Origin of the sequence: Sphingomonas sp. BK345 (assembly GCF_014193845.1) — a bacterium.
Taxonomy (GTDB): domain Bacteria; phylum Pseudomonadota; class Alphaproteobacteria; order Sphingomonadales; family Sphingomonadaceae; genus Sphingomonas.
On record NZ_JACHZX010000006.1, the window covers coordinates 112,324 to 169,994 of the forward strand.

The 57,671-nt window shown below is 70.5% G+C and carries 43 protein-coding genes (2 of these 43 only partly in view); 21 read left to right on the plus strand and 22 right to left on the minus strand.

The features are described from left to right. A protein-coding gene (locus FHY03_RS17550) for a carboxypeptidase family protein (protein WP_183931846.1) crosses the window boundary here: on the plus strand, positions 1-898 show its 3' portion. Its footprint begins 224 nt before the window's first position; the window shows 898 of its 1,122 coding nt (coding positions 225-1,122); its start codon lies beyond the left edge, outside the window; its stop codon occupies positions 896-898. 438 nt (positions 899-1,336) lie between these two features. On the opposite strand, the gene pyk is transcribed toward FHY03_RS17550, so the two are convergent. Then, complete coding sequence (pyk, locus tag FHY03_RS17555; RefSeq protein ID WP_183924542.1) at positions 1,337-2,812, minus strand: pyruvate kinase; 1,476 nt, start codon at positions 2,810-2,812, stop codon at positions 1,337-1,339. A 68-nt stretch (positions 2,813-2,880) separates the two neighbouring features. Here pyk and FHY03_RS17560 point away from each other — a divergent pair, with 68 nt between their 5' ends. The 3 genes from FHY03_RS17560 to FHY03_RS17570 all read left to right on the plus strand — a co-directional run bounded on the left by FHY03_RS17560 (position 2,881) and on the right by FHY03_RS17570 (position 4,730). Continuing rightward, positions 2,881-3,180 (plus strand): DUF1244 domain-containing protein, encoded by a 300-nt coding sequence (locus FHY03_RS17560; protein WP_409314215.1) that lies wholly within the window; start codon positions 2,881-2,883, stop codon positions 3,178-3,180. Between the two features lie 168 nt (positions 3,181-3,348). Next, on the plus strand, positions 3,349-3,963 hold the full coding sequence (gene rpsD, locus FHY03_RS17565; RefSeq protein WP_183924538.1) for a 30S ribosomal protein S4: 615 nt from the start codon (positions 3,349-3,351) through the stop codon (positions 3,961-3,963). Positions 3,964-4,226: 263 nt separating this feature from the next. Further along, positions 4,227-4,730 (plus strand): pyridoxamine 5'-phosphate oxidase family protein, encoded by a 504-nt coding sequence (locus FHY03_RS17570; protein WP_183924530.1) that lies wholly within the window; start codon positions 4,227-4,229, stop codon positions 4,728-4,730. A 211-nt stretch (positions 4,731-4,941) separates the two neighbouring features. Here the strand turns inward: FHY03_RS17570 and glnA are convergent, their stop codons facing one another. Both glnA and FHY03_RS17580 read right to left on the minus strand, forming a co-directional pair. After that, positions 4,942-6,354, minus strand: coding sequence for a type I glutamate--ammonia ligase (gene glnA / locus FHY03_RS17575; RefSeq protein WP_183924528.1), 1,413 nt, complete (start codon positions 6,352-6,354; stop codon positions 4,942-4,944). Positions 6,355-6,446: 92 nt separating this feature from the next. Beyond that, positions 6,447-6,785: a P-II family nitrogen regulator gene (locus FHY03_RS17580; RefSeq protein WP_132910351.1), complete on the minus strand. Its 339-nt coding sequence runs from the start codon at positions 6,783-6,785 to the stop codon at positions 6,447-6,449. Positions 6,786-7,000: 215 nt separating this feature from the next. Between FHY03_RS17580 and FHY03_RS17585 the strand changes: the two genes are divergently transcribed. From FHY03_RS17585 to FHY03_RS17595, 3 genes are all read left to right on the plus strand, one after another. Further along, positions 7,001-8,092 (plus strand): CAP domain-containing protein, encoded by a 1,092-nt coding sequence (locus tag FHY03_RS17585; RefSeq protein ID WP_183931847.1) that lies wholly within the window; start codon positions 7,001-7,003, stop codon positions 8,090-8,092. A 122-nt stretch (positions 8,093-8,214) separates the two neighbouring features. Further along, positions 8,215-8,646 carry a hypothetical protein gene (locus FHY03_RS17590; RefSeq protein WP_183924524.1) on the plus strand — a complete coding sequence of 144 codons (432 nt, stop codon included), beginning with the start codon at positions 8,215-8,217 and terminating at the stop codon, positions 8,644-8,646. Next, a complete protein-coding gene (locus FHY03_RS17595; protein WP_183924522.1) occupies positions 8,639-9,232 on the plus strand; it encodes a cysteine hydrolase family protein in 594 nt (197 codons plus the stop codon). Before FHY03_RS17590 ends, FHY03_RS17595 begins: the two co-directional genes overlap by 8 nt. 30 nt (positions 9,233-9,262) lie before the next feature. On the opposite strand, the gene FHY03_RS17600 is transcribed toward FHY03_RS17595, so the two are convergent. Both FHY03_RS17600 and FHY03_RS17605 read right to left on the minus strand, forming a co-directional pair. Beyond that, positions 9,263-9,676: a VOC family protein gene (locus FHY03_RS17600; RefSeq protein WP_183924520.1), complete on the minus strand. Its 414-nt coding sequence runs from the start codon at positions 9,674-9,676 to the stop codon at positions 9,263-9,265. Positions 9,677-9,775: 99 nt separating this feature from the next. Beyond that, positions 9,776-11,608 carry a family 1 glycosylhydrolase gene (locus FHY03_RS17605; RefSeq protein ID WP_183931848.1) on the minus strand — a complete coding sequence of 611 codons (1,833 nt, stop codon included), beginning with the start codon at positions 11,606-11,608 and terminating at the stop codon, positions 9,776-9,778. A 179-nt stretch (positions 11,609-11,787) separates the two neighbouring features. On the opposite strand from FHY03_RS17605, the gene glf reads away from it, so the two are divergent. After that, complete coding sequence (glf, locus tag FHY03_RS17610) at positions 11,788-14,160, plus strand: UDP-galactopyranose mutase (RefSeq protein WP_311722206.1); 2,373 nt, start codon at positions 11,788-11,790, stop codon at positions 14,158-14,160. 9 nt (positions 14,161-14,169) lie between these two features. Here glf and FHY03_RS17615 read toward each other — a convergent pair whose 3' ends face one another. The 3 genes from FHY03_RS17615 to FHY03_RS17625 all read right to left on the minus strand — a co-directional run bounded on the left by FHY03_RS17615 (position 14,170) and on the right by FHY03_RS17625 (position 22,847). Continuing rightward, the gene (locus FHY03_RS17615) at positions 14,170-16,683 is read right to left on the minus strand and encodes a TonB-dependent receptor domain-containing protein (protein ID WP_183931849.1); all 2,514 of its coding nucleotides are present in this window, start codon (positions 16,681-16,683) and stop codon (positions 14,170-14,172) included. Between the two features lie 52 nt (positions 16,684-16,735). Continuing rightward, entirely contained in the window at positions 16,736-19,192 is a 2,457-nt protein-coding gene (locus FHY03_RS17620) for a TonB-dependent receptor domain-containing protein (protein ID WP_311722208.1), read from the minus strand. Positions 19,193-19,613: 421 nt separating this feature from the next. Further along, positions 19,614-22,847, minus strand: coding sequence for a glycoside hydrolase family 2 TIM barrel-domain containing protein (locus tag FHY03_RS17625; protein ID WP_183931850.1), 3,234 nt, complete (start codon positions 22,845-22,847; stop codon positions 19,614-19,616). A gap of 193 nt (positions 22,848-23,040) precedes the next feature. On the opposite strand from FHY03_RS17625, the gene FHY03_RS17630 reads away from it, so the two are divergent. The 6 genes from FHY03_RS17630 to FHY03_RS17655 all read left to right on the plus strand — a co-directional run bounded on the left by FHY03_RS17630 (position 23,041) and on the right by FHY03_RS17655 (position 28,261). Continuing rightward, complete coding sequence (locus FHY03_RS17630) at positions 23,041-24,102, plus strand: phosphatidylinositol-specific phospholipase C1-like protein (protein WP_183931851.1); 1,062 nt, start codon at positions 23,041-23,043, stop codon at positions 24,100-24,102. Positions 24,103-24,221: 119 nt separating this feature from the next. Beyond that, a complete protein-coding gene (locus FHY03_RS17635; RefSeq protein WP_183931852.1) occupies positions 24,222-24,605 on the plus strand; it encodes a hypothetical protein in 384 nt (127 codons plus the stop codon). Between the two features lie 438 nt (positions 24,606-25,043). Further along, a complete protein-coding gene (locus tag FHY03_RS17640; protein ID WP_183931853.1) occupies positions 25,044-26,036 on the plus strand; it encodes a hypothetical protein in 993 nt (330 codons plus the stop codon). Between the two features lie 10 nt (positions 26,037-26,046). Next, positions 26,047-26,826: a hypothetical protein gene (locus FHY03_RS17645; RefSeq protein ID WP_183931854.1), complete on the plus strand. Its 780-nt coding sequence runs from the start codon at positions 26,047-26,049 to the stop codon at positions 26,824-26,826. 20 nt (positions 26,827-26,846) lie between these two features. Next, positions 26,847-27,926 carry a M4 family metallopeptidase gene (locus FHY03_RS17650; protein ID WP_183924504.1) on the plus strand — a complete coding sequence of 360 codons (1,080 nt, stop codon included), beginning with the start codon at positions 26,847-26,849 and terminating at the stop codon, positions 27,924-27,926. Then, positions 27,926-28,261, plus strand: coding sequence for a protealysin inhibitor emfourin (locus tag FHY03_RS17655; protein WP_183931855.1), 336 nt, complete (start codon positions 27,926-27,928; stop codon positions 28,259-28,261). Before FHY03_RS17650 ends, FHY03_RS17655 begins: the two co-directional genes overlap by 1 nt. A 9-nt stretch (positions 28,262-28,270) precedes the next feature. On the opposite strand, the gene FHY03_RS17660 is transcribed toward FHY03_RS17655, so the two are convergent. Next, complete coding sequence (locus FHY03_RS17660) at positions 28,271-28,450, minus strand: hypothetical protein (protein WP_183924500.1); 180 nt, start codon at positions 28,448-28,450, stop codon at positions 28,271-28,273. 210 nt (positions 28,451-28,660) lie between these two features. Then, positions 28,661-30,616, minus strand: coding sequence for an ATP-binding protein (locus FHY03_RS17665; protein ID WP_183931856.1), 1,956 nt, complete (start codon positions 30,614-30,616; stop codon positions 28,661-28,663). A 170-nt stretch (positions 30,617-30,786) separates the two neighbouring features. On the opposite strand from FHY03_RS17665, the gene FHY03_RS17670 reads away from it, so the two are divergent. Continuing rightward, complete coding sequence (locus FHY03_RS17670; RefSeq protein WP_409314217.1) at positions 30,787-32,991, plus strand: penicillin acylase family protein; 2,205 nt, start codon at positions 30,787-30,789, stop codon at positions 32,989-32,991. A gap of 161 nt (positions 32,992-33,152) precedes the next feature. Here FHY03_RS17670 and FHY03_RS17675 read toward each other — a convergent pair whose 3' ends face one another. The 6 genes from FHY03_RS17675 to FHY03_RS17700 form a co-directional block, all read right to left on the minus strand. Then, a complete protein-coding gene (locus tag FHY03_RS17675; RefSeq protein WP_260159378.1) occupies positions 33,153-34,373 on the minus strand; it encodes an MFS transporter in 1,221 nt (406 codons plus the stop codon). A 110-nt stretch (positions 34,374-34,483) separates the two neighbouring features. Beyond that, positions 34,484-35,878 carry a mannitol dehydrogenase family protein gene (locus FHY03_RS17680; protein ID WP_183931857.1) on the minus strand — a complete coding sequence of 465 codons (1,395 nt, stop codon included), beginning with the start codon at positions 35,876-35,878 and terminating at the stop codon, positions 34,484-34,486. Beyond that, positions 35,875-37,287, minus strand: coding sequence for a glucuronate isomerase (uxaC, locus tag FHY03_RS17685; RefSeq protein ID WP_183931858.1), 1,413 nt, complete (start codon positions 37,285-37,287; stop codon positions 35,875-35,877). The genes FHY03_RS17680 and uxaC overlap by 4 nt, the downstream gene beginning before the upstream one ends. Beyond that, complete coding sequence (uxuA, locus tag FHY03_RS17690; RefSeq protein ID WP_260159379.1) at positions 37,284-38,543, minus strand: mannonate dehydratase; 1,260 nt, start codon at positions 38,541-38,543, stop codon at positions 37,284-37,286. Before uxuA ends, uxaC begins: the two co-directional genes overlap by 4 nt. Positions 38,544-38,550: 7 nt before the next feature. Further along, the gene (locus tag FHY03_RS17695) at positions 38,551-41,616 is read right to left on the minus strand and encodes a TonB-dependent receptor (protein WP_183931859.1); all 3,066 of its coding nucleotides are present in this window, start codon (positions 41,614-41,616) and stop codon (positions 38,551-38,553) included. 318 nt (positions 41,617-41,934) lie between these two features. Next, complete coding sequence (locus FHY03_RS17700) at positions 41,935-42,669, minus strand: FadR/GntR family transcriptional regulator (protein ID WP_183924488.1); 735 nt, start codon at positions 42,667-42,669, stop codon at positions 41,935-41,937. Positions 42,670-42,896: 227 nt separating this feature from the next. Here FHY03_RS17700 and FHY03_RS17705 point away from each other — a divergent pair, with 227 nt between their 5' ends. The 5 genes from FHY03_RS17705 to FHY03_RS17725 all read left to right on the plus strand — a co-directional run bounded on the left by FHY03_RS17705 (position 42,897) and on the right by FHY03_RS17725 (position 49,308). Beyond that, on the plus strand, positions 42,897-44,303 hold the full coding sequence (locus tag FHY03_RS17705) for a DUF1080 domain-containing protein (protein ID WP_311722217.1): 1,407 nt from the start codon (positions 42,897-42,899) through the stop codon (positions 44,301-44,303). 91 nt (positions 44,304-44,394) lie between these two features. Next, positions 44,395-45,711, plus strand: coding sequence for a Gfo/Idh/MocA family protein (locus FHY03_RS17710; RefSeq protein ID WP_183924486.1), 1,317 nt, complete (start codon positions 44,395-44,397; stop codon positions 45,709-45,711). A gap of 10 nt (positions 45,712-45,721) precedes the next feature. Further along, positions 45,722-46,843, plus strand: coding sequence for an FAD:protein FMN transferase (locus tag FHY03_RS17715; protein WP_183931860.1), 1,122 nt, complete (start codon positions 45,722-45,724; stop codon positions 46,841-46,843). Continuing rightward, the gene (locus FHY03_RS17720) at positions 46,840-48,102 is read left to right on the plus strand and encodes a Gfo/Idh/MocA family protein (protein WP_183924475.1); all 1,263 of its coding nucleotides are present in this window, start codon (positions 46,840-46,842) and stop codon (positions 48,100-48,102) included. The genes FHY03_RS17715 and FHY03_RS17720 overlap by 4 nt, the downstream gene beginning before the upstream one ends. Before the next feature lie 27 nt (positions 48,103-48,129). Then, the gene (locus tag FHY03_RS17725; protein WP_183924473.1) at positions 48,130-49,308 is read left to right on the plus strand and encodes a Gfo/Idh/MocA family protein; all 1,179 of its coding nucleotides are present in this window, start codon (positions 48,130-48,132) and stop codon (positions 49,306-49,308) included. Between the two features lie 166 nt (positions 49,309-49,474). On the opposite strand, the gene FHY03_RS17730 is transcribed toward FHY03_RS17725, so the two are convergent. From FHY03_RS17730 to FHY03_RS17755, 6 genes are all read right to left on the minus strand, one after another. Beyond that, positions 49,475-52,825 (minus strand): glycosyltransferase, encoded by a 3,351-nt coding sequence (locus FHY03_RS17730; protein ID WP_183931861.1) that lies wholly within the window; start codon positions 52,823-52,825, stop codon positions 49,475-49,477. Between the two features lie 198 nt (positions 52,826-53,023). Next, complete coding sequence (locus tag FHY03_RS17735; RefSeq protein WP_183924469.1) at positions 53,024-53,803, minus strand: metallophosphoesterase; 780 nt, start codon at positions 53,801-53,803, stop codon at positions 53,024-53,026. Between the two features lie 60 nt (positions 53,804-53,863). Continuing rightward, positions 53,864-55,171, minus strand: coding sequence for a nicotinate phosphoribosyltransferase (pncB, locus tag FHY03_RS17740; RefSeq protein WP_183931862.1), 1,308 nt, complete (start codon positions 55,169-55,171; stop codon positions 53,864-53,866). 320 nt (positions 55,172-55,491) lie between these two features. Further along, a complete protein-coding gene (locus FHY03_RS17745) occupies positions 55,492-56,136 on the minus strand; it encodes a DUF1190 domain-containing protein (RefSeq protein WP_183924465.1) in 645 nt (214 codons plus the stop codon). 7 nt (positions 56,137-56,143) lie between these two features. Continuing rightward, positions 56,144-56,560, minus strand: a complete 417-nt coding sequence (locus tag FHY03_RS17750; protein WP_183924463.1) for a DUF350 domain-containing protein — start codon at positions 56,558-56,560, stop codon at positions 56,144-56,146. Positions 56,561-56,793: 233 nt separating this feature from the next. Further along, complete coding sequence (locus FHY03_RS17755) at positions 56,794-57,435, minus strand: DUF2491 family protein (RefSeq protein WP_183924461.1); 642 nt, start codon at positions 57,433-57,435, stop codon at positions 56,794-56,796. An 87-nt stretch (positions 57,436-57,522) separates the two neighbouring features. On the opposite strand from FHY03_RS17755, the gene FHY03_RS17760 reads away from it, so the two are divergent. Then, positions 57,523-57,671, plus strand: the start of a protein-coding gene (locus FHY03_RS17760) for a YjfI family protein (protein WP_221190308.1). 280 nt of this gene lie beyond the right edge of the window; 149 of the gene's 429 nt are visible here — the first part of the coding sequence; the start codon lies at positions 57,523-57,525; its stop codon lies beyond the right edge, outside the window.

The window sequence follows — 57,671 nt, forward strand, 5'->3', positions numbered from 1 at the left end:
TCGCACCCGCGCCTCGACCGACTTGGCGGGGTGGCGCATGATCGACACGCGCTACGACGGCGGCGTGCTCACCTTCGACTGGACCGGCACCGGCGACCTCGCCTGGTTCGCCTATTTCGCGCCGTTCACGATGGAGATGCACGCGCGGCTGGTGGCGCGGATCGCGGCGCGGCCAGGTGTGACCCATCGCGAGCTGGGCACCACGCTCGACGGCCAGGCGATCGATTATCTCCGCGTCGGCGGCGGTGCCAAGCAGGTGTGGCTGTATGGCCGCCAGCACCCTGGCGAGTCGATGACCGAATATTGGATGGAGGGCGCGCTCGACTGGCTCACCAGCGACGCCGCGGCACCGCTGCTGGCGGCGGCGACGGTCCATGTCGTGCCCAACATGAACCCCGACGGCACGCGCCGCGGCCATCTGCGCACCAACGCGGCGGGGGTGAACCTCAATCGCGAGTGGCATGCGCCGTCGCCCGAGCGCAGTCCCGAGGTGCTGTGCGTGCTGCGCGAGATGGACCGCACCGGCGTGACCTTCGCGATGGACGTCCACGGCGACGAGGCGATCCCGGCGAACTTCATCGCGGGCTTCGAGGGCATCCCCTCCTGGACCGACGCGCATGGCGCCAAATTCTACGACTTCGGCCGGCGGCTGGCGGCGCACAGCCGCGATTTCCAGACCGAGCTGGGCTATGAGCGCTCGGCGCCGGGCAAGGCCAATCTGTCGATGTCGACCAACCAGCTCGCCGAGCGCTTCGGCGCGGTGTCGGTGACGCTGGAGATGCCGTTCAAGGACCACGACCCCAACCCCGACGCCGCGTTCGGCTGGAGCCCCGAGCGCAGCCGCCGGCTGGGCGTCTCGTGCCTCGAGGTGGTCGCGGAGATGATCGACGAGCTGTGAGGGAAGTTAATCCTCCCCGCTTGCGGGGAGGGGGACCATGCGCAGCATGGTGGAGGGGGGCTTCCGCAGGCGCTGCACTGCGGGGAGAGCCCCCTCCACCACTCGCTTCGCGAGCGGTCCCCCTCCCCGCCGTGCGAGGAGGATCGTCAAACGGCCCTCACCACACCGCGCGGCGGTGCAGCTCGCCTTCGCGCTCGCCGATATAGCGGCGCGGCGAGCCGGCGGAGACCGGATCGATCGCCATCGCGACGGTGCGGCGCGCTCACGCCAATTCGTTGCGTACGCGCTCGTGCGTCGCCGCGCGTGACATCGTTGCCCCCGCCCCGTTCGCGCGCTTCATGCGCGATCGATCCGGGAGCGACGGGACCAAATTACCGCCGCCGCTCGATCCGCATCACTTTCGGACGCGGATCGTGGCGATGGATCAGGCCGCGCGCCTCACTCGCCCTGCGCGCGATAGTCCTTCAACTCGTCGCCGATGATGCGCACCACGTGGAGCACGTTGGTCGAGCCGGGGGTGCGGAACGGCACGCCCGCCATCACGATCACGCGGTCACCCGCCTGGGCGATACCCTGGCGCAGCGCGATCCGCTTCGCCTTGGCCACCATCTCCTCGAACGACTCGACGTCGCGCGTCACCACATTGTGCGTGCCCCATAGCAGCCCGAGCCGCCGCGCGGTCTCGCGGTTGGGGGTGAGCACCAGGATCGGCACCGAGGGCCGCTCGCGCGCGATCCGGCGCGCGGTCGAACCCGAGCTGGTGAAGCAGATGATCGCCGCCGCCGACACCGTCGCGGCGATGTTCTTGGCCGATTCCGCCAGCGCGTCGGCGGTGGTGGGATCGGGCCGCGTCACGGTGAAGTGGATGCGGTCGCCGTGCATCGGGTCGCGCTCCACCGCGTCGCCGATCGCGTTCATCATCGCCACCGACTCGACCGGCCAGGCGCCCGCCGCGCTCTCGGCCGAGAGCATGATCGCGTCGGCGCCGTCGTAGATCGCGGTGGCGACGTCGGAGACCTCGGCGCGCGTCGGGGACGGGCTCTGGATCATCGACTCAAGCATCTGCGTCGCGACCACCACCGGTCGGCCCATCCGGCGCGCGGTCTCGACGATGCGCTTCTGCAGCGGCGGCACCGACTGCGGCGGCAGCTCGACGCCGAGGTCGCCGCGGGCGACCATGACGCCGTCGCACATCTCGACGATCTCCTCGAGCCGCTCGATCGCGGCGGGCTTCTCGATCTTGGCGAGCAGCGCGGCCTCGCCCTGGATCAGCTTGCGTGCCTCGGCGAGGTCCTCGGGGCGCTGGACGAACGACAGTGCGATCCAGTCGACCCCCTGCTCCAGCGCGAACGACAGGTCGGAGCGATCCTTCTCGGTCAGCGCCGCCATCGGCACCACCACGTCGGGGACGTTGAGGCCCTTGTTGTCGCTCAGCGCGCCGCCGATCTCGACGTTGGTGACGATGCGGTTCTCGTCATGGTCGGTGACGCGCAGCACCAGCTTGCCGTCGTCGAGCAGCAGGCGCGCGCCCGGCTCGATCGCGGCGAAGATCTCGCGATGCGGCAGTCGCACGCGCGTCGCGTCGCCCGGCGTCGGGTCATGGTCGAGCGTGAACGTGCTGCCGTGCTCCAGCATCACGCGGCCGCCGGCGAACTTGCCGACGCGCAGCTTCGGCCCCTGGAGATCGGCGAGGATCGTCGAGGGGCGGTTGAACTTCTCCTCCAGCGCGCGGATCGATCGGATGATCTGCGCCTTCGAGGCCTGGTCGCCGTGGCTCATGTTGATGCGGAACGCGTCCGCTCCTGCCTGGAACAGCGTCGCGATCATCTCGGGCGTGTCGCTCGCCGGGCCTAGGGTGGCGAGCACGCGAACCTTGCGCGAGCGCGGGGCGATCGTATCGGATGTCTCGGTCACATGCGCCTTCCTGCTTTGCCGCGGACGCCTTAGCGACTAACGCGCCGGGATCAAATCCGGAGATGCAGATGGATCAGCGCGACCCCCTCGACACGCTCGACGATGCGACCGCCGCGGCGGCCTTCCGCCGCCTGGTGCGCCACCTGCGCCACCGCACCGACGCGCAGAACGTCGACCTGATGGGGCTGGCGGGCTTCTGCCGCAACTGCCTGTCCGACTGGATCGGCGAGGCCGGCGGCCTGCCCAAGGACGCCGCGCGCGAAACGATCTACGGCATGCCCTACGCCGAATGGAAGGACCGCCACCAGCAGGAAGCGACTCCGGAGCAGCTGGCGCGGATGAAGGAGAGCGTCGCGCGCAACGCCTGACGGTGGCGCGGGCGTTCAGCTTGACTCCGCGGCCCTGCCCCGCTACCCGCGCCGCTTCGCAATCGCCCCCGCACCCCGGTGAAGCGGCGGGCCTGCGCTTTCCACCTCGTGGATCACGCGGCGCGATGACCGGGACCAACGTTGTACGCCATTGCTTAGGAATATCTGATGTCGAAGCGCAGCAGCGCCAAGTACAAGCTCGACCGTCGTCTCGGCGAGAACATCTGGGGCCGGCCGAAGAGCCCGGTCAACAAGCGCGAGTACGGCCCGGGCCAGCACGGCCAGCGTCGCAAGGGCAAGATGTCGGACTTCGGCATCCAGCTGCGCGCCAAGCAGAAGCTCAAGGGCTATTACGGCGACGTCACCGAGAAGCAGTTCCGCCACGCCTATGAGGAGGCGTCGCGCATGAAGGGCGACACTTCGCAGAACCTTATCGGCCTGCTCGAGCGCCGCCTCGACGCGATCGTGTACCGCGCCAAGTTCGCGCCCACGATCTGGGCCGCGCGCCAGCTGGTCAGCCACGGCCACGTCCGCGTTAACGGCGTGAAGTGCAACATCGCGTCGCGCCGCTGTGACGTCGGCGACGAGATCACGCTCGGCACCAAGGCGCAGGAGATGGCGCTGGTGCTCGAGGCGCAGCAGCTCGCCGAGCGCGAGGTGCCCGACTATGTCGCTCCCGACGGCGCCGCGAAGGTGTCCTTCATTCGCGTGCCGACGCTGGACGAGGTGCCCTATCCGGTGAAGATGGAGCCGAACCTTGTCGTCGAGTTCTACTCGCGCTGACCTGACCCATCCGTCGCCCCGGTATTGCCGGGGTGGCGCGGGAGAGCCGTCGCTCTCCTCCAAGACCCCGGCCGCGTGCCGGGGTTTTTCGTTGGGGTAATCTGCTCCGGCGAACGCCGGAGTCCAGGGCCGCACGCGTCGCGCTCGTGGCTCTGGGCTCCTGCGTGCGCAGGAGCACGCCGTCGCCACCTTAGCGCGGCCGCCCTGCCCGCAACCAACCCGACGCGCTCTCGTTCTCCGTCCACATCGATAGGAGACCCAAGATGGCGGACGCCAACACCGACCCGACCAAGCTCAAGCACGACCTGTGGCAGAGGATGGCGGACAGCCCGTTCGTGATGGTCGGCGCGGCGGACGGTTCGTCGCACAGTGAGCCGCTCACCGCGCAGCTCGACAAGGATCAGGTCGACACGCTGTTCTTCTTCGTCGGCAAGGACAATCGGCTCGCCGGCGGCGGACGCGTGATGGCGCAATATGTGTCCAAGGGGCACGACTTCTTCGCCTGCATGGACGGCGAGGCGCGCATCGACAACGATCCCGTGCTGATCGACAAGCTCTGGAACAAGCAGGCCGAGGCCTGGTTTCCGGGCGGCCGCGAGGACCCCAACCTGGCGCTGCTGCGCGTCGACATCGACAGCGCCGAACTGTGGGAGAGCGACATCTCGCTCTCGGGCCGCGTGAAGATGCTGTTCGGCGGGACGATCAAGGCGAGCGAGTCGGGCAGCCACGCCAAGGTGGCGACGACGGCGGAGAGCTCGCCGGCGTGACCCTAATCCTCCCCGCTCGCGGGAAGGTGGCAGCGCGATGCGCTGACGGAGGAGGCTCTCCCCCCATGGAGGCGGCTCGTTTGAGGCGGCCCCCTCCACCACTCGCGGCGCGAGTGGTCCCCCTCCCCACGAGCGGGGAGGAGCCTATCTAAGCAAAAGGGGCGCCCGGTTCGCACCGGGCGCCCTTCTCGCGTCAGCCGCTCGGCGCGACTTACGCGCTGTAGTACATGTCGTACTCGACCGGGCTCGGGGTCATCTCCCAGCGCGCCACGTCCTGCCACTGCAGCTCGACATAGGCCTCGATCTGATCCTTGGTGAACACGTCGCCCTTCAGCAGGAAGTCGTGGTCGGCCATCAGCGAGTCGAGCGCCTCGCGCAGCGACGCGCAGACCGTCGGCACCTGCGCCAGCTCGGCCGGCGGCAGGTCGTACAGGTTCTTGTCCATCGCCTCGCCGGGATGGATCTTGTTCTGGATCCCGTCGAGACCCGCCATCAGCAGCGCGGCATAGGCCAGGTACGGGTTCGCCATCGCGTCGGGGAAGCGGACCTCGACGCGCTTGCTCTTCGGACCGGTGCCGTAGGGGATGCGGCACGAGGCCGAGCGGTTGCGCGCCGAATAGGCGAGCAGCACCGGGGCCTCGTAACCCGGCACCAGCCGCTTGTAGCTGTTGGTGGTCGGGTTGGTGAAGGCGTTGATCGCCTTGGCGTGCTTGATGATCCCGCCGATGAAATAGAGGCAGGTGTCGGACAGGCCGGCATAGCCGTTGCCCGCGAAGAGCGGCTCCTTGCCGTTCCAGATCGAGAAGTGGGTGTGCATGCCCGAGCCGTTATCTTCCTTGATCGGCTTGGGCATGAAGGTGGCCGACTTGCCATAGGCATGCGCGACCTGGTGCACGACGTACTTGTAGATCTGCATGCGATCGGCGGTGGTGGTCAGCGTGCCGAAGGTCAGGCCCAGCTCGTGCTGCGCCGCCGCCACCTCGTGGTGGTGCTTGTCGCACGGCAGGCCCATCTCGATCATGGTCGAGACCATCTCGCCGCGGATGTCGACCGCCGAGTCGACCGGCGCGACCGGGAAGTAGCCACCCTTGGCGCGCGGGCGGTGCGCGAGATTGCCGCCCTCATATTCGCGGCCGGTGTTGGTCGGCAGCTCGATGTCATCGATCTTGAAGTAGCTGGTGTTGTAGCTGTTCTCAAAGCGGACGTCGTCGAACATGAAGAACTCGGCCTCGGGGCCGACATAGACCGTGTCGCCAATCCCGGTGGTGGCGACATAGGCCTCGGCGCGCTTGGCGGTGGTGCGCGGGTCGCGGCTATAGCCCTCGCCGGTCGACGGCTCGACGATGTCGCAGAACACGATCAGCATCGGCGTCGCCGAGAAGGGATCGGTGTAGACCGCGTCGAGGTCGGGCTTGAGAATCATGTCCGACTCGTTGATCGCCTTCCAGCCGGCGATCGAGGAACCGTCGAACATCAGGCCGTCGGTCCACTCGTCCTCGCCCATGACCGAAGCGACCATGGTGAGGTGCTGCCACTTGCCCTTGGGATCGGTGAAGCGCAGATCGACCCACTCGATCTCCTCGTCCTTGATCTTCTGCAGAACGTCTGCGGCCGTGTTCGCCATGATGCTTCTCTCTCTCGCAGGTGCGCTCCCCGAACGTTGCCGGGGCACGCGGTAACAGGGACGCCCGGGCGCGCGGCCGGGGCGATGGGATGTCAGATCGCGTCGTTGTCGCGCTCGCCGGTGCGGATGCGCAGCGCGGTCTCCACCGGAATCACGAAGATCTTGCCGTCACCGATCCGGCCGGTCTGCGCCGCGGCGGCGATCGCCTCGACCACGCGCTCGGCGAGTCCGTCCTCGACGACCACCTCGAGCTTCACCTTGGGCAGGAAGTCGACGACATATTCTGCGCCGCGATACAGCTCGGTATGGCCCTTCTGCCGCCCGAAGCCTTTGGCCTCGGTCACGGTGATGCCGCTGACGCCGATCTCGTGCAGCGCCTCCTTCACCTCATCCAGCTTGAACGGCTTGATGATCGCCTCGATCTTCTTCACGCGATTGACGCCCCACCTCGGATGAAAGACCGATACCCCGCGAGGTACCTTGCACCGACCGTGCCAGCCGCGGACGCTCAGGGCAACCCAGTGCGGCGACCGACCGGGCCGTCGGCGCGCCTGCCCGAAAAACGGGCAAACACCCGCCGACTGCCACCGCTTTGAGCAACCCGACGCAGGCCAATTTGTTAAGCGGCAACGGCATAAGGGGCGACATGCGTAACTTCCGGTTGTCCTGGATCTTCGGCGTGTCGTCGCTCTCGCTGCTGCTCGGCGGCTGCGGGGGTGGTGGCGACGGTGGCAGCAGCACGGCGAACACCCCCGCCGCGGTCGTGGTGACGCCGGCCACCGCACCCGCTCCCTCGCCGACGCCGAGCCCGACGCCGCAGCCCACCCCCACGCCGGTCGCTGCCGATCCCGCCTCCCCCGCGCCGACCGGCAGCTGGGCGGCACGCGCCGCCGCGCTCTTCACCAGCCAACCCGACGTGCCCGATTGCCGCGCCGGTGTTCTGGCCGACAGCGTGCGCGCCGACGTGCTCGCGCGGCTCAATGCGATCCGCGCGCTCCACCACCTGCCCGCGGTGACCTATTCCAGCGCCGACGACGAGCAGGCGACCCAGGCGGCGCTGATGATGGCGGCCAACGGCCAGCTCACCCACACGCCGCCGGCCGACTGGAAATGCTACACCGATACCGGCTCGACCGGCGCGGGAACGAGCAACCTCTACGGCGGCCTGATCTCGCCTTACCTCGCCTACTACACCGAGGACATGTATCTCGGCGGGTGGCTCACCGAGACGACCAACCTGGTCGCCAACAACGTCGGCCATCGCCGCTGGATGCTCGATCCCTTTCTGGGCAAGATCAGCTACGGCCGCGTCGCGCAGGTGCTCGCGGACGGCAGCCGCACCGACGCGGCGGCGATGAAGGTGGTGTCGTTCACCGGCGGGGTCACGGCGCCGGGCGGGCTGCCGCCGTACGTGGCCTATCCCTACGGCGACTATCCGGCGCGCTACTTCGACCCCGCCGCGCTGCTATCCTTCTCGGTGATCGCCGACGCGACGCGGCGCGGCGGCGCCAACGCGCAGGTCGATTTCTCCAAGGCGACGATACGGGTGGCGAACGGCGACACGGCGCTGACGGTGTCGAACATCAGCTTCGACAACACCGGCTACGGCGTGCCCAACAACATCCAGTTCGCGGTCGCGGGGCTGGCCAACGGCGTGACCTACACCGTGACGATCGACGGCGTGACGGTGCGCGGCCAGCCGCAGAGCTACAGCTACACCTTCCGGATCGTGCCGTAGCCGGGCACCCGACCTGCCGCGACGGGCATTCGCCCGGCTCATGCCGGGCACGTCCCTGGCTAAATCAACCGGAACCACTCCAGATCAACGCGAAGCCGCGACGCGCGTGTCAGGTTGCGCGCATGTTTCCGGACGCTTCCCTGCCCGCACGGCCGTTGCTCCTGCTCGCCGAGGCCGAGCCGTTCCGCGCCGACTATCTCCGCCACGCGCTCCACGACGCCGGGGCGCAGCTGCTCGGGCCGGTGCGCTCTGTGACGGAGGGGCTGGCGCTGCTCGCCAACCTGCGCGAGCGCCCGGCCGCCGCGATCGTCAACCTGCGGCTGAGCGATGGAAGCGCGCTGCCGCTGCTCGACGCGCTCGACGCCGGCGGCGTGCCGCTGCTGCTCATCGGCGAGGCGGGGATGGCACCGCCGCCGCATCTCGCTGCGCGCCCGTGCCTGCTCGCACCTTTTGCCTCCTATCAGATCGTCGATGCCGTCCGCGCGCTGCTCGTCGCGATGAGGCCGCTGTCACCCGCACCCGCATCAGTAGCCGAGAGCGCTCGGCATGGCTGACGCCACCGAGCCGACGCCCGGCGCCACTGCGCTGTTGATCATCGACATGATCAACGACCTCGACTTCGATGGCGGCGAGCAGCTCGCTCCCGCGGCCATCGCGGCGGCGGACCGCATCCGCGCGCTGCGCGACCGCGCCGACGCGGCCGACGTGCCGGTGATCTACGTCAACGACAATTTCGGGCGCTGGCACGCCGAGCGATCGAGCATCGTCGACCATTGCCGTCGCGAGGGCAGCCGCGGCGCCGCGCTGATCGACGCGCTCCGCCCGCGCGAGCGCGACTATTTTGTGGTGAAGCCGCAGTTCTCCGGCTTCTACGCGACCAACCTGCCGGTGCTGCTGCCCCAGCTCGGCGTGAGCCGGCTGATCCTGACCGGGGTCGCGGCGGACATCTGCGTGCTGTTCACCGCCGCCGACGCGCACATGCGCGACTATGACCTGTGGGTGCCCGAGGACACAGTCGCGAGCGAGCGGAGAGAGCATCTCGACTGGGCCTTGGAGCTGATGCGCAAGAGCATGTGCGCGGAGACCGCGGCGAGCGACGACCTGAGCTTGGAGACGTGGTTGGCGCGGGCCGACACCTGAGCTGCGCCCGCCACCCGGAAGATCACCCGCTCAATAGTTCGGCCACAGCCCCGGCGTGGCGATCTCGAGCACATGGCCGTCGGGATCGTTGAAATAGACGCTGCGCCCGCCCGCGGGCCAGTGGATCTCGCTGAGCTCGCCCACCCCGTTCGCCCGCAGATGATTGCGCCAGGCGTCATAATCCTCAGCCGCGGTCTTGAACGCCATGTGGAGCGGACCGGCGCCGTCGTGCCCGGGGATATGCCCCTGTGGCGTGTCCTCGCCCGCGGTCGACTCGCCACGCGCGAAGATCAGCAGCACGCTGCCGCCGCCGGCGTCGAACGCGGTGAGCCGCTCCTCGTCGCGCAGGATCGTCAGCCCCAGCACGTCGCGGAAGAAGGCGATCGAGCGCGCCTTGTCGTCGACATACAGCGCGGTCTCGAGCACCCCGTTGAGCTGCGGCATCATCGTCTCCCGTGGTGCGGCGCTCAGGCGCCGCCGCTACGCTCAACGACCAGCCCGACCGCGGCGATCCGCCTCACTCTATTCCGCCCCGCTCGCTGCTCAGGCGGCGCGCGCGGGGAGCGCGGCGGCGGCTGAAGCCTGTTCGGCGAGTGCTTGCTCCAGAGGTCGCAGCAGCAGCAGGTTGCGCACCGGCGGCTCCCGCCCCGCATCGCCGTGGCGCAGGTGCCACTCGCCGGTCGCGCGATCGATCAGCAGATCGAGCGCGGCGCGGATCAGGTCGGGTACGTAGGTGGGCGTCGCGGCCCGCGGCGTCGGCGGCCGGTCGGGCGCGAACAGATCATCGGCGACGGCAACCAGCGTCGCGGGCGTGCGGCGCCGCGATCGCGGCGGTTCATCACCCCAGCTCGCCTCGATTCGCAGGCGCGGACGTGTCGGAGGCGAGTCGCCGCCGCGCGGGTCGCCCTTGAGGTCGACCACGGCCCAGGCCTCCGGCGAGTCGTCATCGCGCTCCCCGAAGACCATAGGGATCGCGCGCTGCGCGCAGGCTGCGGCGAGATGCGGCGCGAGCGCGTCGTCGCGTCCGAGCACCAGCAGCGGCGGCACCGCCACGCGCGCGACCTCCTGGTACGGCCGCTGCGCCGACATCGGTGCGGGGCGCGGCACCGCGGCATAAGCGAGCCGCTCCGACCGGCGCCACCAGCCCGGCACGTGCGCCAGCGGGTCGCGCGCGCTACCCGACACCAGTGCGCGCAGCAGCGGCACCATCGCCGTCGCGCGCGGCACGCCGGAGGAGACGTCGTAGACGCCGGGCTCGTACCATCCGCCGCCGGTCAGCAACGTGTTCCACCCCTGGCTGCCGAGCAGCGACCAGCACGTCACCGCCCGCAAGTCGACGCCCTCGGCGCGCAGTGCCACGGCACCGTCCCACGCCTCGGCCATCCAGCGCATCTGCTCCTCGCGCGTGCAGCCGTTGTGCACCTCAGTCACCGCCAGCGGCAGCCGGTAGCGCGCCCAAGTCTCGCGCAGCACCCCCACCAGCCCCGGCGCGCCGGGCTGGAGCGCGCGTACCGCCTCGACGTCGGCGTAGCGCTGCCGCCCGTTGCCGCCGTGCGTGTGAGCGGGATAGCGCGCCACGCGGTGATCAAGGAAACGATCGCTGGTGAGGTAATGGTTCACCCCGATCACGTCGGGCGGGCACGGCGCCGCCGCGAGGGCGTCGAGCCGCGCGGCGAGGCCGAAGTCACTCAAGCGCGCGTGCAGCGGATGACCGGGCACGACTCGGCCGCACAGCAGGTCCCACGTCGCCCAGCGGCGGACATTGTCGAACGCCACCTGATCACGGGTGGCGACGGTGCCGAAGCTGCGGCCCAGGTCCTCGGTCTGGATCAGCCGTGCCCGCGGGCTGACCGAGCGGATCGCGGCCATCGCGCGCGCGGTGCCGTCGACCTGGTTGACCAGCGCGCGCCAGAAGTCGCGCTCTTCGACGCGGTGCGGATACCAATGGCCGTACAGCGCGGCGAAGCGCGCGGTGGTGAGCGGCTCGTTGACCGGGGTCCAGTCGTCGATCCACGGATAACGCTCGGCGGTGGCGCGGGCGTAATCGGCGAGCAGCGCGGGAAAGTGCTCGTCGAGCAGGTCGGTGTAGCGCGGACCCGAACCGTGATGGACCAGCCCCGCGATCACGCCGACGCCGCGCGCGCGCAGCCGCTCCAGCCGCTGATCATACCAGCCATAGTCGCGCGACTCCGGCCGCTCCGGCGCGACGCTCTCCCAGTGAATCGGATAGCGCAGCGCGCTGATCCCGAGGTCGGCGATAAGATCGATGTCCTCGGGGCGGTCGCGATGGCCGAGCAGCGCGAATTGATCGACGTAATGGTCGCCGATACGATTCACGGTACACTCCAGGCCGCCCCACAGCTCGAGTTCGCGCATGCTCCGGCTCCTCTGCCCGATCGTGCCGCCAACGTCCGGGCCCGCGCGCCGTTGCCTCGCCAGCGCAAAATCGCCGTCGACACTTCAAAGCAAACCTAAGTTTATCAGATACTTACACTGGAACATGCGGCTATGTTGCTGAGTTTCCCAATGTGTCCGAACCATCGGGAGACTCCTCCGTGACCCTGCCCTCGCCCCCCCTGCCGCACCAGGACAGCCGTGCGACCGCCAGCGACGACGAGGGCACGCTGATCTGCTTCAGCCACCTGCGTTGGGATTTCGTCTTCCAGCGACCGCAGCATCTGATGAGTCGCTTCGCGCGCGCACGGCAGGTGCTGTTCTGGGAGGAGCCCATCGTGACCGCGGCGGACGCCGCGCCGCGCGTGGAGCAGCGCCGCTGCGCCAATACCGGGGTGACGGTGTGCACCCCGCACCTTCCCGCCGGTCTCGCCGGCGACGCGGTATGCGCGACGCTGCGCGACCTGCTCGACGCGATGATGGCGGCACCGCGCGGCCCGGTGGTGCGCTGGTATTACACGCCGATGATGCTGCCCTTCTCCGAGCATCTCGCCGCCGATTGCATCGTCTACGACTGTATGGACGAGCTGTCGCAGTTCAAGAACGCGCCGCATGACCTGTTGCCGCTCGAGCAGCGGCTGCTCGACCAGGCCGATCTGGTCTTCACCGGCGGCCACAGCCTCTATGAGGCGAAACGCGAACGTCACGACGCGGTGCACGCCTTCCCGTCGAGCGTCGACGTCGCGCATTTCGCCGCCGCGCGCGCGCCCGGCGCGACCCCCGCGGACCAGAGCGACCTGCCCGCGCCGCGGCTCGGCTTTTACGGCGTGATCGACGAGCGGATGGATCTCGGACTCCTCGCCGCGCTCGCTGACGCGCGCCCCGACTATCAGATCGTGATCCTTGGCCCGGTGGTGAAGATCTCACCCGACGACCTACCGCGGCGCGCCAACCTCCATTATCCCGATGGGCGCGGCTACGCCGAACTGCCCGCCTATCTGCGCGGCTGGGACGTGGCGCTGATGCCCTTCGCGATCAACGAGGCCACGCGCTTCATCAGCCCGACCAAGACGCCCGAATATCTCGCCGCCGGCCGCCCGGTGGTGTCGACCCCGGTGACCGACGTGGTGCGCAGCTACGGCGACGTGCCGGGCGTGTTCGTCGCGGCCGAGGCGCCCCAGTTCGCCGCGGCGTGCGACGCCGCGCTCGCGCTGGCGCGCGCGCCCGAGCGCTGGCTGCCGCAAGTTGACGCGCTGCTCGCACGCGGGTCGTGGGACCAGGTCCAGAGCGAGATGGCCGCGCTGATCGACGCCGCGATCGCGCGCGGCAGCCACGTCCAGCCGATCGTCTCTCCGGTGGCCTGGCCGGTGACGACGCGCGAGCGCTACGACGTGATGGTGGTCGGCGCCGGCTTCGCGGGCGCGGTGATGGCCGAGCGGCTCGCCGCCGGCTCGGGCAAGCGCGTGCTGGTGGTCGATCGCCGCCCGCATGTCGCCGGCAACGCCTATGATCATCTCGACGCGGGTGGCGTGCTGATCCATCAATATGGCCCGCACATCTTCCACACCAACTCAAGCGAGATCGTCGACTATCTGTCGCGCTTCACCGACTGGCGCGCGTATGAGCACCGCGTCCTCGCCGACGTGCGCGGCACGCTGGTGCCGATGCCGATCAATCGCACCACCCTCAACGCGCTCTACGGCCTGGCGCTGGAGACCGAAGCGGAGGCCGCCGCCTTCCTGGCCAACCGCGCCGAGCCGGTCGACGTGGTGCGCACCTCGGCCGACGTGGTAATCTCCGCCGTCGGGCGCGATCTCTACGAGACCTTCTTCCAGGGCTATACGCGCAAGCAATGGGGGCTCGACCCGTCCGAGCTCGACAAATCGGTCACCGCGCGCGTGCCGACCCGGACGAACACCGACGACCGCTACTTCACCGACAGCTTCCAGGCGATGCCGCGCGACGGCTACACGCGCATGTTCGAGCGGATGCTGGACCATCCCAACATCGACGTGCTGCTCGGCGTGGACTACCATGAGGCGCGCGACGCCTATCCGCACGACCATCTCGTTTTCACCGGCCCGATCGACGAATATTTCGGCTACCGCTATGGCCAGTTGCCGTACCGCTCGCTGCGCTTCCAGCACGAGACGCTGGAGCAGGAGTGGCACCAGCCGGTCGCGGTGGTGAACTATCCCTCGCCCGACGTGCCGTACACCCGCGTGACCGAGTACAAGTATCTCACCGGGCAGCAGGCGCCCAACACCAGCATCACCTACGAATATCCGAGCGCCACCGGCGATCCCTATTACCCGATCCCGCGCGCGGAGAACCAGGAACTGTTCAAGCGCTACGAGGCACTCGCCATCGCCGAGGCGGGCGTGAGCTTCGTCGGGCGGCTGGCGACCTATCGCTATTACAACATGGACCAGGTCGTCGGGCAGGCGCTCGCCACCTACCGCCGGCTGGCGGAGCGCTGGCGCGAGCCCGACGCGCCGCGGGTGGAGCCGCTGCTCCGCCCCGCGGCGGCCTGATCGGCGTGATCAGAGCAGCAGGCGCAGCGCCAGCGAGGTGGTGCGGCCGTTGATCGCGCGGGCGCGGACGATGCCATTCGCCGGGATCGCCGCGTCCTCGGCTTCGGTGAAGCCGAGCTGGTCGAACAGGTTGTTGCTGTTGACCGACAACTGCAGCCGCTCGCCCAGGTGCCAGGTGGCGAACGCGCCGACCGTGGTGAAGGCGGGCAGCTTCAGCTGGTTCGTGTCGTCGGTGAAGCTGCTGGTGGTGCCGACGACATTGGCGCCCAGCTCGATCGGCCCCAACGCCAGCTCCGGCGTCGCCTGGTAGATGAAGCGTGCCTGGCGCCGCGGGACATTGCCCACCGTGATCGGCTTGATCTGGTCGGCGACAATCTTGGAGTCGGTGTAGGTGCCACCGGCGGAGAGGCGGAAGACGCCGAGATCGAGACTACCTTCGCCTTCGACGCCGTGCGCGCGATACACACGGTCGACGAACACGCCGGGATGCGTGCTCTCCGCATTCTGCTCGCCCGTCTGCGCCCAGAAGCCGGTGAGATCGAGCCGTGTACCGGCCCGGCGGAATTTGAACCCGCCCTCGACCTGCTCGACACGATCGACGGCTGCGTTCGGCTTGGTGAGTCGCCCGGTCACCAGGCTCATGTTCGCGGGATTGAACAGCAGCCGGTCGGCGTTGGTGCGCCCGCCGCGGCTGTAGCGCGCGAAGATGGCGAAGGGCTCGGCCAGGCGGAAGTTGATGCCCGACGAGTAGGAGAGATAGTGCCAGTCGTAATCGACCGGTGCGGAGAAGCCGGCCGGAAAATACGCTACCCGCTCCTCCGCGGGCGCGATCACGCCGTCGCCGTTCATGTCGCGCGACGTCAGCGGGATCGGCTTGCCGTACAGGTCGGACCCGGCGATCAGCCCCTCGGCGTGGCCCAGATCATAGCGGAGGCTCGCGCCGATCGAGACGCGGCCGAGCTTGTAGTTCAATGAGCCGAACGGTGCGTTGGTGAAATAATCGACGCGATGTCGGCGCCGGCAACAATCGCCGAAGAAGCTGGCGCCATAGCCGTACACACCCTCCTGCGTCTGTGCCACACCATCGGCGTCGAGCACGTCGACCAGCGTCGCGTTACCGCCGCCGCGCACCTCCATCACGCGCGACGCCCACAGCCAGTCGGTGTGGATATCCTGCCGCGAATTGTACAGGCCGAGCGTGCTGGTCAGCTCGCCGGGGCCGATCGGGTCGACGCGGCTGCCGCGCAGATCGTTGAAGACGTTGCCGAGATCGTTGAGCTTGGTGTTGAAGACGATCATCCGCGCGAGCAGGCCGTTGCCGCCACTCAGCGCGGTCGGGTCCGTGATCGGGACACCCGCGTTCGGGCCGGTGGCGTAGCGCAGCGTGCCGGCGGGCTTGACCATCGTAGCGGCGATCTCGCTCGCCGCGCCGACGCTCTCCGGGAAGTCGCCGCCGATCCGCCCGCTGATATGGCTGTAGCGGAAGCGGTCGATCACGGTGAAGCCGGCGAGCGTCGCCTGCGCCTCGACGCCGAACGACTGAACCGTGGAGCGGCGGCCGTGGCGCTCGTCATAGACGCTGTAGCGATTGTCGCCGTCGAGCGTGGGCACGCGCAGCGCGTAGCGCGAGAACAGCGCGTCGTGGGCGATGTCGAAGCCCGGCAGGCTCTGATAGTGCGGCGAGGCGTCGCTGCCGGTCACGCGCACCGGGTTGGGCGCATAGCCGACCGCGCCGTCGTCGAGCACCTTGCCGTACAGCCGGACATAGCCGCCCGCGAACTCGCGGGTGAGGTTCAGCTTGAACTGGCCGCCGCGGTTGCCGTCATAGCCGATCCGGCGCGGCCCCTCGCCGACACGGACGAAACCGCCGAAATGATAACGCCAGTCGTCGCCCAGCCGCCCGCCATAATCCACGTCGAGCCGGTGCTCGCCATAGTCCAGGCCCTCGAGCAGCTGGACCGCGCCGCCCTCGGTCTCGCCGGTCTTGGAGATCAGGTTGATCACGCCCCCGGGTGAATTGGACGCGAAGGTGGAGGCGGAACCGCCGCGGATCGAGGCGATCGCGGCGAGGTTGAGATCGGCGCGCATGAACATGTCCGCGTTGGCGAAGGCGATGTCGCCATATTCCAGCACCGGCAGGCCGTCCTCTTGGAGCTGGAGGTATTTGCCCCCGCCCGTCGCCATCGGCAGGCCGCGGATCGAGAGGTTGGCGCCGCCCTCGCCGCTCGAGCTCTCCGAGCGAATGCCGGGGATGTTGCGGAACACCTCGGCGAGCGAGCGCGGCGCAATCTTGTCGATGTCGTCGGCGAGCAGCTGGCTGGTGGAGACCGCGGTGTCGAGCCGGTCGCGCCCGCGCGCCACCGCCGTGACGACCACGTCGCGGTGCGGCGTCTCCGTCGCGCCCCGCTGGTCGGAAGCGGTCGTCTCGACTGAGGGCGTGGTCACGTTCGTCGTGGCCTGAGCGAACGCGTGCGCGGGCACGACGATCGCCGCCGCCGCGAGGAGGAGGGTCTTGAAACGCATGATACCTCGTCCGTGGTGAAAAGAGGAAGCGGGTCGGGGAGCGGCGCCGTGCTCAGAGCAGCAGGCGCAGCGCCAACGAGGTGGTGCGGCCGTTGACCGAACGGGCGCGAACGATGCCGTTCGCCGGGATCGTCGCATTCTCGGACTCGGTGAAGCCGGGCACGTCGAAGGCGTTGTTGCTGTTGAGCGAGAGCTGCACCCGCTCGGTGAGATGATAGGTCGCGAACGCGTTGACGGTGGAGAAGCCCGGCAGCTTCAGCTTGTTGACGTCCTGCGCGAAGCTGCTCGTGGTGCCGACGACATTGGCGCCGAGCTCGATCGGCCCCAACGTCAGCTCGGGCGTGGTCTGGAAGATGAAGCGTGCCTGGCGCCGCGGCACATGGCCGATGGTGCTGGGATCGATCTGGTCGATCGCGATCCTGCTGTCGGTGAAGGTCGCGCCGGCGGTGAGGCTGAAGACCTTGCCCGTGAGCGCTCCCTCCGCCTCGATGCCGTGCGCGCGATAGACGCGGTCGATGAACGAGCCGGGCGTGGTGATCTGCGCGTTCTGCTCGCCGGTGCGGGCCCAGAAGCCGGTGAGATCGAGCCGCGCGCCGTCGCGGCGGTACTTCAGCCCGCCCTCGACCTGCTCGACCCGGTCCACGGCGGCGCGGCGGTTGGTCAGCGCGCCGGTGGCGACGTCTAGCCCGGGGCCGAACAGCAGCCGGTCCGAATTGGTGCGGGCGCCGCGGCTGTAGCGCGCGAAGACCGCGAACGGCTCGGCGACGCGCCAGTTGATGCCGGTCGAGTAGGACAGGTAATGCCAGCCGTAGAAGACCGGCGCCGGGCTGCCGAGCGGCAGCGCCGCGACACGCTGCTCCGCCGCCGCGATCGTGCCGTCCCCGTTCATGTCGCGCGCGATGAGCTTGGAGCGATCCCCGCCGAGGTCCGAGCCATAGATCAGCCCGGCGGCGTCGCCGAAGTCGTAGCGCAGGCTGCCGCCGATCGAGACGCGGCCGAGCTTGTAGTTGAGCGAGCCGAACGGCGCGTTGGTGTGATAGTCGACGCGGTGGCGACGGTGGCAGCAGTCACCGAAGAAGCTGGCGCTGTAGCCGTAGAAACCGTCCTGCGTCACCGGCACGCCCTGCGCGTCGTAGAGGTCGATCATCGCCGCGGTGCCGCGGCCGCGCAGCTCGAGCAGGTCCGATGTCCACAGCCAGTCGGTGTGGACGTCCTGGCGCGAGCGGTAGAAGCCGAGCGTGCTGGTCAGCTCGCCGCGCCCGATCGGGTCCACGCGGCTGGCACGCAGATCGTTGAACAGGTTGCCGAAGCTGTTGATCTTGGCGTCGAAGACGATGTTCTCGACGAGCAGGCCGTTGCCTGCGCCGAGCTGGCCCGGCCGCGCGATGGCCTGTCCGGGCTGCGCCCCGCTGGCGTAGCGCAGGGTCGCGCCGGCGCCGCCGAGCGCGGTGGCGATGTCGCTCGCGCCGTCGATCGCGGCGGGAAAGTTGGCGATAAAGCGGCCAGTGATGCTGGTGAAGCGGAAGCGATCGATCACCGTCCAGCCGGCGAGCGTCGCCTGCGCCTCGAACCCAACCGCGTTGACCACCGGATGCATGCCGTCGCGCAGGTCGTGGACGCTGCGGCGGTTGGCGCCGTCCAGCGTGACGTTGGGCAGCGCGTAGCGCGAATAGAGCGCGTCATGGCCGATATCGAAGCCGGGAAGGCTCTCGTAATGCGGGTCGGCGTCGCTGCCGGTCACGCGCACCGGGTTGGGCATGTAGCTGACGGTGCGGTCGTCGAGCGCCTTGCCGTAGAGCCGCACGTAGCCGCCGTCGAACTCCTTGGTGAGGTTGAGCTTGATCTGGCCGCCGCGATTACCGTCATAGCCGATCCGCCGCGGCCCCTCGCCCTGGCGGACGAAACCGCCGACGTGGAAGCGCCAGCCGTCGCCGAGCCGCCCGCCATAGTCCAGGTCGAGGCGATGCTCGCCATAGTCGAGCCCGGTGAGAAGCTGCACCGCCCCGCCCTCGGTCTCGCCGGCCTTGGAGATCAGGTTGATCACGCCGCCGGGCGAGTTGGACGCGAAGGTCGAGGCCGAGCCGCCGCGCACCGAGGCGATGCTGGCGACGCCCAGGTCGGCGCGCAGGAAGATGTCAGCGTTGCCGAAAACCAGGTCGCCGTACTCGACGAGCGGGAGGCCGTCCTCCTGCAGCTGCAGATACTTGCCTCCACCGGTCGCCATCGGCAGCCCGCGGATCGAGAGATTGGCGTTGCCCTCGCCGCCCGAACTCTCCGATCGGATGCCGGGAATGTTGCGGAAGATCTCGGCGACCGAGCGCGGCGCGATCTTGTCGATGTCGCTGGCGAGCAGCTGGCTGGTCGAGACCGCGGTGTCGAGCCGGTCGCGCCCGCGCGCCACCGCGGTGACGACCACGTCGCGGCGCGGTGTCGTCGCGTCGGGCGTGGCGGCGACCTCGTCCCGGTCGTTCGTCGCGGGCGCCTGCTGCGCGGCGGCGAGCTGCGGCACGCCGACTCCTAACGGTATGCAGGTGAACAGAAGCAAGGTCTTAATATGCACGGCGCGCCCCTTATTGTCTGGCGCCCCTATGATAAGTCGGATTGATGATGGTGCTGCGGCAACGAAGATTGCGCCAGATCAGATCAAAAGGTGAAGCCGCTGATTGGCGGGCCGTTTAATTCTACTTACGATATAGAAAATCACCGGTCTGGGTCACCACTGGTGTCAGCGACGGAGTATACTGCGGCATCAACCTCCCGCTCGCGGCGGGGGTGGATCGCGATCTGCCTTAACCGATTCGTGCTCGGGCGAACGCCGGAGCCCAGGGCGGCACGCACGACGTTCGTGGCCCTGGGCTCCGGCGTTCGCAGGAGCACTCCACTGGTTTAAACCCGGTGGATGACCCACCAAGCGATGCGACCCGGCGCGATCAGTCCTCGCCGGTCGCGCTCGCCGCGCGCGCGCGGTCGGGCGTGGTGCCCTCGCCCGCGAAAGGGGTGAGGCGGAAGGTCACGCGCGTCGGCTCCAGCCGAGTGCGGTACTGCGGCATCGGCAGCCCCGCCTGGCTCCACTCGGTGTCGCCGCCGACGCCCCACTGCGCGGAGTCGACCAGCAGCGTGACCTGGCCGTGCGGCACCACGTCGGTCGACTTCCACGTGCCCGGCGTGTGTCGGTCGAGATCGGCATAGGGGAAAGCCAGCGCGTTCATCATCAGCGGTCGGTCGCCCTGCACGCGCACGCCGCGCCCGCCGCCCGAGAGCTCCATCCAGCGCACGTCGACCTTGTTGCCGGTCTCCTGCGGGCGGATGAAGTCGTGGTTCTGCTCGGCAATCTTGCCGCGCCACAGTCCGATCGGCGCCGAGGTCTTGCGATCCACATAGCTCTCGTGCGGCCCGCGGCCGTACCATTCCACCTCGGTGACGTCGGTCGGCATCGCGAAGGCGAGCCCGACGCGGAACGGCGCGGGCAGGTCGGTCTTCACCGGCGTGAACTGGCCGTCGATCCCGACGCTGCCGTCCGCCGTCATGGCATAGCGGGTAGTGAAGGTCGCGGCGCCGTCGCCGAGCGCATAGTCAACCGTCACCTCGGCGCCGGCGTCGGTGCGCGCGCTGCGCACCGCGGTCACCCGGCGCGTGTCGCTCATCGCCTTCCACATCGCCAGCTTGCGGTCGGTGCCGATACCGATGTCATTGTCGGTCACCGCGCGCCAGAAATGCGGCGCGCCGCCGCTCGCGAGCGTGCGCCCGCCCTGCGCATAGTCGCGCACCAGCCCGGTGGCGCGATCGATCGTGAGCGTCGCGCCGTTCGCCGACACGGTCACCGCGCCGCTCGCCTGCTTGAGCGCCACCGCGCCCATCGCAACGGCCGGCGCGGTGGCCGCGCCCGGCTGCACCTGGAACTGCTCGAAGCCGAGCAAGGTACCGCCCGCCACGCCGGGGATCGCGCCCTCCCTGGCGCGGACGTTGACCGTGACGAAATATTCGGCGCCCGCGCGGCGCTGATAGCCCGTCAGCGGCAGCGTGATCGCCTCCGCGCCGCGCGCGGGCGTGGCGAGCGGGGCGAGCGCACCCTTGGCGACGGGTACGCCATCCTCTTCCAGCTCCCAGTCGAAGCTGAAGCCCGACAGGTCGCGGAAGTCGTGGCGGTTGCGCACCGTCACGCGGCCCGTGGCGGGATCGAAGCCGTCGAACTGCGCCGGCGCATAGACCTTGCGCAGCTCATACAGTTGCGGGTTGGGCGTGCGATCGGACTGGAGCAGCCCGTCGCCGAACTCAATGTCGCCGCCCGGGTTGGGGCCGTACTCGCCGCCGTCACCCCAGTAGCGGCGCCCGTCCTTGGTATAGCGGTACATCGACTGGTCGACCCAGTCCCACACGAAGCCACCCTGCAGCTTGTCGGGGTGAGCGTAGATCGTGTCCCAATATTCCTTCAGGTTGCCGCCGGTCTGACCCATCATGTGCGCGTACTCGCACTGGATCATCGGCTGCTTGAAGCGCCAGTTGACGGCATAGTCGCGCATCTTCTCGACCGTGTCGTACATCGGCGCGTAAATATCGGCGAAGTAGTTCGGGCGATGGTCGTGGACGCCTTCCCACGTCCCCCAGCCGAGATAGCTGAGCAGCCGCGACGGGTCGCGCTGCTTGGCCGCCGCCGCGCCCGCCTCGAAGTTCGGCCCGATCCCCGCCTCGTTGCCAAGCGACCAGAAGATGATCGAGGCGTGGTTCTTGTCGCGCTCGATCATGTTGGTGACGCGGCTGACATGCGCGTCTTTCCACGCCGGGTCGAAGCCGATCTGGTATTTGGCGCGGTCGTCGGGGTGATTGTTGCCCGCCTCCATATAGGCGTGGCTCTCGACGTTGGCCTCGTCCATCACATACAGGCCATACTGGTCGGCGAGCTCGTACATATACGGGTCGTTGGGATAGTGCGACATGCGCAGCGCGTTGATGTTGTTGCGCTTCATCAGCTGCACGTCGCGCTCCATCGAGGCGCGCGTGATGGTGTGGAAGGTCTCCGGGTCGTGCTCGTGGCGGTTGACGCCGCGGATCGTGATCGGCCTGCCGTTGACCGTCACGCGGCCGTCGATGATCGCGACGGTGCGGAAGCCGATCCGGCGCGCGCTCGACTCGATCAGCGCGCCCTTGGCGTCGTACAGCTCGACCAGCAAAGTGTAGAGGTTCGGCGTCTCCGCGGTCCACGGGCGCACGTTCGCCACGGTGCCGCTCAGCGTCACCTCGCGCTCGCCCGGCCCCGCCGGCACGGCGGCGCGCGCCTGCTGGAGGAGACGATCGCCGTCCATCAGCGCGTAGCGCGCGCTCGTCGCGGCTGTGCCGGTCACCGCCACCTCGACCGCGAGCTTGCCGTCGCGATAGGCGTCGTCGAGCCCGGCGTGGACGAACACGTCGCGCACGCGCGTCCTGGGCGCGGCGAGCAGGTAGACCGAGCGCTCGATCCCCGAGACGCGCCAGAAGTCCTGATCCTCGAGGTAGCTGCCGTCGGACCAGCGGTGGATCTGGATCGCCACCGTGTTGCGCCCCGGTTTGACGAAGCGGGTGACGTCGAACTCGCTCGGCAGCTTCGAATCCTCGGAATAGCCGACCTTCTCGCCGTTGACCCAGACGTCATAGGCCGAGCCTGCCGCACCGATGTGGAGGATCACGTCGCTGCCCTGCCAGCCCGCGGGCACGTCGACGTCGCGGCGGTAGGAGCCGACCGGGTTGGTCGCATGCGGGATCAGCGGGCGGTTGGCCGGGAACGGGTAGGTGACGTTGTTGTAGCGCGGCTGGTCGAAGCCCTGCGCCTGCCAATCGCCGGGGACCTTGATGTCCTTCCAGCCCGCGACGTCGAAGTCGGGCTTCTCAAACCCCGCGGGCAGGTCGTCGGAACTGGGGGACAGCGCGAACTTCCACGTCCCATCGAGCGCGACATAGCGCGACGAGCGCGCCTCCTCCCCCGCCTGCGCGAGCGCGCGCGTCTCAAAAGGGAAGCCGGTGGCGTGCGCGGGCAGCTTGTTGCGCGCGTTGACCGCGGGGTTCTCCCAGTCGGGCCGTGACGCATCGACCTGCACCGGTTGCACCTGCGGCAGCCCCTGCGCGACCGCCTTCGATCCGAGCGGCGTGACCAGCGACGCGGCGGCGACGCCGGCGAGCAACAGCGAGCGCATTCCCTCTTTCCTCCCGTGCGGGCAGCCTTCCGCCACCCTGCTATTGTCTGACGATAATACCACGCCGCAGCGGCACAAGCGGTCTCGCGCAAGCCGCTGATGTTGAGCGCAAACCATTGCTGAGGGCGCGCAAGACTCGGGCGACGTCCGACGGTGTCACGCCAGTTTCACGCGCGCTTTCTAGGGAGCGCGCATGATCCGTCTCGCCCGCACGCTCGCTCTCGCCACCCTCCTCGCCGCCCCGGCCGCGGCGCGCGACGCCGGGCCGCTGCGACTCAACGACGTGCAGGTGATCGGTACGCACAACAGCTACAAGCGCGCGATGCCCGCCGCGACGATGGCCCGGCTGCGCGCCGCCGACCCGAAGCTCGCCGACGCGCTCGATTACGCGCACCGTGACCTGACTGAGCAGCTCGACAAGGGCGCGCGCCAGCTCGAGATCGACGTCAACTACGATCCGCAGGGCGGCCATTACGCGCGCGGGTCGGACGATCCGGCGCTGCGCCGGCCGGGCTACAAGGTGCTCCACATCCCCGGCATCGACAATTCGTCGAGCTGCGTGCTGCTGACCGAGTGCCTGACGATCATCCGCCGCTGGTCCGACGCGCACCCGCGCCACGTGCCGATCATGCTGATGTTCAACGTCAAGGACGAGCAGAATGCGGCGCGGGGCGGGATCGACTCGGTCGTGCCCGACGCCGTAGGTTATGACGCGCTCGACGCCGAGATCCGCGCGGTGCTGCCGCCGGCCAAGCTGATCACCCCCGACGACGTCCAGGGCCGCTACCCGACGCTGCGCGAGGCGGTGCTGGCGAACAACTGGCCGACGCTCAAGCAGGCGCGCGGCAAGATCCTGTTCGCGATGGACGAGACGCCGGCGAAGGTAGCGCTGTACCGCGGTGCGCGGCGATCGCTGGAAGGGCGCGTGTTCTTCATCAACACCGACGAGGACTCGCCCGCGGCGGCCTATCTCACGCTCAACGAGACGATGGCGGACGCCGCGCGCATCCGCCGCGACGTCGCCGCGGGCTATCTCGTGCGCACCCGCGCCGATGCCGAGACGCGCGAGGCGCGGAGCAATGACACGCGCCGTCGCGACACCGCGCTGGCGAGCGGGGCCCAGTATGTGTCGACCGACTATCTCTGGCCCGACCCGCGTTTCCGCGGCGGCTATCACGTGGCGCTGCCGGGCGGCGGCGTGGCGCGCTGCAACCCGGTGCGCCGGCCGAAGGGGTGTTCGATCGGCGAGCGGTGAGCAGGGAGCGGGAGGCATAAGCGACGGCAACTCTCCGGCGTCGCGCGGCCGGAGCCCTTCCGTTGCCCCCCGACGCAGCTAACGCAACCTTTACCAGCGCTCGGCTAAGCCACTCAGCGATGACCGCGCACTTCCTCATCCAGGTCGACGTGCCGCGCGCGCTGGTGCGCATCACCATGTCGGGCTTCTTCGACGCCGCCGCGATCGCGCGTCTCCTCGCCGCGCGCGACGCCGCCCACGCCCTGCTCACCTGCGGCGCGAACGCGCATGTCACGCTCGTCGACATCCGCGAGATGGACATCCAGGCGCAGGGCAGCGTCGCCGAGTTCCGCGCCGTTCTCGCCGACCCGCGCCACGCCTCGCGCCGCCTCGCCTTCGTCGTCGCCCGCTCGCTCGCGCGCTCGCAGATCCGCCGCGCCGCGGCCGAGCGCGCCGCCTGCTATTTCGAGACGGTCGAGCAGGCCGAGGTCTGGCTGCTCGGCGCGGAGTCGGCGGCGGCGTAGCGGCGAACGTCGGCTCGCCTCACACACCAGCGGCGCAGCGTCAGCGCCTTCCCGGCCCAATCGATGTCCTCGCGCTAGAAGGCGGCCGTGCCGTGCCGATGGTCGGGCACAATCCCGATCGGCGGGATCGGCACGCGGTAGGTGGTCGCCGCACCGTCGGCGAGCGTCTCGTCCTCCAGCCCGAGCGCGGCGCCGTCGTGCCCCGGCGAAGCCCGGGGCCAGGTGGGAGACGGCAGTGACCGCCACCCAGATCACTCCAACGGGCTCCCGGCCCTAAGCGGGGAACGGATGAGCGACGCTCGTTGATTGATCAATCGCGCCTTTTCCGTGGCGGTCCGCCGCTTTGCTCTGTCCTACATAGAACAGGTGTGGAACATGAGTCGCGGCGTGACCCGATTCGGCGATCTCGCCCGTTGAGATGGAGGTAAGTCGCCCGCCATGCGCCCACCCGTCCCACCGCCGGCCGCGCTCGCCGTCGCGCTGCTGCTCACCGGCTGTGCGACGAACGCGGTGCGGGTACAGGCCGCGTCCGACGTCAGCGCACGCGGGCGCGAGGCGGTCACCGCCACCGCCGCCTATCTCGACTCGGTCGAGCAGCGCCGCCGCGACGCCGCAGCGGCGCTGGTCGCCAGCGACCCGAGCTGCCTGCCTGCCTCGCCGCTGCGGATCCAGGTACCGATGAGCGCCACCGCGCCGCCGGCATCGCTCTGCCCCGAGGGCGACACGCCCGCGCCCGGCTACACCGTCCTCAGCATCGACGTCGGCACCAGCCCGCGCGCGCTGCTCGAACCGCGCGTCGCGCTGCTCGCCGCCGTCGGCGACTATGTCGAGGCGCTGGCGACGATCCTCGCCGCCCCCCAGACCGACGTCTCCGCCGAGCTGACCGCCTTCGCGGAGCGGGTCGGCCGCGTCGTCGCCGCCGCGGGCGTGCCCGAGGTCGATCCGGCGACGCCGCGCGGCCAAGGCCTGATCGCCCTCGCCACCTTCGCCGCCGAGCTCGCGCGCGAGGCGCGCACCGCGGGCCAGGTCCGTGCGCTGGTGGACGAGCGCGGCGACGCGGTCGACCGCGCGCTGGCCGAGCTGCGCGGCGAGGTCGAGGGCTGGGGCCGCACCGCCGCGCGCAGCGCCGACGATCTCTACGGGAACGCACTGTTCCGCACCTATCTGCGCCACCGCGCCGACCTCACCGCCGAGCAGCGCGAGCAGCTCGTCGCGCGCGTGTTCGCCGCGCGCGAGGCGGCGCGCACCGGCCCGGCGCGCGTCGCGGCGGTGGCGGACGCGCTCGCGCTGGCGTCCACCGCCCAGGCCGACCTGCGCGCGGCACTGTCCGGGCGGCTCACCCCGGCGCAGCGCCGCGCCGCCGCCAAGCTCAACCTCGACCGGATCGCGCGCGCGCTCGCCCTGGTCACCACCATCGCGCGCCCGCTGTGAGGAGGATGGGATGACCCGCTACGCCGAGGCACTCGCCGCCGCCGACGCGCTCGCCGAGCAGGTGCAATCCTATGTCGCCGACGGCCGCTTCCTGCCGCGCTATTTCGATCGGCTGTTCGGGCTGCGCACGGCCCTGGGCGACGCGCTCGACCATTTCGCGGCGACGCTGATCACCGTGCCGGGCGACGCCGCGGTGTTCGCCGCGGTGCTCGACCGCTCGATCGAGGCGCGGCGCGCGGGCGAGGGGCTGATGCCGAGCGATGTCGCGCTGGAGCGCTACGCTGCCGCGGTGGAACGCGCCACCGCCGCGCTGCGCGCCGAGCCGCCCAACGCCGTCGCTTCGACCCCGTCCCCGCCCCTGTTGCGCGGCGCACTGCGACTGGACCGTGCGCGCGACGAACCGGCGCGGCAGGCCCTCGCGCCACCCACCACGGCAGCCGCCGAGCCTTATTACACCAGCCTCGCTAAGCTGTTCCCGGTCGAGGCGGTGGCGCTGTACCCGCTCGCCACCGGCATCGCGGGCGAGGACCGCTCGGTGCGGCTGATCCTGATCGCGGTGATCGGCGTCTTCGTCGTCGCGCTGCGCTGGTTCGGCACGCAGGACAGCGGCGGCCAGCCCGACGTCTCCGCGATCGCGGTCGCGCTGGCCTCCTTCCTGCTCTACGCCGCCGCGCTCGGCGGGTTCGGCTACCTGCCCGGCGGCGCCGAGCAGACGCGCCAGCTGCTCGCGTTCGTCACCATCATCTGGGTCGCGCTCGCGCCGCTGTGGCTGCGCCGCGCCCGCCGCTGATCTGCCAAGGAGAGACGCCGATGTGCACGCTCACCCACCGCCACGCGATCCACTGCATCCTGCCGCCCTACATCCTCTCGCGCATCGCCGAGCATGGCCCGCCGGAGCTGCGCGGCACGGCGATCCGCGCGCTGCTGGTCGATCCCTCGATCCGGATCGTCCGCGCCACCACCGCCGGGCCGGTGCTGGGCAGCGTCGCGCGGCTGCGCAGCGCCGCGGGCAACATCCTCACGCCGAGCCCGCTGCGCACGATCCGCGACGCCCAGCACAAGCCCGAGGCGCCCGGCGCCACCGTCGTGCGCCGCGAGGGCGATGCGCCGACCGGCGATCCGGCGGCCGACGAGGCGTATGACGGGCTCGGCGCCACCTTCGCGCTCTACTGGGAGGCGTATCAGCGCAACTCGATCGACGACGCCGGCCTGCCGCTCGACGCCACCGTCCACTATGACCAGGACTATGACAATGCCTTCTGGGACGGCACGCAGATGGTGTTCGGCGACGGCGACGGCGCGCTGTTCAACCGGTTCACGCTCGCGCTCGACGTGATCGGCCACGAGCTGACCCACGGCGTCACCGAGAAGGAGGCGGGGCTGGCCTATTTCAACCAGTCGGGCGCGCTCAACGAGAGCATCTCGGACGTGTTCGGATCGCTCGTCAAGCAGAAGGCGCTCGGCCAGGACGCCGCCGCGGCCGACTGGCTGATCGGCGAGGGCCTGTTCACGCCCAAGGTGAAGGGCAGCGCGCTGCGCTCGATGAAGGCACCGGGCACCGCCTATGACGATCCCGTGCTCGGCAAGGACCCGCAGCCCGCGCACATGGACGATTTCGTCCGCACCAACCAGGACAATGGCGGGGTCCATATCAACTCCGGTATTCCCAACCGCGCCTTCTACCTCGCCGCGACGGCGATCGGCGGCAAGGCGTGGGACCGCGCCGGCACGATCTGGTATAATGCGCTGCTAGACCCCAATGTCAGGGCCAACACCGACTTCGCCGCCTTCGCGCGGGTGACGGTGGACGTGGCCGGACGATTGTACGGCGCGGGCAGTGCCGAGGCGACCGCGGTCGGCACGGCGTGGAGCGATGTCGGAGTGAGCTGATGGCGGACGAGGCGGGGTGCGGCGGCGAGGCGCGGATGCGGGTGGAGGGCGGCTTCGCGCATCTGCCCGGCCGCGCGACGGACTCCTGCGTGCCGCTCGAGCGGCTGGGCGGTGACGAGCGCGCCGAGCTGGCGCGGCTCGCCGACGAGGCCAGCTTCTTCGACTGCACGCCCCAGCCCGCCGCGTCGCGCCCGGACGCGCGGACCTACACCATCGGGCTGACGATCGATGGCCGCAGCCGCGACTTGCAGCTCGCCGAACCGATCCACGACCCGAGGCTCGCCGCGCTGGTCGCGACGGTGCGCCGAATCACGCGCGAGCGCGGCGGCGCCTGATCGCCCTCGTCAGGCGACGGCGGCGACTCGCTCGTCGCGCGCTCTCTCGGAGCGGCGGCTGCGCGACGCCATCGCGGCCCAGGCGGCCTCGGCCCGCAGGCAGCGGTCGCGCACGTTGTCGAGCGTCGCCGCGTCGGCTTCCTCGCGGCAGCGAACGGCGTTGGCGGTGAAGGTCTCGCTGTCGCGCATCTTGGGCTCCTCCTCGCCGGCGCGGGAGAAGCCCGTGCCGGGGCGGACGCGTCGGCCGCGACGAGGGGCAGCGGAACGCGCCGACCTCTCGTCATGACTGCCGTGATCCTCCGCTTCCTGCCTCAACGCGCCATGGCGCGTTCCGGGCGCATCGCGAAGGAGATAAGCCGCCCGTGCCGCTGATACGCGGAGACACCCTCCCGGCGCCCGTCACCTGCCGCGCTGGCGCACCGCCTGCTCCACCGCCGCCAGCAACGTGGCGCCGCGATAGGGCTTGCGCAGCAGCTCGACGCCGTCGGGCAGCGCGCCATCGTCCTCGACATGGCCGGTGACCATCAGCACCGCGACGTGCGGCCACGCGGCGCGTAGCTGCTCGATCAGCTCGGCGCCCGAGCGACCGGGCATGATGAAGTCGGTCACGACCACGTCGACCGGCTCCCGCGTCGCCAGCAGCGCCAGTGCCTCGTCCACGTCCGCCGCCTCAGTCACCGCGTGACCGGCCTCGGCGAGCACCTCGGCGGTAGCACGCCGCACACGAAGATCATCGTCGACCAACAGGATCGTCAGCGCGCTGGTGCCCGCCGCCGCCGCGGCGAGCGGCGCCGCGACCGCCGGTCGCGCGCTGCACGGCAGCACGATCCGCGCGCTCGTCCCCCGGCCCGGCTCGCTCTCCAGCACGAAGGCCCCGCCCGACTGCGAGGCGAAGCCATCGACCATCGACAGCCCCAGACCGGTTCCCTTGCCGATCGGCTTGGTGGTGAAGAAGGGGTCGATCGCGCGCGCGATCGTCGCCGCGTCCATGCCGCTGCCGGTGTCGGAGACGGTGATCGCGACATAGTGGCCGGCGGCGAGACCCGCCGTATGCCGCGGCTCGGCGCGCGCGACCGAGAGCCGCAGCGCGCCGCTGTCGGGCATGGCGTCGCGCGCGTTGATGACGAGGTTGAGGATGGCGAGCTCGAGCTGCCCGCGATCGGCCTCGGCCGGGCAGAGCTCGGGCGCGACCGCGACCGTCATCGTGATGGCGGGCGTCAGCGACTTCTCGACGAGGTCCATCAGCCCGTCGACCAGCGCCGCGAGCTCGACCGGCTCGGGCGAGAGCTGCTGCTGCCGCGAGAAAGCGAGCAGCCGGCTGACCAGCAGCCGCGCGCGCTCGGCGCCGGCCATCGCGACGTCGACGTGGCGCGTCGACGCGGCGTCGGCGGCGTGGCGCCGCAGCTGCTCTAGGCTGATCATGATCGGCGTCAGCAGGTTGTTGAAGTCGTGCGCGACGCCGCCGGTGAGCCGGCCGAGCGTCTCCATCCGCTGACGCTGCAGCTCGGAGGCGTCGCGGCGACGCAGCTGGCGCAGCTCGCCCACGAGCAGCCGCCCGAGCAGTGCCAGCAGCAGGACGCAGAGCGCCGCCGCAGCGAGCAGCAGCAGCACGGCTTGCCGCACCGGGGCGAAGAAAGCCTGCGCCGGCGCGGTGATGCGGATCGACCAGCGCGCCCCGCTCACCGGCATCCACAGCTCGACCGGGCGCGGGTCGGTGTGGACGAGCGGGGCGGCGTCGCGCGGCACCATCAGCGCGGGGCCGGCGGGGGTGATGATCGAGGCGGTCCAGCCCGGCGCGAGCGGCTCGACGCGGAGCAGCCGCTCGAGCCGCGCGGCGGGCACCAGTGCGGCGATGACATAACGCACCTGCCCTGCCCGGCCCACCGGCACGGCGACGGGGAAGACCCGCGCACCGTCGCTCGCGACCGAGAAGGTACCGATCTGCGGTTCGGCGCGGTCGCGCAGTCGGCGCAGCGCCGCCGCGTCGAGACCGGCGAGCGGCGCCGCCGCCGTACCGACCGGCGCCGTACCGAACACCACGCGCCCCTCGACGTCCGCCAGCACGATCGCGTGCCAGTCCTGCTGGTTCGCGAGGATGCGGCGCGCCAGCGTCGCGAAGCGCGCCACGTCCGGCGCGGCGCCGTCGAGCGCGGGCGACTGCGCCACCATCTCGACCGCGGCGACGTTGCTGCGCAGCGTCTGCGAGACCAGAGCAGCGGCGAGATTGGCGTCGGTGCGGCCCCGCGCGGCGACCGCCTCGCGCTCGCTGCGCAGCGTCAGCGCGCCGAACGTGCCGCCCAGCGCCACGATCGGGATCACGCCCGCGAGCACGAGCAGAGCGAGCGAGCGCCTCATGCGTCGATCTCCCTCACCGCCCTCGGTCCCCTTCGTCTCGCACGCGCCCGTCGGACCGCGGCTCCTGGCGCAGGCTACTGACTTAGCGGGAGAAGAACCAGCGGTGATGGCGACTGCCAGGTTATTGCCAGTGGCGTTGCCTCCGCGCGTGGCACGGCTATCCTCATACGGTGAGCCCGCTTCCTTCCCACCCCCCACGAACGTCGCCACTTCGGATCACGGCTGCCGCCGCGCTGCTCGTGCTCGGCGCGCGGGCCGATGCCGCCGAGCCAGACGCCGCGCGCTGGCGTCGCCACGCCGCCGCGGCGACGATCACGCGCGACGACTGGGGCATCCCGCACGTCCACGGCCGCAGTGACGCGGACGCGGTGTTCGCGCTGAGCTACGCCCAGGCCGAGGACGATCTCGCGCGCGTCGAAGCCAATTATCTCACCGCGCTCGGTCGCACCGCCGAGGCCGAGGGCGAGGCCGCGCTCTGGGCCGACCTGCGCCAGCGGCTGTTCGTCGATGAGGCCGAGCTGCGCGCGACCTATTCCGCCTGCCCGCCGTGGCTACGCGCGCTGACCCAGGCCTGGGCGGACGGACTCAACTTCTATCTCGCCTCCCATCCCGCGGTGCGGCCGCGCGTGCTCACCCGCTACGAGCCGTGGATGGCGCTGAGCTTCACCGAGGGCAGCATCGGCGGCGACGTCGAGCGCGTCCCGCTGAGCGCGCTGCGCAGCTTCTATGATCGCCCGACCCCGCCCACGCCGGAGGAGCGCGGTGTGGTACCGCGCGAGCCGTCGGGCTCGAACGGCATCGCCATCGCGCCGCGGCTCACCCGCGACGGGCATGCGCTGTTGCTGATCAACCCGCACACCAGCTTCTACTTCCGCTCCGAGGCGCAGCTGAGCAGCGACACCGGGCTGAACGTCTATGGCGCGAGCACCTGGGGCCAGTTCTTCGTCTACCAGGGCTTCAACGCGCACGCCGGCTGGATGCACACCTCGTCGACCGTCGACAACGTGGACGCGTTCGCCGAGTGGGTCGAGCGCCGCGGCGCCGGCTGGACCTATCGCTACGGCACGGCGCGGCGCGCGGTCACGGCGCGCCCGGTCACGCTGCGCTACCGCCGCGCGGACGGGACGATGGCGGAGCGGCGCTTCACCACCTGGCGGACGCATCACGGCCCGATCACCGCGGCGCGCGACGGGCGCTGGATCGCGACCGCGCTGATGTGGCGGCCGCGCCCCGCGCTCGAGCAGAGCTGGCTGCGCACCCGCGCCACCGATCTCGCCGCCTACCTCGCGGTCGCCGAGCGCAAGGCCAATTCCTCCAACGACACGATCTTCGCCGACGACAAGGGCGAGATCGCCTTCCTCATGCCGCAGTTCATGCCGCGTCGCGACGATCGCTTCGACTACACCCGCCCGGTCGACGGCAGCGATCCGCGCACCGACTGGCGCGGCCTGCACCCGCTCGCCACGCTGCCGAGCGTGCTCCGCCCGCGCACCGGCTGGGTCCACAATACCAACGACTGGCCGTGGAGCGCGGCGGGCGCCGACAGCCCGCGCGCCGCCGACTACCCGCGCTACATGGACCAGACCGGCGGCAACGCGCGCGGCGAGCACGCCGACCTGCTGCTCCAGGGCAAGAGCGGCTGGACCGCCGAGACGCTGCGCGCCGCCGCCTATGATTCATACCTGCCCGCCTTCGCCCGGCTGCTACCGCCTCTGGCGGCGGCATGGCATGCGCTGCCGGCGACCGATCCGCGACGCGGGGCGCTGGCAGCGCCCATCGCCGAGCTGGAGCGCTGGGACCATCGGTGGGCGGCGGGGTCGGTCGCGACCAGCCTCGCGGTGTTCTGGGGTGATCAGCTGTGGCGCGAGGTCGGCGACGCCGCGCAGGCCGAGCGCGTCAACGTGCCCGACTATATCGCGACGCGCGTCACCGCCGCGTCCAAGCTCGTCGCGCTGGAGGCGGCGGTGGCGCGGCTCACGCGCGACTTCGGCACGTGGCGCACCCCCTGGGAGCGGATCAACCGCTTCCAGCGGCTCGACGACTCGATCGCGCCGCACTTCGACGACGCGCGTCCTTCCATGCCGGTGCCCTTCACCTCGGCGCAATGGGGCAGCCTCGCCTCCTTCGGCGCCAAGAGCTGGCCGGGAACGCGGCGCTACTACGGCACGAGCGGCAACAGCTTCGTCGCGGTGGTCGAGTTCGGCCCGCGCGTGCGCGCGGCGGCGGTGATGGCGGGCGGACAGAGCGGCGACCCGGCGTCGCGCCACTTCGCCGATCAGGTGGGGCGCTATGCGAGCGGAGCGCTGCGGCCGGTGTACTTCTACCCCGACGAGTTGGCAGCCCATGTCGAGCGGCGCTACCGGCCGGGAGAGTGAGGAGGCCGCGCCTTGCCTCACCTACTATCATCCTGACCTTGTTTCAGGATCCACGGTGCCGCACACTCAGGCGCGTGAGGCGCTCGCGGTCCGGTGGATCCTGAAACAGGTTCAGGATGACGCCGAACGGGCGAAGCTTAGGGCCGAGCAACAAGCTCGCTTCACCCCTTCACCTCCAGCCGTGGCACCAGCAGGTGCACCAGCAGCAGCGCCAGCAGATAGGCGCTGCCCGCCCAGACGAACACCGGCAGGTAGCTCCCCACGCGCTCCAGCACCTCGCCGACGTAGCGCGCCATGATCATGCCGCCCACCGCGCCCGCCGCCCCGCCGATCCCCATCACCGAGGCGACCGAGCGCGACGGGAAGGTGTCCGACACCATCGTGTAGAGGTTGCTCGACCAGCCCTGGTGCGCCGCCGCCGCCACGCCGATGATCGCCACCGCCGCCCACAGGCTGGAGACGGTGGTGGCGAAGAAGATCGGCAGCACCAGGATCGCGCTCGCCAGCAGCGCCAGCTTGCGCCCGGCGTTGACGCTATAGCCGCGCTTGATCAGCCAGGACGACAGCCACCCGCCGCCGATGCTGCCGACGTCGGCGAGCAGATAGACCGCGATCAGCGGCGGACCGAAGGTCTTGAGGTCCAGCCCGTGACGCTTGGCGAAGAAGTCGGGCAGCCAGAACAGGAACAGGTACCACACCGGGTCGGTCAGGAACTTGGCGACGACGAACGCCCAGGTGCCGCGGTGGCGGAACAGCGACGCCCAGGTCGGCCGCGGCGCCGCCGCGTTGCGCTCGTCGGCGTGCTGGTCCGAGGTGATATAGGCCAGCTCCTCGGGCGACACGCGCGGGTGCTGTGCGGGCGCGCGATAGAAGGCCAGCCACGCCGCCAGCCAGGCGAACCCCAGCAGCCCGGTGATGATGAAGGCGGCCTGCCAGCCATAGGTGAGCGCGATCACCGGCACGACGATCGGTGTCGCGATCGCGCCGACATTGGCGCCGGCGTTGAGGATGCCCGCGGCGAGCGCGCGCTCCTTCTTCGGGAACCACTCGGCGACCGACTTGATCGCGGCGGGGAAATTGGCGGACTCGCCCAGCCCGAGCGCGAAGCGCGCCAGCGCGAAGCCGCTCGGGCTGCGCACCAGCGCGTGGAACAGCGCGGCGAGGCTCCAGATGACGATGGCGGCGGCATAGCCGATCTTCGAGCCGACCCGGTCGATGATCACGCCCGATGCGAGCAGCCCGATCGCATAGGCCGCCTGGAACCAGGAGACGATCATGCCATAGTCTACCTCGGTCCAGCCGAGTTCGGTCTGCAGCGTCGGCTTGAGGATGCCGATGATCTGGCGGTCGATATAGTTGATCGTCGTGGCGAAGAAGAGCAAAGCGCAGATCGTCCAGCGCACACGCCCGCGCGGCCTGACCGCCGGCGGACTCACTTCAGCTGCTGAACTCACTCGACCCTCCCCGAGGCGACACCCGCCACCCGCTTGATTCAACCCGCGCGCAGCCGCGCGTCGAGCGCCGCGCGGTCTTCCGCGTCGGCCTGCCAATGATCGGCGAACAGCCCGCGCTCGCCGAAGAGCGCCGCGACGATCCCGCTCTCGCCGACCTCGCGCCACAGCGCCGCGAGCCGCTCCGCCAGGGGATCGTTGACCGGTGCGCCGTCGCCGCGGACGTGGCGCAGCCACGCCGCCAGCGCAGTCAGCGTCGCGGGGCAGCGTCGCCCTTCAGCGGCATTGGCGCGCAGGGTCGCGAGCCAGCGCTGCGGGATCTTCTGCGAGCCATCCATCGCGATCTGGATCAGCGCGTGCGGTAGCGCGGGGTTGGCGAAGCGCGCGAACAGCGCGTCGGCGTAGGCGCCCAGGTCCTGCTCCGGCGCCGGGGTGAGGCTGGCGGCGGCCTCGTCGCGCATGAGCGGTTCGACCGTGGCGCGGATCACCGGGTCGGCGACCGCCTGGTGAACGAACTGGTGCCCGCGCTCCAACCCGAGATAGGCGAGCGCCGAATGGGCGCCGTTGAGCATCCGGAGCTTGGCGAACTCGTACGGGGCGACGTCAGCGACCAGTTGCGCCCCCGCCAGCTCCCAGCGCGGGCGGCGCGTCGCGAACCGGTCTTCGATCACCCATTGCATGAACGGCTCGGTGGTCACCGCGGCGGCGTCGTACAGGCCGATCGCGGCGGCGGTCCGCTCCAGGTCGACGTCGCGCGCGGCCGGGACGATGCGGTCGACCATCGTCGACGGGCAGGCGCATTCCGCCTCGAACCAGCCGCGCAGGCCCGGATCGGTGCGATCGAGCCAGGCGCCGAGCGAGGCCGCGAGCGCGGCGCCGTTGTGCGTGAGATTGTCGCAGCTCACCAGCGTCAGGCCGCCGGCGCCGGCGGCGCGGCGATCCGCGAGCGCGCGCGCGAGATGGTGGTAGATCGTGCCGCCCGCCGCCTCGACCGAGGCGACGTCGAGCGCGCCGTCAGGGCCGCGGTGATAGCCTTTCTCGGTGACCGTCAGCGTGACGATCGAGGTGGTCGGCGCCGCGAGCACCGCACGCAGCCGCTCGCCGTCGCGCGGCGCCACCAGCATCTCGCGCAGCGCGCCGACCAGCGCGATCCGCTCGCCCGCGGCGGAGCGCTGCGTCACCGTGTAGAGCCCGTCCTGCGGCAGCAGCGCCTCGGCCACCGCGAGCGAGCGCAGCGACACGCCGGTGATCGCGAAGTCGCGGTCGCCCGCCGACATCGCCGCGTCGGTGTAGACCGCCTGGTGCGCGCGGTGGAAGGCGCCGAGCCCGAGATGGACGATCCCGGTCCGCTGCGCTGCGCGATCGTAGTCGGGCCGCTCGACGCTCGCGGGAAGCCGATCGACGGTGGCAGGCGACAGCCGCTGCGCGCCGCTCACAGCCTGTACGCCTTGCGCACGAGCCCGACGGTGAGATCGCGAGCGAGCTCGGCCGCCTCCCAGTCCTCCAGCCGATGCTCGGCGACGAGCCGCGCGAGATAATGGCAGTCGATCCGCCGCGCGACGTCGTGCCGCGCCGGGATGGAAAGGAAGGCGCGCGTGTCGTCGTTGAACCCGACGGTGTTGTAGAAGCCGGCGGTCTCGGTGGTCATCTCGCGGTAGCGCAGCATGCCCTCGGGCGAATCGTGGAACCACCACGCCGGCCCGAGCCGCAGGCAGGGGTAATGGCCGGCGAGCGGCGCCAGCTCGCGCGCGTAGGTGGTCTCGTCGAGCGTGAAGAGGATCAGCGTGAAGCGCGGGTCGTTCCCGACGACGTCGAGCAGCGGCTGGAGCGCGCTTACGAAATCGGCGCGCATCGGGATGTCGGCGCCCTTGTCGCGGCCGTGGCTCGCGAACAGCTGGCGGTTGTGGTTGCGGAAGGAGCCGGGATGCAGCTGCATCACCATCCCGTCCTCGACGCTCATCTTCGCCATCTCGGTGAGCATCTGCGCGCGGAACAGCTCGGCGCCCGCCGCGTCCCAGCTTCCGCCCGCGATGCGGCCGAACAGCGCCTCGGCCTCGGCGGCGGAGAGGTTGGCGGTGCGCGCGCTGGGGTGACCGTGATCGGTCGCGGTAGCGCCCGCGGCGCGGAAATCGGCGCGGCGCTTGCGGTGCGCGGCGAGATAGCCGGACCAGCTCCACACATCCTCGCCGGTCAGCTCGGCGAAGCGCGCCATCGCCGGCTTGAACTGCTCGTGCTCGACGTCGATCACGCCGTCGGGACGATAGGTCGTGACGACGCGGCCGCCCCAGCCCGACTCGCGGATGCGGCGGTGCGAGTCGAGCGGATCGTCCGCGCCCTCGGTGGTGGCGAGGAACTCGATCCCGAACCGATCGAACAGCGCGCGCGCGCGGAAGGCGGGTGTGGCCAGCTGGTCGTTGATGCGGTCATAGTAGAGATCGGCGGTGGCAGCCTCCAGCGCGACGTCGAAGCCGAATACCTCGGCGAAGACATGGTCGAGCCACAGCCGCGACGGCGTGCCGCGGAACAGGTGGTAATGGTCCGCGAAGACGCGCCACGCCGCACGCGGGTCGGTCGCGGGCGTGCCGGCGCGCGACGGAATCGCCAGATCGTCGAGCGCGACGCCCTGCGAGTAGAGCATGCGGAAGACATAATGGTCGGGCGCGAGCAGCAGCTCGGTCGCGTTCTGCCAGCGTGAGTCCTCGGCGAACCAGCGCGGATCGGTGTGGCCGTGCGGGCTGACGATCGGCAGCCCGCCGATCTCGGCATAGAGCGCGCGCGCGATATCGCGCTGCGTCGGATCGCTCGGGAACAGCCGATCGGGATGGAGCCGCAGCGCGCGCGTCATGCCAGCGCCTCCGCCCGCGCGCCGGCATAGGCGTGGGCGATGCCGCGCTCGACGCCGCGCAGCTCGGCCAGCCCGCGCATCCGGCCGAGCAGCGAGTAGCCGGGATTGGTCACGCGCGAGAGGTCGTCGAGCATCTGATGTCCGTGATCGGGGCGCATCGGGATCGAGCGATCCTCGCGCTGCTGGAGGCGGTGGACCGCGGCGACGATCGCCGTCATCCCCGCGTCGCCCTCGAGATGCGCCGCCTCGTGGAACGTTCCCCCGCGCGCGTCGCCGCTCTCGCGCTGGACCGAGCGGAGGTGGAGGAAGCCGATCCGATCGCCCAGCCGGTCGACGATGCCGGGCAGGTCGTTGTCGGGGCGCGCGCCGAACGAGCCGGCGCAGAAGCACAGGCCGTTGGCGCGGCTCGGCACGCGCGCGAACAAGTCGGCGACGTCGGCCTCGGTGCTCACCACCCGCGGCAGGCCGAACAGCGCGAAGGGCGGATCGTCGGGGTGGACCACCAGGTGCAGGCCGAGCTCCTCCGCCACCGGACAGACCGCCTCGAGGAAGGCGACGTGATGGGCGTGGAGCGCGGCGGCATCCACCTCATCATAGGTGGCCAGGGCGGCGCGGAAGTCCTCGATCGAGAAGCTCTCCTCGCTGCCCGGCAGGCCGGCGATGATATTGCGCGTCAGCCGGCGCCGCGCGTCCTCGTCCATGCCGGCGAGGCGGCGCTCGGCGCGCTCGATCAGGTCGGCGGCATAGTCGCGCTCGGCGCCGTCGCGGCGGAGCACGAAGAGGTCGAAGGCGGCGGCCGCCTCATGTTCGTAGCGCAAGGCGCGCGCGCCGTCGGGCAATTCCCAGCCGAGATCGGTGCGCGTCCAGTCGAGCACGGGCATGAAATTATAGGTGACGACCCTGATGCCCGCCGCGGCGAGATGGCGCAGGCTGGTGCGATAGGCGTCGACCAGCTCGTCCCAGCGGGGCCCGCGCGTCTTGATCTCCTCGTGAACCGGCAGGCTCTCCACCACCGTCCAGCCGAGCCCCGCCGCGGCGATGGTCGCGCGTCGCTCAGCGATCGCCGGCGCGCTCCACACGGCGCCGTTGGGCACCTCGTGCAGCGCGGTGACCACCTCGGTCGCGCCGGTCTGGCGGATGTCGCGCAGCGCGACCGGGTCGGACGGGCCGAACCAGCGCATCGTCTGCGTCATCCATCGCACCCGCCCGTCCTGTCGCGCCATCCGCCCGTCCTCGCTGTCGCCCCGAACCATCATCCGCGGCTCAGAACACGAAATTCACCGCCAGCGCAAAGGTGCGGCCGAAATAGGCGGTGTAGAGCGGGTCCTTGCGCACCGTGTCGACGGTGAGCCGGTTGGTCTCGTTGGTGATATTCTGCACTTCCGCGATCAGTTTCACGTTCTCGGTCAGGTTGTACGAGGCCGAGGCGTCGACGAAGATCGAGCTGGCGTTCGAGGTGGAGTCCGCGTCCACCGAGCCGCTCGGCACGGCGGTGAGGAAGGACGAGCGGTAGTTCACCGTCGAGCGGATGCTGAAGCGGCTGTCCTCATAATAGAGCGTGCCGCTCGCGGTTTCCGGCGACAGGCCGACCAGCGGCGCGGTGCGCGAGAGCGTCGGCGAGATGATATAGTTAATGTTCGACCGCACCCGCGTGAAGTTGCCAAGCGCGCCGAAGTTCTTGAGGAAGCCCGGCAAGAAGGTGAAGGGCAGCTGCACGTTCGCCTCGAAGCCCCGCAGCGGGCCGCCCGGCGTGTTGTTGCTGCGCTGGACAGTGAACTGGTCGCCGGGGCGCAGCTGCGTGCCGTTGAGCAGCGACAGCGGCAGACCGATGTCCTGGAAGGCGACGCTGGCGCTGGTCGTCTGGATGTACGTCTCGATGTTCTTGTAGAAGTACGCCACCGAGAGCAGCGAGCCGGGGCGGAAGTACCATTCCAGCGCGGCGTCGAAGGTGTTGGCACGGATCGGTTCGAGGAACGGGTTGCTGAACGAGGCGGTCTGGATCACCAGGTTGGCCGAGCCAGAGGGGATCAGCTGCCCGTAGGACGGGCGCGACATCACCCGTGCCGCCGAGAGGCGCGCGATCAGGTCGGGAGCCACGTCCAGCGCGAGATTCATCGACGGCAGCCAGTCCTCATAGGAGCGGCTCACCTCGGAGATCACGTAGCGTGACGGATAGGCCGACCCCGCTGGCGCGGCGGTGGTGATCGGGCCGTAGGTGTCGAGGCTGGTATGGACGTAGCGCACGCCCGCGTCGCCGCGCAGCGTGACCGGCAGGATGTCCTGCGTGTCGAACTTCACCATGGCGTAGCCCGACTTGTACTTCTCGTCGACGCCACCGTAGGTGCCCTTGGCGCACTCGATGCTGCAATATACGTAGCTGTCGAGCCCGACCGCGTCGCGGAACTTGTCCGGATCGATCGAGACGAAGTCCTGCAACTGCCCGTCGAGGTTCTTGCCGATGCCGGTGGTGGTAAAGGTGATGTCGGCGAGCGAGACGCCGGCCGGCAGTGCCAGCGGGTTGTTGGTGGCGAGCTGGCGCTCGCGCGCGGTGTATTTGTTGGTGCGATACTGGCCGCCGAACTGGACGGTGAAACCCTGCGCCGGTTTCCAGTCGCCGTTGAGCTCGAAGGTCTTGCTGACGATCGTGTTGCGGCGGATGAAGTTGGAGAGCTGGCCGCGCTGGTCGCCGTTGGCGAGCGGCGGGCCGTATTGGAACAGGGTCGGGTCGGTGGTGTCGATGCCGTAGCCGATCTTGGGGATGTCGGGATTGTCGCGGAAGTCGATCGACCAGTTGCGGCTATCGTTCGAGTCGATCGCCACCTGCAGGCGGTTCACGTCCAGTCGCGACTCGTTGATGCCGGCGAGACCGAACACGCGGAAGCTGTCGGAGAAGCGATGGTCGAAGTTGAAATTGGCCTGCTTATACTCGGAGGTGAAGCGCTCGCTCTGCATTTCCGAGCGCAGGTCGACCCCGTCGAACAGGCCGTGAACCAGCGAGCCGTTGTCGTCGACCTCGATCTCGCGCACCGAGGTGAGCGGCTGGCCGTTGTTCGAGATCGCGCGCCCGAACGAGCGCGCGTCGAAATAGGTGTCGAGCCGGTCGACCTTGAAGCGCGAGTAGAGCCCGTCGAGCGAGATGTCGGTATTGTCGCTGGGCTTCCACTGGAAGGTCAGCGAACCGGCCAGACGCTGCTGATCCTGGCTGCTGCGCACCGGGCGCGGCAGGCGCGGCAGGTAGACGCCGCCGCCCGGCCGACCGTTCACGCCGGTGCGGCTCATGATGTAATCATAGGTCGCCTGGTTGCCGGTGCGCGGATTGTTGGTGCTGCAATTGTTGGCGTCCGAGCCGATCGAGGCACCGCTCGGCTGGGTATAGCCGACGCCGGGGCTGGTCACCGCGCCGCCGTTATAGGTGTAGCCGACGGGCGTGCAGAAGGGGAAGATCACGCCCGCGTTGGCGCTGCCGGTCGGCTGGGCCAGGCCGTAGACCGTGGTCGGCACGACATCGACCGCCGAATAGGCATATTCGTCGATGCGGCGCTTCGAATAGGCCACGCTGGCGAGCACGCCGAACGTGTCGCCGAACTGCTTGGAGACGAGCGCGGACAGGCGCGGATCGACGTCCTTCTTGATGTCGTTGTAGATACCGCGCGCGGTACCGGAGAAGACGAACGACTTCTTCTGGTCGAACGGCTTGGGCGCGCGCAGGTCGACAGTGGCGCCGAGCGAGCCCTCCTCGACATCGGCCGAGGTGGTCTTGCGCACCGACAGCGCCGAGAAGATCTCGGTCGGGAAGGTGACGAAGTCGAACGAGCGGCCGGTGGCAACGCCGCCGCGGATGTCGCTGCCGCTGACCTGCGACACGCCCTCCATGCCGTTGATGCGGACGCGCGTGAACTGCGCGCCGAGGCCGCGCACCGAGATGTTGCGCCCCTCGCCGCCATCGCCGCGCGACAGCGCCACGCCGGGGATGCGCTGCATCGACTCGGCGAGATTCGAATCGGGGAACTTGCCGATGTCCTCGGCGACGATGCTGTCGACCGCGGCGGTCTCGGCGCGCTTCTGGTTGAGCGCGCTGTTAAGCGAGGCGCGGAAGCCGGTGACGACGATGTCGTTGATCTGCGCCTCGCCGCCTTCCTGCACGGGCGATTGCGTACCCTGCGCGTCGGTCGCGGGCGGCGCGGCGGGGGCGCCGGCGGAGACGACGTCGCCGGTGGCGGAGGGTGGCGGCTGGTCCTGCGGCGCGGCCTGCGCGGCGGCGGCGCCCGCGATCAGCGCGGCGAGCCCGCTCGACGACACGAACAGAGCGCATTTGTGGCGACGGTGCATGCCCACATCCCCTCTCCCAATATGCGCACGCTCGTCTCAGGCTCGCTGTGCGCCGGTGGTGCCGCCGCCGTCTGTGCGGCAGGCGGTCGATGCGGGAGAGCTAACAGCTGCAAACCTGTCTGGCAACTGGCCTGACCAGATTGTAGGAAAAGGAAGTGTTCCAGCTCCTCCCCGCTTGCGGGGAGGGGGACGGCGCCCGCAGGGCGTGGTGGAGGGGGCTCTCCGCATATGAGGCGGCTCGCTTGCGGAGAGCCCCCTCCACCACCGCGCTATCGCGCGGCGGTCCCCCTCCCCGTGCCGGGGAGGAGCTTAGCCGCCTCACACCGTTCGCCGCGCCAACGCCCGACGACGTTGGTCGGTCTCCTTGCGCGCGCGCTCCACCGCCTCGGTCTCGGTGACGTCGAGCAGATAGTCGATCACGCGGCTGAGATGGTCGCGCATGGCGTTGCGCGCGTCGATCGGCGAGCGCGCCTCGAGCGCGGCCAGGATGCGGCCGTGCTCGGCGAGGCGGCTCTCGGTGCCGAGGCTCCCCGCCTTGAGCAGTACCTCGCGCGCCAGCGGCGAGCGGAAGCGCATGTCCCAAAAATCGGTCACCGCCGAGATGATCACCGCGTTGCCCGTCGCCTCCGCGATGGCGATGTGGAAGCGGCGGTCGGCATCCTCGGCGACCTCGTCGCGCGCCATGTCGCTCAGCAGACCGCGAAGCTCGGCGAGCTGCTCGGCGTCGATCTCGGTCGCCGCCACCGCCGCGACCTCGCCCTCGAGCAGGCGGCGCGCCTCGGTGATCTCGAACGCGCCGATGTCGAGTTCCTGCTCGACGTGCGGCGTCGCGGCGGCGAGCACGAACACGCCCGAGCCCTTGCGCGCCTCCACCAGCCCCTGCATCTCCAGCGCGATCATCGCCTCGCGGATCGTCGGCCGGCTCACGCCGAACCGCTCGGTCAGGTCGCGCTCGGCCGGCAGCCGCGCACCGACGGGATAGATGCCCGCGGCGATGTCGGCGACGATCGACTGCACGATCCTGCGGTATAATTTGCCGCCATGCTCGGCCACGCGCGTCAGCTCCTCAGCGTCGCGACGCGCCCGTTCCGCCGCCCTCGCACCCTATGTACCTCGTCCCGACGGGGCGACACGTCAAGCCTTCTCGCCGCCGCATGACGGCAAAATGTCTGACACTGGCCTTGCATGTGGCCCGACCACGTTCTACGCCTAATGCCGAGAGTGCCGCCTCCGGTATGCCCGGCGAGTGGACACCCAAGCCATGATCGAGGGGAGAGACGGTGGTTCGCACACTCGCGTTGCTGGCGCTGACGGCATGGTCGTCGGCCACCCTCCCCGCCGTCGCGGCGGCCCAGTCGGCGCCGGCGCGCAGCGCCGCCGTGCCGTGGCAGGACCTGATGCCCAAGCCCGGCCTCGCCGGCTGGCACCGCACCGGCGGCAATGCCACCTTTGAGGTGGTCGGCGACGAGCTGGTCGGTCGCGCGGTGGTGGGCAAGGGCAACAGCTGGCTCGTCTCGGACCGGCTCTACGGCGACTTCATCGTCGAGTTCGACGCCAAGACCGATCCCACGCTCAACTCGGGCATGATGATCCGCGGCCAGAGCCGCCCCGATTACCGCAACGGCGTCGTGTTCGGCTATCAGGCCGAGATCGACCCCTCGTCGCGCGCGTGGAGCGCGGGGCTGTACGACGAGCAGCGCCGCCAGTGGCTCTACACGCTCGGGCGCAACGAGGCGGCGCGCACGGCCTTCCGCTCGGGCAACTGGAACCACTATCGCGTCGAGGCGATCGGCAATCGGCTGCGCACCTTCATCAACGGCGTGCCCGCCGCCGACATCGTCGACGACACCGACGCGCGCGGCTTCCTCGCCTTCCAGGTCCACGCGCTGCCCGACGACGTCGCCGCCAAGGGGCCGGAGGTGCGCTTCAAGGGCCTGCGCATCATCACGCAGGACCCGAAACGCTACGCCATGCCCGAGAACCAGCTCGAGCAGCAGGGCTGGCAGTCGAACGCGCTCACCGCGGCCGAGCGCCGCGCCGGCTGGACGCTGCTGTGGGATGGTCGCACCGCGAAGGGCTGGCGCGCGGCCAAGGGAGGCGGCTTCCCGTCGCACGGCTGGACGATGGCGAACGGCGTCCTGACGGTGGAGAAGAGCGCGAGCGAGGCGGCGCGCGGCGGCGACATCGCCACCGCGGCGACGTACCAGAACTTCGAGCTGTCGGTTGACTTCCGCCTCTCCGAGGGCGCGAACAGCGGGATAAAATACCTACTGCCGCCGGGGCCGAACGGCGGCGTGTCGAGCGTCGGCTTCGAGTATCAGCTGCTCGACGACGCGCGCCACCCCGACGCCAAGATGGGGCGCGACGGCAACCGCACGCTCGCCTCGCTGTACGACCTGATCCCGGCGCGCAACCTCTCGGACCCGGACAGCCCGGGCAAGCGCGCCAACCCGCCGGGCGAGTGGAACCGCGCCACCGTACTGGTGCGCGGCAACCATGTCGAGCATTGGCTCAACGGCTTCAAGGTGGTCGCGTATGAGCGCGGCTCGGCCGAGCTGAAGGCTTTGATCGCGCAGAGCAAGTTCGCGCAGGCGGCAGGCTTCGGCGAGACCGCCGACGGCGCCATCCTGCTGCAGGACCACGGCGACAAGGTCGATTTCCGCTCGATCAAGTTGCGGAAGTTCTGATGCGGATGAGGCTTTCCCTAAGATGTTTCCCGGCGCAGGCCGGGGAACAGAGGAAGTTTAGATGATAACCCACCCCAGGGGAGGCACCACGATGTTCGACCGTCGAACGATGATCAAGGGCGGCGCCGCGACGATCGGCGCCCTGGCGTTCACCGCCAAGAGCTACGCGCAGATCAAGGGCGCCAACGACCGCATCCGCGTCGGCATCGTCGGCGTCAACGGCCGCGGCCAGGCGCATATGAGCGCCTTCTCGAAACAGCCCAACGTCCAGGTGACGCACTTCGCCGACGTCGACTCTGACGTGCTCGCCAAGCGCGCCGCCGAATTCGCCGAGCGCTCCGGCACCAAGGTCAAGACCGTCGGCGACTATCGCAAGCTGCTCGACCGCAAGACCGTCGACGTCGTCACCGTCGCCACGCCCGACCATTGGCACGCCAAGGTCGCGATCGACGGCATGGACGCCGGCCGCAACGTCTATATCGAGAAGCCGATCGGCATCGCCCCCGCGGAAGGCGAGGCGCTGATCGCCACCCAGCAGCGCACCGGGCGCGTGCTCCAGGTCGGCAACCAGCAGCGCTCCAGCATTGAGACGCGCCAGCTGCTCGACCTGATCCGCGCCGGCGAGCTGGGCGACGTCTACGAGGCGCAGACCTGGTACGCCAACAACCGCAAGTCGATCGGCAAAGGCGAGGAGATCGCGCCGCCGCCCAATCTCGACTGGAACATGTGGCAGGGGCCGCGCCCGCGCGGGCCGTATCGCTCCAACCTGGTCCACTACAATTGGCACTGGTTCTGGAAGTACGGCACCGGCGAGATCTGCAACAACGCGATGCACGAGCTCGATGTCGCGCGCTGGCTGATGGGCGTCACCTATCCCAAGACGGTGACCGCGCGCGGCGACCGCCGCTTCTTCCGCGGCGACGACTGGGAGATGTACGACACGCTTGCGCTGACACTCGGCTATGACGACGGCCGCGTGATCCGGTGGGACGGCGAGAGCTGCAATGGCATGCTGCGCTACGGCCGCGGGCGGGGTACGTTGCTGCTCGGCACCAAGGGCTCCGCGGTGGTCGATCGCAACGGCTTCGAGCTGTACGACCTCGCCGGCAAGAAGCTGCGCGAGGTGAAGGCGGCGGCCTCGTCCGAGACCACCGGCACGGTCGGCGAGGGAGCGCTCGACGTGCTCCACGCCGCCAATTTCCTCGCGGTGGTGCGCGGGCAGGAGCAGGCGCTCCACTCGCCGATCCAGGAAGGGCACATCAGCACGACATTGTGCCACCTCGGCAACATGGCCTATCGCACCGGCGGGTCGCTCACGGTCGACCCGGCGACCGGCAAGCCCAACGAGGCGGCGGCGCAGAAGCTCTGGTCGGTCGACTATGAGCCCGGTTGGGAGGTCCGCGCCTGAGGTGAGCGAGGTGGAGGCGAGCGTTGCGCGGTTCGCCGCGATGGGCACGCGGGTCGAGCTGCACCTGTTCGGCCGCGCCGCCCCTGATGCGCTCGCCACTGCGCGCGCGACGGTGCAGGCGGTGGAGGATGCGCTGACGGTGCGGCGCGAGTCGCCCGCGGTGGCGCTCAACCGGGTGCTGGCGGTGGGCGGCGAGGCGGTGATCGCGGACCCGCTGCTCTGGGAGGCGCTGCTCGCGGTGGACGCGATGTGGCACGCGACGGGCGGGCTGTTCGATCCGAGTGTGGGGGGTCATATGTCTGCGCGCGGGTTGCGCGATGCCGCTGCCAATCCCTTCAAGCCTGTTCCCCGGCGGACGCCGGGGCCCAGTTGGGAAGGCTGTAGTGACTCTTGCGAGACGTCCCCCACCTGGACCCCGGCGTCCGCCGGGGTGGCACGTGAGGGGGAGAAGACGATCTCCCGCCAGCGTTCCACCAGCGGCGACATGGCCGGCGTCGCGTCGTCGTCACCTCCGCCTTCCCTACTGGGCCCCGGCCTTCGCCGGGGCACAGGCGCGCATGGCGCCGACGATACTGCCGCCCTTCCCCGCTGGTCCGCCCTCGCGATCGATCGCGCCACGCGCCGCATTGCCGCCACCCGCCCGCTCGCGCTCGACTTCGGCGGCTTCGGCAAGGGCTACGCGCTCGACCGCGCCGCCGCCGTCCTGCGCACCGCGGGCGTCCCCTCCGCCTTCCTCTCCGCCGGCGAGAGCTCGATCGCGGTGATCGGCGAGCACCCGCTCGGCGGCGGCTGGCCGCTCGCGATCCCACACCCGGAGATCGACGGCGTCTGGCTGACCGAGCTCGCGCTCACCGACGCGTCGCTCTCGGTCTCGTCCACGGTCGGTGCCGGCGCGGCGAAGCCCGGCCGCGCCGCGATGGTGCGCCCCACCGACGGCGCGATCGTCACCCGCGCCGCGACCGCGATCGCCGTCGCGACCACCGGCGCGGAGGCCGAGGCGCTCAGCACCGCGCTCCTCGTCGCCGACGCACCCGCGCTCGCCCGGCTCCGCGCCGACGCGCCCGATCGCCGCTTCCTCTTCTCCCATGACGCGCCGACGTGCGCCGACCGACCGATGGAACTCACCGCATGACCGACGACGATTTCGCGCTCTCGCGCCGCTCCTTCCTCGATCGCGTGCTGGTCGCCTCGGCGGGCGTCGGGATGAGCGTCGCCGCGCCCTGGACCGCGCTGGCCGCCGCCGAGCCGGCGAGCGGCCCGCGCGTGCGGCTCGGCGTGATCGGCACCGGCGACCGCGGCCGCGCGCTGATCCAGAACATCAACAAGACGCGCAACTGCACCGTCGCCGCTCTATGCGACCCGTTCGCCCCGCACATGGCCAAGGCGCGCGCGCTGGTGCCCGCCAACACGCCCGTCTTCACCGATCACCGCGCGCTGCTCGACGCCAAGGGGATCGACGCGGTGGTGATCGCCACCCCGCTCGACCTCCACGCGCGCCACACGATGGACGCGCTCGACGCGGGCTATCCGGTGTTCTGCGAGAAGGCGATGGCGCGCACGATCGCCGACTGCGGCGCGATGGTCACGCGCGCGCGCCAGCGCGGCAAGCTGCTCCAGATCGGCCACCAGCGGCTGTTCAACCCGACCTATCTCAACGCGCTGAAGCGCGCCAAATCGGGCGAGATCGGGACGATCACCCAGATCCGCGCGAGCTGGCACCGCAACCGCAGCTGGCGCCGCGACGTGCCCGCCGGCGGGCAGGAGCGCGAGATCAACTGGCGCCTCTATCGCGCGCGCTCGGCCGGGCTGATGACCGAGCTGGCGACGCACCAGCTCCAGGTCGCCAATTGGTTCATGGACGGGCTGCCGACGCGCGTGATGGGCTCGGGCAGCATCTGCTTCTGGAAGGACGGGCGCGAGGTCTACGACCAGGTCGCTTTAATCTACGACTACTCGGAAGGGCGGAAGGTGATCTACACCTCGATGCTCAACAACGCGCGCTACGGCTGCGAGGAGCAGATCCAGGGCAGCAAGGGGACGATCGAGCCCGAGCTCGGCCGCATCTACCAGGAGGTCCAGCCCGCCGCGGTCCCCGCGCTCGCCAAGATGCGCAAGGACGTCCAGGCCGGGCGCAAGAACACCGTGCCGATCGGCGGCGCCACGTGGTTCCCCGAGCTGCCCGTCACCACGCCGGGCGACTCGCTCGGCTGGGGCGAGTATGACGAGACGATGCTCCAGTTCGAGGGCTTCGGCGAGGCGGTGCGCAGCGGCAAGGAAGTGCCCGGGCTGCTCGCCCAGGCCTATTACGCCAGCGTCGCCTCGCTGCTCGGCGAGCAGGCGATCGACACCGGCCGCGCGCTCGATTGGCCGACCGACCTCGTCACCGTCTGACCTTCCTTCTCCTGAGGACCTGCTGCCATGGACATGATCGATCGCCGCCTCCTGCTCGCCGGTGCCGGGCTCGTCGGCGCCGGGCTCGCCAGCGCGGCGGGGGCGCAGTCGACCTCGGCGGGCAACGGCGTCTCCGCCGAGGGCGCGCCGACCGGCCCCGATCCGAGCGCGAAGAACCGCCTCCGCTTCGCGGTGATCGGGCTCGACCACTCGCACATCTTCGCCATCACCGACGCGCTGATCCGCGGCGGCGGCACGCTGGTGGCGGTGCACGCCGGCGACCCCAAGCAACTGATCCCCTTCCGCAAGCGCTACGGCGACGTGAAGGTGGCGCGCACCGAGGAGGAGATCCTCGCCGACAAGACGATCCAGGTCGTCGCCAGCGCGTCTATTCCCAACCTGCGCGCGCCATTGGGCGTCCGCGTGATGCGCGCGGGCAAGGACTTCCTGTCGGACAAGCCCGGCATCACCAGCCTGGACCAGCTCGCCGAGGTGCGCCGCACGATCGCGCAGACCAGGCGCAAGTTCGCGATCATGTATTCCGAGCGGCTCGAGGTGCGCGCCGCGGTCAAGGCGGGCGAGCTGGTCCATGCCGGCGCGATCGGCCGCGTGGTGCAGACGATCAACATCGCGCCGCACCGCGTCAGCGCGCCGAGCCGCCCCGAGTGGTTCTGGGACGTCAAATATTATGGCGGGATCCTGACCGACATCGGCAGCCACCAGGCCGATCAGTTCGTCTTCTACACCGGCTCGACCGAGGCCTCGGTGGTGGCGTCGCAGGTCGGCAACTTCGCCACGCCGCAGCACCCCAGGTTTCAGGATTTCGGCGACATGATGCTGACCGGCAACGGCGGCGCGGGCTATGTCCGGGTCGACTGGTACACGCCCGACGGGCTGCCGACCTGGGGCGACGGGCGCGTCTTCATCCTCGGCACCGAGGGCTATATCGAGCTGCGCAAATACGTCGACATCGAGGGGCGCCCTGGCGGCAACCACCTGTTCCTCGCGGACAAGAAGGGCACGCGCTACATGGACTGCAGCAAGGTGCCGCTGCCGTTCGGGCCGCAGTTCGTCACCGACGTGGTGGAACGCACCGAGGTCGCGCAGAACCAGGCGCAGGCGCTGCTCGCCGCCGAGCTGGTGCTGACCGCGCAGGACAAGGCGCGCACGCTCTCGGGCGCGCGTCCGCCAGTGCAGGGCGGCTGAGCGGGGCGCAACTTACTCCTCCCCGGCACGGGGAGGGGGACCGCCGCGCGCTAGCGCGGTGGTGGAGGGGGCTCTCCTCGCAGCGCAGCGCTCGTGGAAAGCCCCCTCCACCAGCCTGCGGCTGGTCCCCCTCCCCGTGCCAGGGAGGATCTAGCTCCCGCCCCTCTCACGCTGCCTTCGGCAGCGCCTCCGGCACCAGAGGCACCGGCTCGCCCGCCGGCATCGCCACCGGCGCCGCGCCCGCGTCGACGCTGCCGGTGCGCTCCAGTTTGCCCCAGCCCACCTTCGGCCCGGTCAGCGCGGCATAGGCCGCGCGCAGCACCACCGCGTAGAGGATCTGGCGATAGCCGAAGCGTTGCAGCAGCAGCCGCACCGCGGGGAAGCGCGCCTCACGGCCGTCCAGCCGGAACGCGATCCAGCCGCAGGCGAGGTCGATCGCGGTGAAGGCGAGCCAGAAGGCCGCCACCGTCGCCGCGTCGCCCCCCGCCGCGTCCCAGCCGCGGTCATAGACCCGCCACGCGGTGCCGCCGACGCCGGCGACCAGCCCGAGGTCGATCAGCGGCGCCACTAGGGTGAAGCCGAACTGGAACAGCAGCGCCTGCGGCAGGCCGACCCAGGCGAGGCCGCGCGGCCGCCCGCGCCCGATCAGCGCGCGATGCTTCCACAGGCATTGCAGCGTGCCGAAGGCCCAGCGGAAGCGCTGCTTGAACAGAGCGCGCATCGTCTCGGGCGCCTCGGTCCAGGCCACCGCGTCATTGTCGCAGGCGACGCGCCAGCCGGCGCGCTGCACCGCGATGGTGAGGTCCTGGTCCTCCGCCAGCGTATCCTCGGGATAGCCGCCGACCTCGTCGAGCGCGACGCGGCGCCACGCCCCGACCGCGCCCGGCACCACCGTCACCGCCCCCAGTGCGGCGAGCGCGCGCCGCTCGAGCTGCTGCGCGGTGACATATTCCAGTGCCTGCCAGCGCGTGATCAGGTTGACGCGATTGCCGACCTTGGCGCAGCCCGCCACCGCGCCGATCGCCGGATCGCCGAACCAGCGCGTCAGCCGCGCGATCGTGTCGGGCTCGAACTGCGTGTCGGCGTCGAGCGCGATCACCACGTCGCCGCGCGCCTGCGCCAGCGCGATGTTGAGCGCGCGCGCCTTGCCGCCGTTGGTCAGCGTCAGCAGCCGCACGCGAGGGTCGATCGCGAAGGCCGCCCGCACCACGTCGGAGGTGCCGTCGGTCGAACCGTCGTCGATCACGATCACCTCGACGCGCACGCCCTCGCTGGCGAGGATGCGGCGCGCCGACGACTCGATCACGCGCGCCTCGTTGAAGGCAGGGATCAGCACCGAGACGAAGCCGGGCACGCGATGCGGCGGTGCGATCGGAACAGCGTCACGGCGGCGCCATAGCGCCAGCGCGGTGAGCGACAGCGCGCGCGCGATGCCCAGCGCGATCGCGAACGCGAACAGCCAGCCGAGCGAGTCACGCAGCCACGCGGCGCCGTCGAACAGCGTCCGCGCGCCCGCGGCGCGCACGCCGGTGCCGGCGGCGAGCGTCGGCATCACCGTGTCACGCGAGAGCCCGGCGAGCCTCGAGACGGGCACCAGCTCGTAGCCGCGCGCGCGCAGCCCGCGGATGATCGCCGGCAGCGCCGCCAACGTCTGGGTACGATCGCCGCCCGAGTCGTGCAGCAGCACGATCTGAGCGGGGTGGTCCGCGGTACCCGCCGCGACGCCGGCGATGACGCGGCGCGCGATCGTGGCGGCGTCGGGCTTCTCCCAGTCGAGCGGGTCGACGTTGAGGCCGACGGTGAGGTAGCCGAGCCGCGCCGCGACGCGGCTGGCGTGGAGCTCGTCGCGCCGGTCCGGGTCGGCGTCGCCGAGGAAAGGCGGGCGGAACAGCGTCATCGCGCGCCCGGTATAGGCCTCCACCAGCCGCTCGGTGGCGCGCAGCTCTAGGGCGATGTCGCCCTCCGAGCGGCGGCCGAGATCGGCGTGCGTGGTCGAGTGGTTGCCCAGCTCGCTTCCCTCGGCGACGATGCGGCGCAGCAGCGGCCCCTGCCCCAGCGCGTTGGCGCCGGTGACGAAGAAGGTAGCGGACGCGCGCTCGCGGCGGAGGACGTCGAGCAGCCGCGGGGTCCAGCGCGGGTCGGGACCGTCGTCGAAGGTCAGCGCGACCAGCCGGCGCCGCGCGCCGGTGCGCTCCACCACGTCGGGGCCGGGTAACCGCCCCCAACGCTCGTCGCGGACCAGCCCGTCGCGCGCGACGAAGCTGCGCTCGCCCGGCGACGCCGCGGCGGTCAGGCGGAGCAGCTCGCCCTTGCCCTCGACCGCGACCGAGTTCTCCGCCGGCAGCGTCTGCCGCGCCGGCAGCGCGCGGCCGGCGAGCAGCGGCCAGACGCCGGGATCCTCGCTGCCGAGCCGCCACAGCGCCACGCCCGCGGCGCCGGTGCGGCGCACCGCGGCGAGCTGGTTCGCCGCACTGGCGGCGTCGAGCAGCCACACGTCGTGCCGGGCCGCGCCGAGCTGGTAGGAGAAATGGCTGTTGCCGCTGGCGGGATCGAAGACCGGGGCGGTGCCGGCGCGGCGCGCGATCGCCCAGGCGTCGGCGATCGAGCGCGGCTCGGTGCTGCGCCCTGCCCAATCGTAGGCGTAGCTGCCGATCGCGACGATCGCCTTGTCCGCGCCCGCGCGCGCCACCGCCTGCGCGACGACGCGCGCGAACCACGGCTGCGACGCGATCGGACCGGCCTCGCCGCCCATCCAATGCTCGTCATAGGCCATCAGCACGACGCGGTCGGCGGCGCGCGCGTAGGCGGCGAGGTCCCAGTCGGGGTCGGCGACCGGCGCGGCGAGCATCACCGCCCAGCCGCGCGGCGCGAAGCGCGCGCGCAGCTCGCCGAGGAAGCGGAGGTAATCGGGGTGCGCCGCCGTGGGCAGGCTCTCAAGGTCGAGCATGACGCCGGCGCCGCGCTGCTGCGCCACCAGCGATTCGAGCTCTGCGGCGAAGGAGCGGCGCGCGCCGGCGTCGGCGAGCAGCGCGGCCGTAGCGGCACCGTCCCACTGACCGTCGGCGCGCGCGTTCTGCACCATCGGCAACAGGCGCGGCCGGTGCTTCGCTCGCGCGAGCAACGGCGCGAGCGTCGCGTCGTCCTCGGCGGTCAGGCGGTGGTCCGCGCCGGTCACGGTGGCGACGCCGGGGACGAGCCAGTCGAGTTCACCGAGATGCGCCGCCAGCGAGGCGCGTGAGGGCGCGTCCCACGGCATGTAGAAGCCCATCGTCTCGCGCTTCAGCGCCGCACCGGTGGCGGCGGGCAGCCACGCGCCGGATCGGGTGGCGACGCTCGCCGGAGCGAGCGCACGGGGCGTCGTGCCATCGTCGGCGAAGCGCGGCGCGACGCGGTCGAGCGGCTGCACCAGCAGCGCCACGAGCAGCGCGAGCGCGGCGAGCGGCACCAGCGCCGCGAGCGCCAGGGTCGCGCGGACGCGGCGCCCGCGTCGCCCGCTGGCATCGTAGAAGATGGACACGCTCGCTGTGGCTCCCGGTAGGTCGGGGCGGCGCCTAGCGAATTAGGGTAAACAACGGGTTGCGACCTAGAGGCGCGTTGGCCGTATTATCCAGACGTCCACGAACGCCGACGCCGCTGCTCGTGCGGAAGAGTGGATCTCGGAACAAGTCCGAGGTGACGACCAAAGATGGTCGAGCCCAGCGACGACCAGTTCCACCTACCCTCGCCCCGCCTCGACGGTGCTGCTGATCGATCGCTCGGGCTGGGGCGAGAGCGTGCGGACGATCGTCTCGAACTGCCCGCCTGACACGCGGATCTCGTTGAACGCCGGCGGCGTCGCGCGCGTGCGCTTGGACAGCGTGCCCGCGCCGATCAGCCGCAGCGTCCAACCATCGCGCTCGTACGGTACGTCGAACGGATCGTGGACATGTCCCGACAGCACCGCATGCACCCCGGCGGCGGCGAGCGCTTCCAGCGCGGCGTCGCCGTTCCGGGTCTTCGCGGTGCCGCGCGTACCGCCCTCGATCAGCGGATGGTGCCCGGCGACGAAGACGAGGTGATCCTTCGGCGCCGCCGCGATCAGCGCCAGCGCGCGCCGCAGCGACCCGCTGCTCACCCGGCCCTTGGACCAGTTCCAGCGCCACTGCGCGCGCGCGGTGGTCTTGAGCGGCACCACGGTGATGCCTGCGACATCGAGCGGCTTCTCGATCATCCGCTCCACCGCGGCATAGCGCGAATAGGGTGAGAACAGCCGGCGGATCGGATCCCAGTAGTAAGGGATGTCGTGATTGCCGACCTCCAGCGTCACCGGCACGCCGAGGCTGCGCAGCCACGCGCCGCCGGCCTCGAACTCCTTGGGCGTGGCGCGCATCGTCAGGTCGCCCGTCATGATCACCGCGTCGGGCTTCTCCGTCGCGACGAGGTCGCGGAACCAGGCGACCGCCTCGGGATCCTCCGCACCGAAATGGACGTCGCTCACGTGGAACAGCTTGGTCATGCGTCGCCCTTGTTCGTCAGATGGATAGGACGCGAGCGCGCGCGCACGGTTCCCCGCGCCTCACACCTGCACCGGCTGGGCGATCCGCCCGTCGGCGCCGAACACGCGCAGGTAGCGCTCGATCTCCGCGGAAGCGCCGGTCGCCTTGGCGGGATTGTCGCTCAGCTTCACCGCGGGACGACCGTCTGCCTCGGTCACCTTGCACACCAAAGAGATCGGCTCCAGCCCGCCCGCGCCGTCGGGGTCGCAGCCGCGGAAGTCGTTGGTGAGGTTGGTGCCCCAGCCGAAGCTCAGGCGCACCCGGCCGTGGAAGTGGCTGTAGACGCGCTCGATCGAGTCGACGTCCATCCCGTCCGAGAAGATCAGCAGCTTGGTGCGCGGGTCGCGGCCGTGCTGCTGCCACCACCGGATGATCTGCTCGCCCGCCTCGATCGGCGGCGCGCTGTCGGGGCGGAAGCCGGTCCAGTCCGCTACCCAGTCGGGCGCGGCGCGCAGGAACGCCGCGGTGCCATAGGCATCGGGCAGCGCGATCAGCAGGTTGCCGCCATAATGCCGGCGCCACTGTTCGAGCACGCGATAGGGCGCGGCCGCCAGATCGGCGTCGTCGCGCGACAGCGCCGCCTCCACCATCGGCAGCTCGTGCGCGTTGGTGCCGATCGCCTCAAGGTCGGCGTCCATCGCCAGCAGCACGTTCGAGGTGCCGATGAAGCGCTCGCCCAGCCCTTCCTTGAGCGCCTCGACGCACCAGCGCTGCCACAGGAAGCCGTGGCGGCGGCGCGTGCCGAAGTCGGAGATGACGAGGTCGGGCAGCTGCCGCAGCCGCTCGACCTTGTCCCACAGCTTGGCCTTGGCCCGGGCATACAGGACGTCGAGGGCGAAGCGGTCGTGATCGCGCGTCGCGGCGCGCGAGCGCAGCTCGTTGATGATGGCAAGCGCGGGGATCTCCCACATCGTCGTCTCGCACCAGAGCCCGGCGAAAGTCAGCTCATACTGGCCGTCGACGCGGCGGAGCTCGTACTCGGGCAGCCGGAAGTCGGCGAGCCAGGCGAGGAAGTCGGGCGCGAACATCCGCGCCTCGCCATAGAAGCTGTTGCCCGCCAGCCAGATCAGCTCCTTCTTGGCGAAGCGCACCGTGCGCGCGTGGTCGAGCTGGGCGCGCAGCTCGGCCTCGTCGATCACCTCGGCAAGGCGCACCGTCCTCGTGCGGTTGATCAGCGCGAAGGTCGCGCGCGTCTCCGGATGGAGGCGGCGGATCATCTGCAGCATCAGCAGCTTGTAGAAGTCGGTGTCGAGCAGGCTGCGGACGATCGGGTCGAGCCGGAAGCTGTGGTTGTAGGTCCGCGAGGCGATGTCGGTGACGGTGGTCATGCCAGGGGCATAAGCGGTGCGCGGGCGGGGATGAAGGGGGTGGCCGCGAGGGTGCGGCGCATCCGCTGCCCACGACGGCGAGGTGCCGCGCTACGCGTCTTCTTCTCCTCCCCGCCCCCCACGTCACCCCGGACTTGTTCCGGAATTTAGCCTTCCGCGTACGCCGACGCCGCTGCTCTCGCGGACGGGTGGATCCCGGAACAAGTCCGGGATGACGGGGAGTAACGAGACGGCGGGCAGTAACGGGACGGCGGGCAGTAACGGGACGGCGGGAGTAAGAAGCGGCGTGGGTCGTCAACGCGCTCCTCCCCGATCGCCCCTCACCCGCCGAACGAACGTCCCCCGCCCCAGCCGCCGCTCGACCGCGCCGAGACGCGCCCGCCGAAGCCGCCGCGCGACACCACCGAGCTGCGCGTCTGGATCCGCTGCGTCGTCACCGGCGCGGTCACCGCGCGCGAGCCGACCTGATAGGAATAGCCGCGGCCGCCATAGCCGCCGCCGTACAGCCAGGCGCCGCCCGGCGTGTAGTAACGGTCGTCGCGCCCGCTGCGGTACAGGCCCGAGTAGCGATAGCCCGGCCCGTTGAGCAGCCGCCCGATCATGAAGCCGGTCAGCAGCGGCACGAAGAAGCTCTGCCCGCCCTCGTTGCGGACGAGGCAGTTGCCCGAGCCGAACTGGTCCTCGCACACGTCGCGGTCGGCGAAGCGCGGCGCGGTCTTGCTGTCCTCGGCGGCGGCGTTGCGGGCGGCCTCCTCGCACGTCACCTGCGCGAAGGCGCCGCTGGCCTTGCACTCGTCGACGTTGTTGAAGGCGGCGACCTCGGTCGGCGCGCCGTAGCGCTCGCGCGAGACCTGCTCGTCGCTCGGCTGCGGGTCGCAGGCAGAGAGCATCGCCAGCGCGCTCGCGGCGGAGAGACCCGCGGCGGCGGAGCGCAGGCGGCGGCGCGGAACGGTCGAGTCGGTCATGGCGACCTCAATAGGTCATGCTGGCGGCGTTGAGCAGCCCGACCGAGATCGACGTCGCCGCGGCATAGACGCCGCTGGCGACATTGCCCTCCTCGAGCCGCCGCGCCATGTCGCGCACCACGACGCGGCGCACCACCAGGCTGGCGAGCACCTGGATCGCGCCGGCGAGCACCGCCCAAGCGACGAACTCGACCGGGTCGGTGGTCTCGCTCAACGCCGAGGCGAGCGGCAGCGCGAAGCCGACGATCGCGCCGCCGAAGGCGAGCGCGGCGGCGACGTTGCCCTGCGCCACCAGCGCGCGCTCGTCGTAGGGCGTGGATTTCTGGTAGATCGCCTTGAACAGCGCGAGCAGCACGCAGGCGAGCCCGAACGCGAGCAGGAAATGGCCCACGCCGGCGAGATAGGCGGGAAGGTCGAGCGTCACGATGGCGTCTCCCGGGTCAGTGGCGAGGGCGGATGTTTGAGGAAAGGCATGTCTAAACGCCGGAGACTAGCGCCGCGCTCTCCCACCCCCGTCATCCCCGCGAAGGCGGGGATCCATAGACGCTGACGATGCGGCTCCAGCGCCGACGCCAGCGTGTCTGGATCCCCGCCTTCGCGGGGATGACGAGAGGGTAGCGGGGATGACCGGATGGGAAAGAGCAAGAGCGGCGCGGCTCACGCGCTGAACTCCGCCGGCGACAGCGGCAGGCCCACCATCAGGTCGTGGGTCGTGTCGCCGCCCTCGGGGCTGGTGGCGACCGCGAGCAGCAGCTCCTGCCCCTCGGGCGCGAGGTCGCGCGCGTAGAGCATGCATTGCTGGCGAATATGCTTCACCGGCGCGCCGTCGCGCTCGTAGTAGAGCGCCTCCCACAATTGCACCGGCGGCTGGACGCGGTCGTCGCCCTCGTACCAGTAGCGGCGGAACGGCGGCAGCCCGCCCTCGACCCACTCGGGCCTGGTCATGCGCTCGCGGAAGGCGGCGTCGTCCCAGCCGCCGCTGGCGTAGGTGGAGGACCAGGGGCGGAAGAGCGTGAAATCGTCGGCGTCGCTGCCGTCCGCCTGCTGGCTCACCGCCTGGAGCATCAGCTCGTCGTCGGTGTAGAAGCGGTGCACATAGCCGCCGTCGTCGAGCTTGATCAGCCCCTGCGCGGTGATCTCGAGCGTATCGCGGTCGAGCGTGAACACGCCGCCGCTCAGCCGCCGCCACGCCAGCGGATCGAGCCGCACCATCCGCCCGATCGTGATGTCGCGCACCACCGCCACGCTGGGTCGCGCCGCCTCGTCGCGCCCGCCGCCGAAGAGGCTGCCGAAGATCATGCCGTCACCCGTCGCGCCTTTCCTTGCCGACGGGTGCGGGCTAATGCGGGGGGTGTCAACAGGCGTGAACGGCAGGAGCAGCGATCGGTGAGCGACACGGCGCGGGTATGGACGATCGGTCGGCTGGCGGACGCGCTCGGCGCGCACCGCGACGAGCTGAGCGTCGAGCGGATCGAGTCGGCCGAGCCGGTGCTGCGCGTGACGATGCGCGATCACGGCGACCTCGCGGTGTTCGT

Bases quoted from the DNA above. Each gene is read 5' to 3' on its own strand.
- FHY03_RS17560 (WP_409314215.1), top strand. From the start codon at position 2,881: ATGGATCAGCGCGACCCCCTCGACACGCTCGACGATGCGACCGCCGCG.
- rpsD (WP_183924538.1), top strand. From the start codon at position 3,349: ATGTCGAAGCGCAGCAGCGCCAAGTACAAGCTCGACCGTCGTCTCGGC.
- FHY03_RS17570 (WP_183924530.1), top strand. From the start codon at position 4,227: ATGGCGGACGCCAACACCGACCCGACCAAGCTCAAGCACGACCTGTGG.
- glnA (WP_183924528.1), bottom strand. From the start codon at position 6,354: ATGGCGAACACGGCCGCAGACGTTCTGCAGAAGATCAAGGACGAGGAG.
- FHY03_RS17585 (WP_183931847.1), top strand. From the start codon at position 7,001: ATGCGTAACTTCCGGTTGTCCTGGATCTTCGGCGTGTCGTCGCTCTCG.
- FHY03_RS17590 (WP_183924524.1), top strand. From the start codon at position 8,215: ATGTTTCCGGACGCTTCCCTGCCCGCACGGCCGTTGCTCCTGCTCGCC.
- FHY03_RS17595 (WP_183924522.1), top strand. From the start codon at position 8,639: ATGGCTGACGCCACCGAGCCGACGCCCGGCGCCACTGCGCTGTTGATC.
- FHY03_RS17600 (WP_183924520.1), bottom strand. From the start codon at position 9,676: ATGCCGCAGCTCAACGGGGTGCTCGAGACCGCGCTGTATGTCGACGAC.
- FHY03_RS17605 (WP_183931848.1), bottom strand. From the start codon at position 11,608: ATGCGCGAACTCGAGCTGTGGGGCGGCCTGGAGTGTACCGTGAATCGT.
- FHY03_RS17615 (WP_183931849.1), bottom strand. From the start codon at position 16,683: ATGCGTTTCAAGACCCTCCTCCTCGCGGCGGCGGCGATCGTCGTGCCC.
- FHY03_RS17625 (WP_183931850.1), bottom strand. From the start codon at position 22,847: ATGCGCTCGCTGTTGCTCGCCGGCGTCGCCGCCGCGTCGCTGGTCACG.
- FHY03_RS17630 (WP_183931851.1), top strand. From the start codon at position 23,041: ATGATCCGTCTCGCCCGCACGCTCGCTCTCGCCACCCTCCTCGCCGCC.
- FHY03_RS17635 (WP_183931852.1), top strand. From the start codon at position 24,222: ATGACCGCGCACTTCCTCATCCAGGTCGACGTGCCGCGCGCGCTGGTG.
- FHY03_RS17640 (WP_183931853.1), top strand. From the start codon at position 25,044: ATGCGCCCACCCGTCCCACCGCCGGCCGCGCTCGCCGTCGCGCTGCTG.
- FHY03_RS17645 (WP_183931854.1), top strand. From the start codon at position 26,047: ATGACCCGCTACGCCGAGGCACTCGCCGCCGCCGACGCGCTCGCCGAG.
- FHY03_RS17650 (WP_183924504.1), top strand. From the start codon at position 26,847: ATGTGCACGCTCACCCACCGCCACGCGATCCACTGCATCCTGCCGCCC.
- FHY03_RS17655 (WP_183931855.1), top strand. From the start codon at position 27,926: ATGGCGGACGAGGCGGGGTGCGGCGGCGAGGCGCGGATGCGGGTGGAG.
- FHY03_RS17660 (WP_183924500.1), bottom strand. From the start codon at position 28,450: ATGCGCGACAGCGAGACCTTCACCGCCAACGCCGTTCGCTGCCGCGAG.
- FHY03_RS17665 (WP_183931856.1), bottom strand. From the start codon at position 30,616: ATGAGGCGCTCGCTCGCTCTGCTCGTGCTCGCGGGCGTGATCCCGATC.
- uxaC (WP_183931858.1), bottom strand. From the start codon at position 37,287: ATGACGCGCGCGCTGCGGCTCCATCCCGATCGGCTGTTCCCGAGCGAT.
- uxuA (WP_260159379.1), bottom strand. From the start codon at position 38,543: ATGATGGTTCGGGGCGACAGCGAGGACGGGCGGATGGCGCGACAGGAC.
- FHY03_RS17695 (WP_183931859.1), bottom strand. From the start codon at position 41,616: ATGCACCGTCGCCACAAATGCGCTCTGTTCGTGTCGTCGAGCGGGCTC.
- FHY03_RS17710 (WP_183924486.1), top strand. From the start codon at position 44,395: ATGTTCGACCGTCGAACGATGATCAAGGGCGGCGCCGCGACGATCGGC.
- FHY03_RS17720 (WP_183924475.1), top strand. From the start codon at position 46,840: ATGACCGACGACGATTTCGCGCTCTCGCGCCGCTCCTTCCTCGATCGC.
- FHY03_RS17725 (WP_183924473.1), top strand. From the start codon at position 48,130: ATGGACATGATCGATCGCCGCCTCCTGCTCGCCGGTGCCGGGCTCGTC.
- FHY03_RS17735 (WP_183924469.1), bottom strand. From the start codon at position 53,803: ATGACCAAGCTGTTCCACGTGAGCGACGTCCATTTCGGTGCGGAGGAT.
- pncB (WP_183931862.1), bottom strand. From the start codon at position 55,171: ATGACCACCGTCACCGACATCGCCTCGCGGACCTACAACCACAGCTTC.
- FHY03_RS17745 (WP_183924465.1), bottom strand. From the start codon at position 56,136: ATGACCGACTCGACCGTTCCGCGCCGCCGCCTGCGCTCCGCCGCCGCG.
- FHY03_RS17755 (WP_183924461.1), bottom strand. From the start codon at position 57,435: ATGATCTTCGGCAGCCTCTTCGGCGGCGGGCGCGACGAGGCGGCGCGA.